The sequence below is a fragment of the Mycobacterium sp. NGS63 genome (assembly GCF_059812295.1).
In genome coordinates this window covers 110,622-166,144 of sequence record NZ_JCALCJ010000004.1, presented here as the reverse complement: position 1 = coordinate 166,144, position 55,523 = coordinate 110,622, and the positions used below count along the sequence as shown (strand labels likewise).

Annotated in this window: 54 protein-coding genes and 2 pseudogenes (2 of these 56 cut by a window edge); 29 read left to right on the top strand and 27 right to left on the bottom strand. The window is 70.5% G+C overall.

Annotated elements, in window-relative coordinates; genetic code table 11:
* The 10 genes in view from nuoE to nuoN are tightly spaced (at most 11 nt apart) and all read left to right on the top strand, a layout consistent with a single transcriptional unit that may run on beyond the window.
* A protein-coding gene (nuoE, locus tag AC5Y4Z_RS11240; protein WP_499963647.1) for an NADH-quinone oxidoreductase subunit NuoE crosses the window boundary here: on the top strand, positions 1–543 show its 3' portion. The gene continues 216 nt to the left of window position 1, outside the view; only the last 543 of its 759 coding nucleotides appear in the window; its start codon lies off the left edge, out of view; its stop codon occupies positions 541–543.
* Entirely contained in the window at positions 540–1,871 is a 1,332-nt protein-coding gene (gene nuoF, locus AC5Y4Z_RS11235) for an NADH-quinone oxidoreductase subunit NuoF (RefSeq protein ID WP_499963645.1), read from the top strand. The genes nuoE and nuoF overlap by 4 nt, the downstream gene beginning before the upstream one ends.
* A complete protein-coding gene (locus tag AC5Y4Z_RS11230) occupies positions 1,868–4,279 on the top strand; it encodes an NADH-quinone oxidoreductase subunit G (protein WP_499963643.1) in 2,412 nt (803 codons plus the stop codon). Before nuoF ends, AC5Y4Z_RS11230 begins: the two co-directional genes overlap by 4 nt.
* A gap of 5 nt (positions 4,280–4,284) precedes the next feature.
* Positions 4,285–5,544 (top strand): NADH-quinone oxidoreductase subunit NuoH, encoded by a 1,260-nt coding sequence (nuoH, locus tag AC5Y4Z_RS11225; protein WP_499964755.1) that lies wholly within the window; start codon positions 4,285–4,287, stop codon positions 5,542–5,544.
* On the top strand, positions 5,516–6,094 hold the full coding sequence (nuoI, locus tag AC5Y4Z_RS11220) for an NADH-quinone oxidoreductase subunit NuoI (protein WP_499963641.1): 579 nt from the start codon (positions 5,516–5,518) through the stop codon (positions 6,092–6,094). The genes nuoH and nuoI overlap by 29 nt, the downstream gene beginning before the upstream one ends.
* Positions 6,095–6,102: 8 nt before the next feature.
* Positions 6,103–6,903 (top strand): NADH-quinone oxidoreductase subunit J, encoded by an 801-nt coding sequence (locus AC5Y4Z_RS11215; protein ID WP_499964753.1) that lies wholly within the window; start codon positions 6,103–6,105, stop codon positions 6,901–6,903.
* Positions 6,900–7,199, top strand: a complete 300-nt coding sequence (gene nuoK, locus AC5Y4Z_RS11210; protein WP_047313174.1) for an NADH-quinone oxidoreductase subunit NuoK — start codon at positions 6,900–6,902, stop codon at positions 7,197–7,199. Before AC5Y4Z_RS11215 ends, nuoK begins: the two co-directional genes overlap by 4 nt.
* Before the next feature lie 11 nt (positions 7,200–7,210).
* Complete coding sequence (gene nuoL, locus AC5Y4Z_RS11205) at positions 7,211–9,097, top strand: NADH-quinone oxidoreductase subunit L (protein ID WP_499963639.1); 1,887 nt, start codon at positions 7,211–7,213, stop codon at positions 9,095–9,097.
* A complete protein-coding gene (locus AC5Y4Z_RS11200) occupies positions 9,094–10,668 on the top strand; it encodes an NADH-quinone oxidoreductase subunit M (protein ID WP_499963637.1) in 1,575 nt (524 codons plus the stop codon). The genes nuoL and AC5Y4Z_RS11200 overlap by 4 nt, the downstream gene beginning before the upstream one ends.
* Complete coding sequence (nuoN, locus tag AC5Y4Z_RS11195; protein ID WP_499963635.1) at positions 10,665–12,245, top strand: NADH-quinone oxidoreductase subunit NuoN; 1,581 nt, start codon at positions 10,665–10,667, stop codon at positions 12,243–12,245. The genes AC5Y4Z_RS11200 and nuoN overlap by 4 nt, the downstream gene beginning before the upstream one ends.
* A gap of 9 nt (positions 12,246–12,254) precedes the next feature.
* Here the strand turns inward: nuoN and AC5Y4Z_RS11190 are convergent, their stop codons facing one another.
* From AC5Y4Z_RS11190 to AC5Y4Z_RS11165, 6 genes are all read right to left on the bottom strand, one after another.
* Positions 12,255–14,315, bottom strand: a complete 2,061-nt coding sequence (locus AC5Y4Z_RS11190; RefSeq protein ID WP_499963633.1) for a PPE family protein — start codon at positions 14,313–14,315, stop codon at positions 12,255–12,257.
* Positions 14,316–14,605: 290 nt separating this feature from the next.
* Entirely contained in the window at positions 14,606–15,043 is a 438-nt protein-coding gene (locus tag AC5Y4Z_RS11185) for a hypothetical protein (RefSeq protein WP_499963631.1), read from the bottom strand.
* 4 nt (positions 15,044–15,047) lie between these two features.
* Positions 15,048–16,307: a DUF58 domain-containing protein gene (locus AC5Y4Z_RS11180; RefSeq protein ID WP_499963629.1), complete on the bottom strand. Its 1,260-nt coding sequence runs from the start codon at positions 16,305–16,307 to the stop codon at positions 15,048–15,050.
* 7 nt (positions 16,308–16,314) lie between these two features.
* Positions 16,315–17,286, bottom strand: coding sequence for an AAA family ATPase (locus AC5Y4Z_RS11175; RefSeq protein ID WP_499963627.1), 972 nt, complete (start codon positions 17,284–17,286; stop codon positions 16,315–16,317).
* A 14-nt stretch (positions 17,287–17,300) separates the two neighbouring features.
* A complete protein-coding gene (locus AC5Y4Z_RS11170) occupies positions 17,301–17,783 on the bottom strand; it encodes a hypothetical protein (protein WP_499963625.1) in 483 nt (160 codons plus the stop codon).
* A complete protein-coding gene (locus AC5Y4Z_RS11165) occupies positions 17,780–18,727 on the bottom strand; it encodes a DUF4129 domain-containing protein (protein WP_499963623.1) in 948 nt (315 codons plus the stop codon). The genes AC5Y4Z_RS11170 and AC5Y4Z_RS11165 overlap by 4 nt, the downstream gene beginning before the upstream one ends.
* A 354-nt stretch (positions 18,728–19,081) precedes the next feature.
* Here AC5Y4Z_RS11165 and AC5Y4Z_RS11160 point away from each other — a divergent pair, with 354 nt between their 5' ends.
* Together AC5Y4Z_RS11160 and AC5Y4Z_RS11155 are read left to right on the top strand one after the other, a co-directional pair.
* Positions 19,082–19,660 carry a hypothetical protein gene (locus tag AC5Y4Z_RS11160; protein ID WP_499963621.1) on the top strand — a complete coding sequence of 193 codons (579 nt, stop codon included), beginning with the start codon at positions 19,082–19,084 and terminating at the stop codon, positions 19,658–19,660.
* 90 nt (positions 19,661–19,750) lie between these two features.
* Complete coding sequence (locus tag AC5Y4Z_RS11155) at positions 19,751–20,356, top strand: class I SAM-dependent methyltransferase (RefSeq protein WP_499963619.1); 606 nt, start codon at positions 19,751–19,753, stop codon at positions 20,354–20,356.
* On the opposite strand, the gene AC5Y4Z_RS11150 is transcribed toward AC5Y4Z_RS11155, so the two are convergent.
* Together AC5Y4Z_RS11150 and AC5Y4Z_RS11145 are read right to left on the bottom strand one after the other, a co-directional pair.
* Complete coding sequence (locus AC5Y4Z_RS11150) at positions 20,353–21,225, bottom strand: SDR family NAD(P)-dependent oxidoreductase (RefSeq protein WP_499963617.1); 873 nt, start codon at positions 21,223–21,225, stop codon at positions 20,353–20,355. The genes AC5Y4Z_RS11155 and AC5Y4Z_RS11150 overlap by 4 nt on opposite strands.
* On the bottom strand, positions 21,222–21,824 hold the full coding sequence (locus tag AC5Y4Z_RS11145; RefSeq protein ID WP_499963615.1) for a TetR/AcrR family transcriptional regulator: 603 nt from the start codon (positions 21,822–21,824) through the stop codon (positions 21,222–21,224). The genes AC5Y4Z_RS11150 and AC5Y4Z_RS11145 overlap by 4 nt, the downstream gene beginning before the upstream one ends.
* 29 nt (positions 21,825–21,853) lie before the next feature.
* Here AC5Y4Z_RS11145 and AC5Y4Z_RS11140 point away from each other — a divergent pair, with 29 nt between their 5' ends.
* Together AC5Y4Z_RS11140 and AC5Y4Z_RS11135 are read left to right on the top strand one after the other, a co-directional pair.
* The gene (locus AC5Y4Z_RS11140) at positions 21,854–23,005 is read left to right on the top strand and encodes a phosphotransferase family protein (protein WP_499963613.1); all 1,152 of its coding nucleotides are present in this window, start codon (positions 21,854–21,856) and stop codon (positions 23,003–23,005) included.
* Positions 23,005–24,120 (top strand): Rv3169 family protein, encoded by a 1,116-nt coding sequence (locus AC5Y4Z_RS11135; protein ID WP_499963610.1) that lies wholly within the window; start codon positions 23,005–23,007, stop codon positions 24,118–24,120. The genes AC5Y4Z_RS11140 and AC5Y4Z_RS11135 overlap by 1 nt, the downstream gene beginning before the upstream one ends.
* A 75-nt stretch (positions 24,121–24,195) precedes the next feature.
* On the opposite strand, the pseudogene AC5Y4Z_RS11130 reads toward AC5Y4Z_RS11135, so the two are convergent.
* Positions 24,196–25,176 (bottom strand): annotated as a pseudogene (locus AC5Y4Z_RS11130) (TIGR03617 family F420-dependent LLM class oxidoreductase); the annotation flags it as partial.
* A 103-nt stretch (positions 25,177–25,279) separates the two neighbouring features.
* On the opposite strand from AC5Y4Z_RS11130, the gene AC5Y4Z_RS11125 reads away from it, so the two are divergent.
* Positions 25,280–26,626: a flavin monoamine oxidase family protein gene (locus tag AC5Y4Z_RS11125; protein ID WP_499963608.1), complete on the top strand. Its 1,347-nt coding sequence runs from the start codon at positions 25,280–25,282 to the stop codon at positions 26,624–26,626.
* Here the strand turns inward: AC5Y4Z_RS11125 and AC5Y4Z_RS11120 are convergent.
* Positions 26,621–27,583 carry an alpha/beta fold hydrolase gene (locus tag AC5Y4Z_RS11120; protein ID WP_499963606.1) on the bottom strand — a complete coding sequence of 321 codons (963 nt, stop codon included), beginning with the start codon at positions 27,581–27,583 and terminating at the stop codon, positions 26,621–26,623. The genes AC5Y4Z_RS11125 and AC5Y4Z_RS11120 overlap by 6 nt on opposite strands.
* Before the next feature lie 167 nt (positions 27,584–27,750).
* On the opposite strand from AC5Y4Z_RS11120, the gene AC5Y4Z_RS11115 reads away from it, so the two are divergent.
* Positions 27,751–29,097: a flavin monoamine oxidase family protein gene (locus tag AC5Y4Z_RS11115; RefSeq protein ID WP_499964751.1), complete on the top strand. Its 1,347-nt coding sequence runs from the start codon at positions 27,751–27,753 to the stop codon at positions 29,095–29,097.
* Between the two features lie 4 nt (positions 29,098–29,101).
* Here AC5Y4Z_RS11115 and AC5Y4Z_RS11110 read toward each other — a convergent pair whose 3' ends face one another.
* From AC5Y4Z_RS11110 to AC5Y4Z_RS11100, 3 genes are read right to left on the bottom strand one after another with little or no spacing between them, the layout of a single operon-like run.
* Positions 29,102–29,539, bottom strand: coding sequence for an SRPBCC family protein (locus AC5Y4Z_RS11110; RefSeq protein ID WP_499963604.1), 438 nt, complete (start codon positions 29,537–29,539; stop codon positions 29,102–29,104).
* A gap of 22 nt (positions 29,540–29,561) precedes the next feature.
* Entirely contained in the window at positions 29,562–30,647 is a 1,086-nt protein-coding gene (locus tag AC5Y4Z_RS11105; RefSeq protein WP_499963602.1) for a helix-turn-helix transcriptional regulator, read from the bottom strand.
* Positions 30,644–31,816 (bottom strand): glycosyltransferase, encoded by a 1,173-nt coding sequence (locus AC5Y4Z_RS11100; RefSeq protein WP_499963600.1) that lies wholly within the window; start codon positions 31,814–31,816, stop codon positions 30,644–30,646. The genes AC5Y4Z_RS11105 and AC5Y4Z_RS11100 overlap by 4 nt, the downstream gene beginning before the upstream one ends.
* Positions 31,817–31,994: 178 nt before the next feature.
* On the opposite strand from AC5Y4Z_RS11100, the gene AC5Y4Z_RS11095 reads away from it, so the two are divergent.
* Positions 31,995–32,879 carry a chemotaxis protein CheB gene (locus tag AC5Y4Z_RS11095; protein ID WP_499963598.1) on the top strand — a complete coding sequence of 295 codons (885 nt, stop codon included), beginning with the start codon at positions 31,995–31,997 and terminating at the stop codon, positions 32,877–32,879.
* A gap of 16 nt (positions 32,880–32,895) precedes the next feature.
* Here the strand turns inward: AC5Y4Z_RS11095 and AC5Y4Z_RS11090 are convergent.
* From AC5Y4Z_RS11090 to AC5Y4Z_RS11080, 3 genes and pseudogenes are all read right to left on the bottom strand, one after another.
* Positions 32,896–34,736, bottom strand: a pseudogene (locus AC5Y4Z_RS11090) (CheR family methyltransferase).
* Positions 34,737–34,817: 81 nt separating this feature from the next.
* Positions 34,818–35,576, bottom strand: coding sequence for an STAS domain-containing protein (locus AC5Y4Z_RS11085; RefSeq protein ID WP_499963596.1), 759 nt, complete (start codon positions 35,574–35,576; stop codon positions 34,818–34,820).
* The gene (locus tag AC5Y4Z_RS11080; protein WP_499963594.1) at positions 35,569–36,600 is read right to left on the bottom strand and encodes a chemotaxis protein CheB; all 1,032 of its coding nucleotides are present in this window, start codon (positions 36,598–36,600) and stop codon (positions 35,569–35,571) included. Before AC5Y4Z_RS11080 ends, AC5Y4Z_RS11085 begins: the two co-directional genes overlap by 8 nt.
* A gap of 108 nt (positions 36,601–36,708) precedes the next feature.
* On the opposite strand from AC5Y4Z_RS11080, the gene AC5Y4Z_RS11075 reads away from it, so the two are divergent.
* Both AC5Y4Z_RS11075 and AC5Y4Z_RS11070 read left to right on the top strand, forming a co-directional pair.
* Entirely contained in the window at positions 36,709–38,829 is a 2,121-nt protein-coding gene (locus AC5Y4Z_RS11075; protein ID WP_499963592.1) for a catalase, read from the top strand.
* A gap of 40 nt (positions 38,830–38,869) precedes the next feature.
* Complete coding sequence (locus tag AC5Y4Z_RS11070; protein ID WP_499963590.1) at positions 38,870–39,127, top strand: DUF7218 family protein; 258 nt, start codon at positions 38,870–38,872, stop codon at positions 39,125–39,127.
* A 120-nt stretch (positions 39,128–39,247) separates the two neighbouring features.
* Here AC5Y4Z_RS11070 and AC5Y4Z_RS11065 read toward each other — a convergent pair whose 3' ends face one another.
* Positions 39,248–39,829 carry a nucleotidyltransferase gene (locus tag AC5Y4Z_RS11065; protein ID WP_499963588.1) on the bottom strand — a complete coding sequence of 194 codons (582 nt, stop codon included), beginning with the start codon at positions 39,827–39,829 and terminating at the stop codon, positions 39,248–39,250.
* A gap of 185 nt (positions 39,830–40,014) precedes the next feature.
* On the opposite strand from AC5Y4Z_RS11065, the gene AC5Y4Z_RS11060 reads away from it, so the two are divergent.
* The 3 genes from AC5Y4Z_RS11060 to AC5Y4Z_RS11050 are packed head-to-tail and all read left to right on the top strand — an operon-like array spanning position 40,015 to position 42,537.
* The gene (locus AC5Y4Z_RS11060) at positions 40,015–40,959 is read left to right on the top strand and encodes an acyl-CoA dehydrogenase family protein (protein ID WP_499963586.1); all 945 of its coding nucleotides are present in this window, start codon (positions 40,015–40,017) and stop codon (positions 40,957–40,959) included.
* 35 nt (positions 40,960–40,994) lie between these two features.
* The gene (locus tag AC5Y4Z_RS11055; protein WP_499964748.1) at positions 40,995–41,768 is read left to right on the top strand and encodes a PIG-L deacetylase family protein; all 774 of its coding nucleotides are present in this window, start codon (positions 40,995–40,997) and stop codon (positions 41,766–41,768) included.
* 4 nt (positions 41,769–41,772) lie between these two features.
* Entirely contained in the window at positions 41,773–42,537 is a 765-nt protein-coding gene (locus AC5Y4Z_RS11050) for an endonuclease/exonuclease/phosphatase family protein (RefSeq protein ID WP_499963584.1), read from the top strand.
* A 47-nt stretch (positions 42,538–42,584) separates the two neighbouring features.
* Here AC5Y4Z_RS11050 and mbp1 read toward each other — a convergent pair whose 3' ends face one another.
* Entirely contained in the window at positions 42,585–42,821 is a 237-nt protein-coding gene (mbp1, locus tag AC5Y4Z_RS11045) for a microaggregate-binding protein 1 (RefSeq protein WP_499963582.1), read from the bottom strand.
* 213 nt (positions 42,822–43,034) lie between these two features.
* Between mbp1 and AC5Y4Z_RS11040 the strand changes: the two genes are divergently transcribed.
* Positions 43,035–43,889, top strand: a complete 855-nt coding sequence (locus AC5Y4Z_RS11040) for an SDR family oxidoreductase (protein ID WP_499963580.1) — start codon at positions 43,035–43,037, stop codon at positions 43,887–43,889.
* 7 nt (positions 43,890–43,896) lie between these two features.
* Here the strand turns inward: AC5Y4Z_RS11040 and AC5Y4Z_RS11035 are convergent, their stop codons facing one another.
* From AC5Y4Z_RS11035 to AC5Y4Z_RS11005, 7 genes are read right to left on the bottom strand one after another with little or no spacing between them, the layout of a single operon-like run.
* Entirely contained in the window at positions 43,897–45,639 is a 1,743-nt protein-coding gene (locus AC5Y4Z_RS11035) for a complex I subunit 5 family protein (RefSeq protein WP_499963578.1), read from the bottom strand.
* Between the two features lie 13 nt (positions 45,640–45,652).
* Positions 45,653–46,021, bottom strand: coding sequence for a sodium:proton antiporter (locus AC5Y4Z_RS11030; protein ID WP_499963576.1), 369 nt, complete (start codon positions 46,019–46,021; stop codon positions 45,653–45,655).
* On the bottom strand, positions 46,018–46,956 hold the full coding sequence (locus AC5Y4Z_RS11025) for an MnhB domain-containing protein (protein ID WP_499963574.1): 939 nt from the start codon (positions 46,954–46,956) through the stop codon (positions 46,018–46,020). The genes AC5Y4Z_RS11030 and AC5Y4Z_RS11025 overlap by 4 nt, the downstream gene beginning before the upstream one ends.
* Positions 46,940–47,239: a Na(+)/H(+) antiporter subunit B gene (locus tag AC5Y4Z_RS11020; RefSeq protein ID WP_499963572.1), complete on the bottom strand. Its 300-nt coding sequence runs from the start codon at positions 47,237–47,239 to the stop codon at positions 46,940–46,942. Before AC5Y4Z_RS11020 ends, AC5Y4Z_RS11025 begins: the two co-directional genes overlap by 17 nt.
* Positions 47,236–47,586, bottom strand: coding sequence for a monovalent cation/H(+) antiporter subunit G (mnhG, locus tag AC5Y4Z_RS11015; RefSeq protein WP_499963570.1), 351 nt, complete (start codon positions 47,584–47,586; stop codon positions 47,236–47,238). The genes AC5Y4Z_RS11020 and mnhG overlap by 4 nt, the downstream gene beginning before the upstream one ends.
* On the bottom strand, positions 47,583–47,843 hold the full coding sequence (locus tag AC5Y4Z_RS11010; RefSeq protein WP_499963568.1) for an MrpF/PhaF family protein: 261 nt from the start codon (positions 47,841–47,843) through the stop codon (positions 47,583–47,585). The genes mnhG and AC5Y4Z_RS11010 overlap by 4 nt, the downstream gene beginning before the upstream one ends.
* Positions 47,840–48,382, bottom strand: a complete 543-nt coding sequence (locus AC5Y4Z_RS11005) for a Na+/H+ antiporter subunit E (protein ID WP_499963566.1) — start codon at positions 48,380–48,382, stop codon at positions 47,840–47,842. Before AC5Y4Z_RS11005 ends, AC5Y4Z_RS11010 begins: the two co-directional genes overlap by 4 nt.
* 327 nt (positions 48,383–48,709) lie before the next feature.
* Here AC5Y4Z_RS11005 and AC5Y4Z_RS11000 point away from each other — a divergent pair, with 327 nt between their 5' ends.
* The 3 genes from AC5Y4Z_RS11000 to AC5Y4Z_RS10990 all read left to right on the top strand — a co-directional run bounded on the left by AC5Y4Z_RS11000 (position 48,710) and on the right by AC5Y4Z_RS10990 (position 52,242).
* Positions 48,710–49,108, top strand: coding sequence for a heme-binding protein (locus tag AC5Y4Z_RS11000; protein WP_499963565.1), 399 nt, complete (start codon positions 48,710–48,712; stop codon positions 49,106–49,108).
* Positions 49,109–49,207: 99 nt separating this feature from the next.
* A complete protein-coding gene (locus AC5Y4Z_RS10995) occupies positions 49,208–50,257 on the top strand; it encodes a DNA topoisomerase IB (RefSeq protein ID WP_499963563.1) in 1,050 nt (349 codons plus the stop codon).
* A gap of 191 nt (positions 50,258–50,448) precedes the next feature.
* Positions 50,449–52,242, top strand: coding sequence for a thiamine pyrophosphate-requiring protein (locus AC5Y4Z_RS10990; RefSeq protein ID WP_499963561.1), 1,794 nt, complete (start codon positions 50,449–50,451; stop codon positions 52,240–52,242).
* Positions 52,243–52,252: 10 nt separating this feature from the next.
* Here the strand turns inward: AC5Y4Z_RS10990 and AC5Y4Z_RS10985 are convergent, their stop codons facing one another.
* Together AC5Y4Z_RS10985 and AC5Y4Z_RS10980 are read right to left on the bottom strand one after the other, a co-directional pair.
* Positions 52,253–52,909, bottom strand: coding sequence for a UdgX family uracil-DNA binding protein (locus AC5Y4Z_RS10985; RefSeq protein ID WP_499963559.1), 657 nt, complete (start codon positions 52,907–52,909; stop codon positions 52,253–52,255).
* A 79-nt stretch (positions 52,910–52,988) separates the two neighbouring features.
* The gene (locus tag AC5Y4Z_RS10980; RefSeq protein ID WP_499963557.1) at positions 52,989–53,549 is read right to left on the bottom strand and encodes a hemerythrin domain-containing protein; all 561 of its coding nucleotides are present in this window, start codon (positions 53,547–53,549) and stop codon (positions 52,989–52,991) included.
* Between the two features lie 182 nt (positions 53,550–53,731).
* Between AC5Y4Z_RS10980 and AC5Y4Z_RS10975 the strand changes: the two genes are divergently transcribed.
* From AC5Y4Z_RS10975 to AC5Y4Z_RS10965, 3 genes are all read left to right on the top strand, one after another.
* Entirely contained in the window at positions 53,732–54,124 is a 393-nt protein-coding gene (locus AC5Y4Z_RS10975; RefSeq protein WP_499963555.1) for a hypothetical protein, read from the top strand.
* A gap of 105 nt (positions 54,125–54,229) precedes the next feature.
* Complete coding sequence (locus tag AC5Y4Z_RS10970; protein ID WP_499963553.1) at positions 54,230–55,225, top strand: sensor domain-containing protein; 996 nt, start codon at positions 54,230–54,232, stop codon at positions 55,223–55,225.
* Between the two features lie 150 nt (positions 55,226–55,375).
* Positions 55,376–55,523: the 5' portion of an aldo/keto reductase gene (locus AC5Y4Z_RS10965; protein WP_499963551.1), read on the top strand. Its footprint extends 821 nt past the window's final position; only the first 148 of its 969 coding nucleotides appear in the window; it begins with the start codon at positions 55,376–55,378; the stop codon falls past the right edge of the window.

Genomic DNA, 55,523 nt, shown 5'->3' with positions numbered 1-55,523 from the left:
ACCCCGGCGGGACTGGAGTTCTGCGGCCAGCAGCTGGGGCTCACCGGCGCCGAAGTGTCCGCGGTCGCAAGCTTTTACACGATGTATCGCCGCGGGCCCACCGGCGACTACCTGGTCGGCGTGTGCACCAACACGCTGTGCGCCGTCATGGGGGGCGACGCCATCTTCGAGACGCTGGTCAACCACCTCGGCGTCCGCAACGACCAGACCACCCCGGACGGCAAGATCACGCTGCAGCACGTCGAGTGCAACGCCGCCTGCGATTTCGCGCCGGTGGTGATGGTCAACTGGGAGTTCTTCGACAACCAGACCCCGGAGTCGGCGCGCGAACTCGTCGACTCGCTGCGCTCCGGAGAACCCAAGTCGCCCACCCGCGGAGCCCCGCTGTGCGCCTTCCGCGAGACCTCGCGCATCCTGGCCGGCCTGCCCGACGAGCGGCCCGACCAGGGCCAGGGCGGCGCGGGCGCGGCGACGCTGGCCGGCTTGCGGGTGGCGCAGGAACTCGGCATGGAGGCCCCACCGGCACCGGGAGGCCAGTCGTGACGACCGCGCAGGCGACCCCGCTGACCCCGGTGATCACCCGCTACTGGGACGATCCCGAGTCCTGGACCTTGGAGACCTACCGCCGCAACGACGGCTACCAGGCCCTGCAGAAGGCGCTGGCCATGACGCCCGACGACGTGATGGGCACCGTCAAGGACTCGGGCCTGCGCGGGCGCGGCGGCGCGGGGTTCTCGACGGGGACGAAGTGGTCGTTCATCCCGCAGGGCGACACCGGCCCGGCCGCCAAGCCGCACTACCTGGTGGTCAACGCCGACGAGTCGGAACCCGGTACGTGCAAAGACATTCCGCTGATGCTGGCGACGCCGCACGTGCTCATCGAGGGCGTCATCATCGCCGCCTACGCGATCCGGGCCAGCCACGCGTTCATCTACGTGCGCGGCGAGGTGCTGCCGGTGTTGCGCCGCCTGCAGAACGCGGTGGCCGAGGCCTACGCGGCGGGCTACCTGGGCCGCGACATCAACGGCTCGGGCTTCGATTTGGAGCTGGTGGTGCACGCCGGCGCCGGCGCCTACATCTGCGGCGAGGAAACCGCGCTGCTGGACTCCCTGGAGGGCCGCCGCGGCCAGCCGCGGCTGCGGCCCCCGTTCCCCGCGGTGGCCGGGCTCTACGGCTGCCCCACGGTGATCAACAACGTCGAGACGATCGCCAGCGTCCCGGCGATCATCCTCAACGGGGTCGAGTGGTTCCGGTCGATGGGCAGCGAGAAATCGCCCGGCTTCACGCTGTATTCGCTGTCCGGGCACGTCACCCGGCCCGGCCAGTACGAGGCCCCGCTCGGAATCACGTTGCGCGAGTTGCTCGCCTACGCCGGCGGGGTGCGGGCCGGGCACCGGTTGAAGTTCTGGACACCGGGCGGGTCGTCGACCCCGCTGCTCACCGACGAGCACCTCGACGTGCCGCTGGATTACGAGGGCGTGGGCGCCGCCGGCTCGATGCTTGGCACCAAGGCGCTGGAGATCTTCGACGAGACCACGTGTGTGGTGCGCGCGGTGCGCCGCTGGACCGAGTTCTACAAGCACGAATCGTGCGGCAAGTGCACACCGTGCCGCGAGGGCACCTTCTGGCTGGACAAGATCTACGAGCGCCTGGAAACCGGGGGCGGCACCGCCGAGGACATCGACAAGCTCTCGGACATCTCCGACACCATCCTGGGAAAGTCGTTCTGCGCGTTGGGCGATGGCGCCGCCAGCCCGGTGATGTCGTCGATCAAGCTCTTCCGCGACGAGTACGTCGCCCACGTCGAGGGAGGCGGCTGCCCGTTCGACCCCCGAGACTCGATGCTCAGTTCCAACGGAGGTAAGGCGTGACCCAGGCGGCGAACACCGAAAAGCAGGTGGGACAGCCGGAGATGGTGACGTTGACCATCGACGACACCGAAATCAGCGTGCCCAAGGGCACTCTGGTGATCCGCGCCGCCGAACTGATGGGCATCCAGATCCCGCGGTTCTGCGACCACCCGCTGCTGGACCCCGTCGGCGCGTGCCGGCAGTGCCTGGTCGAGGTCGAGGGACAGCGCAAGCCGATGGCGTCGTGCACCACCGTGGCCACCGACGACATGGTGGTGCGCACGCAGTTGACCTCCGAGGCCGCCGACAAGGCCCAGCACGGCGTCATGGAGCTGCTGCTGATCAACCATCCGCTGGACTGCCCGATGTGCGACAAGGGCGGCGAATGCCCCCTGCAGAACCAGGCAATGTCCAACGGGCGGGCCGACTCCCGCTTCACCGACGTCAAGCGCACGTTCGCCAAGCCGATCAACATCTCCTCGCAGGTGCTGCTGGATCGCGAGCGGTGCATCCTGTGCGCCCGCTGCACGCGGTTCTCCGAGCAGATCGCCGGCGACCCGTTCATCGACATGCAGGAGCGCGGCGCCCTGCAGCAGGTCGGCATCTACGCCAACGAGCCGTTCGACTCGTACTTTTCGGGCAACACGGTGCAGATCTGCCCGGTGGGCGCGCTGACCGGGACCGCCTACCGGTTCCGGGCCCGCCCCTTCGACCTGGTGTCCAGCCCGAGCGTGTGCGAGCACTGCGCGTCGGGATGCGCGCAGCGCACCGACCATCGCCGCGGCAAGGTGCTGCGCCGGCTGGCCGGCGACGATCCCGAGGTCAACGAGGAGTGGAACTGCGACAAGGGCCGGTGGGCCTTCACCTACGCCACCCAGCCCGACGTGCTCACCACTCCCCTGATCCGCGACGCGAACGGCGAGCTGCAGCCGGCGTCGTGGTCGCACGCGATCGCGGCTGCGGCCCAGGGGCTCGAGGCCGCCCGCGGGCGCACCGGCGTGCTGGTCGGCGGCCGGGTGACGTGGGAGGACGCCTACGCGTACAGCAAGTTCGCCCGAATCACGTTGGACACCAACGACATCGATTTCCGCGCCCGTCCGCACTCGGCCGAGGAGGCCGAGTTCCTGGCCGCCCGTGTGGCCGGCCGGCCGGTGAGCGTCAGCTACGCCGACCTGGAATCGGCGCCGGTGGTGGTGCTGGCCGGGCTCGAGCCGGAAGACGAGTCGCCGATCGTGTTCCTGCGGCTGCGCAAGGCCGCCCGCAAGAACGGCCTGCCCGTGTACGCGATCGCGCCGTTCGCCACCCGCGCGCTGGAGAAGATGTCCGGCCGGCTGCTCAAAACCGCCCCCGGCGCCGAGGCGGCCGCGCTGGACGGGCTGGCCGACGGTGAGGTTGGCGAGCTGCTGTCGAAACCGGGCGCGGTCATCCTGGTCGGCGAGCGCCTGGCCACCGCGCCCGGCGCATTGTCCGCCGCGGCCCGCCTGGCCGACGCCACCGGCGCTCGGCTGGCATGGGTGCCGCGCCGGGCCGGCGAGCGCGGCGCGCTGGAGGCCGGCGCGCTGCCCGCGCTGCTGCCCGGCGGCCGCCCGGTCGCCGACGACGCCGCCCGCGCGCAGGTCGCCGCGGCGTGGAACGTCGACGAATTGCCTTCCGCCGCCGGGCGTGACGCCGAGGCGATCCTGGCCGCCGCCGCCGACGGGTCCCTGGCGGCGCTGCTGGTCGGCGGCATCGAGCCCGGCGACTTCGCCGATCCCGACGCGGTGCTGGCCGCGCTCGACGCGGCCGGTTTCGTCGTCAGCCTGGAGCTGCGGCACAGCCCCGTCACCGAGCGCGCCAACGTGGTGTTCCCCGTCGCGCCGACGACCCAGAAGGCCGGCGCCTTCGTCAACTGGGAGGGCCGCTATCGGGCGTTCGAGCCCGCGCTGCGCGGCACCACGCAGCAGGCCCGCCAATCCGACCATCGGGTGCTCGACACGCTCGCCGACGAGATGGGCGTCTACCTCGGCGCGACCACCGTCGAGTCGGCCCGCGAGGAGCTGGCCGCGCTGGGCGCCTGGGACGGCGACCACGCCGCCGCCCCCGCGGTCGCGGCCCCGGAACCCGCCCGGCCCGAACCAGGCGAAGCCGTGCTGACCGGGTGGCGGCTGCTGCTCGACGAGGGCCGGCTGCAGGACGGCGAACCGCACCTGGCGGGCACCGCCCGCACACCGGTGGTCCGGCTGTCGGCCGACACCGCCGCCGAGATCGGCGCCACCGAAGGCGGCGACGTCACGGTCAGCACGCCGCGCGGGTCCATCACCCTGCCGCTGAGCATCACCGACATGCCCGACCGGGTGGTGTGGCTGCCGCTGAACTCGCCGGGCTCGGCGGTGCACCGGAAGTTGGGCGTGACCATCGGCAGCACTGTGAAAATCGGAGTGGGCTCATGACAGGCTTGGCCGCCTTCGGACACGACACCTGGTGGCTGGTGCTGGGCAAGGCGCTGGCCATCTTCGTGTTCCTCATGCTGAACGTGCTGCTCGCCATCCTGCTCGAACGCAAAATCCTCGGCTGGATGCAGCTGCGGCCCGGCCCCAACCGGGCGGGGCCGTGGGGCGCCCTGCAGAGCCTGGCCGACGGGATCAAGCTGGCCCTCAAGGAGAGCATCACCCCGGGCGGCATCGACAAGTTCGTTTACTTTGCGGCGCCGGTCTTTTCGGTGATTCCCGCGTTCACCGCGTTCGCGTTCATCCCGTTCGGGCCGGTGGTGTCGGTGTTCGGCCACCGGACGCCGCTGCAGCTGACCGACCTGCCGGTCGCGGTGTTGTTCATCCTGGGCCTGTCGGCGATCGGGGTCTACGGCATCGTGCTGGGCGGCTGGGCGTCGGGCTCGACCTACCCGCTGCTGGGCGGGGTGCGCTCCACCGCGCAGGTCATATCCTACGAGGTGGCGATGGGCCTGTCGTTCGCGACGGTGTTCCTCTACGCCGGCTCCATGTCGACGTCGCAGATCGTGGCCGCGCAGGACCGCGTGTGGTACGTGTTCCTGCTGCTGCCGTCGTTCGTGATCTACCTGATCTCGATGGTCGGCGAAACCAACAGGGCGCCATTCGATCTGCCCGAGGCCGAGGGCGAGCTGGTCGCGGGGTTCCACACCGAGTATTCGTCGCTGAAGTTCGCCATGTTCATGCTGGCCGAGTACGTCAACATGATGACGGTTTCGTCGCTGGCCACCGCGCTGTTCTTCGGGGGCTGGCATGCGCCGTGGCCGCTGAACATGTGGGCCGGCGCCAACACCGGGTGGTGGCCGGTGCTGTGGTTCACCGCCAAGATGTGGACCTTCCTGTTCATCTACATGTGGTTGCGCGCCTCGCTGCCGCGACTGCGCTACGACCAGTTCATGGCCCTGGGCTGGAAGCTGCTGATCCCGGCCGCGCTGGTGTGGATATTGATCGCCGCGGTCATCCGCACGCTGCGCAACCAGGGGTACGCGCATTGGACGACGCTCCTGGTGATCAGCAGCATTGTGGTGGCCACGGCGCTGGTGCTGCTGTTGCGAAAACCGTTCACCGCACCGGACATTCGCGCGATGGAGCGCCAACTGCGCCGCCAGCGCGGGGCGGCTGCGGGAACACAAGGCGCCGCGATCGAGCCCGCATTCCCGACACCGCCGCTCCCGGCCGCCGGTGCCAGCAAGGAGAAAGCACGTGCCTAAATACTTTCCCCGTTCGCTAGACGCGATTGCGGGATTCGGCGTGACGTTCGCGTCGATGTTCAAAAAGCGGGTCACCGAGGGCTACCCGGAGAAGCCGGGCCCGGTCGCGCCGCGCTACCACGGCCGTCACCAACTCAACCGCTACCCCGACGGCCTGGAGAAGTGCATCGGGTGCGAGCTGTGCGCGTGGGCCTGCCCGGCCGACGCGATCTACGTCGAGGGCGCCGACAACACCGAGGAACTGAGGTACTCGCCGGGCGAACGCTACGGCCGCGTGTACCAGATCAATTACCTGCGCTGCATCGGGTGCGGCCTGTGCATCGAGGCCTGCCCGACCCGGGCGCTGACGATGACCAACGACTACGAGATGGCCGACGACAACCGCGCCGACCTGATCTACGAGAAGGACCGGCTGCTCGCCCCGCTGCTGCCCGACATGACCGCGCCGCCGCACCCCAGGGCGGAGGGCGCCACCGACAAGGACTACTACCAGGGCAACGTGACCGCCGACGGGCTGCGGGAGGCGCAAAACACCGGGGAGCCACGGTGACCGCGACGCTGGCCGCGAACCTGGCCGCAGAGACCATCGTTCGCACCTCCACCGGTGAGGCCGTGACGTTCTGGGTGCTCGGGGCGCTGGCGCTGGTCGGTGCGCTCGGGGTGGTACTCGCGGTCAACGCGGTGTACTCGGCGATGTTCTTGGCGATGACCATGATCATCCTGGCGGTGTTCTACATGATCCAGGACGCACTGTTTTTGGGTGTCGTCCAGGTCGTGGTCTACACCGGCGCGGTGATGATGCTGTTCCTGTTCGTGCTGATGCTGATCGGCGTGGACTCCGCGGAGTCACTGAAGGAGACGTTGCGCGGCCAGCGCGTCGCGGCGGTGTTGACCGGCATCGGGTTCGGCGTGTTGCTGCTGGCCGGCATCGGCAACGTGGCCACCGGCAGCTTCGTCGGGCTGACCACCGCCAACGCCAACGGCAACGTGGAAGGCCTGGCCGCGCTGATCTTTTCGCGGTACCTGTGGGCGTTCGAGCTGACCAGCGCGCTGTTGATCACCGCGGCCATCGGGGCGATGGTGCTGGCGCACCGGGAGCGCTTCGAGCGCCGCAAGACCCAGCGGGAGCTGTCCGAGGAACGCTTCCGCTCCGGCGGGGGGCGGCGGCCCACCCCCCTGCCCAACCCGGGTGTCTACGCACGCCAGAACGCGGTCGACGTGGCCGCGCTGCTGCCCGACGGCTCGTACTCGGAGCTGTCGGTGTCCTCCATCCTGGGGATCCGGGGCGCGGACGGCGCACAGGTCGCAGACGTCGGCGGGACCCGCTCCGCCGGCGCGGTGAAGGGCGGCCAGTCATGAATCCGGCCAATTACCTTTACCTTTCGGCGCTGCTGTTCACCATCGGGGCCGCGGGCGTGCTGCTGCGGCGCAACGCCATCGTGATGTTCATGTGCGTCGAGCTGATGCTCAACGCCGTCAACCTGGCGTTCGTCACGTTCGCGCGCATGCATGGCCACCTGGACGGCCAGATGATCGCGTTCTTCACGATGGTGGTGGCCGCGTGCGAGGTCGTCGTGGGCCTGGCCATCATCATGACGATTTTCCGTGCCCGCAAATCCGCGTCGGTCGACGACGCCAACCTACTCAAAGGCTGAACAACGCCAACATGACTCACTACACCTGGCTGCTCGTGGCACTGCCATTGGCGGGTGCTGCAATCCTGCTCTTCGGGGGCAGGCGCACCGACGCGTGGGGCCACCTGCTGGGCTGCGCCGCCGCGCTCGCGTCGTTCGGCGTGGGCGCGACGCTGCTCGCCAACATGCTCGGCCGCACCGGCGCCGACCGGGCCATCCACCAGAGGCTGTTCAGCTGGATCCCCGTCGGCGGGCTGCAGGTCGACGTCGGGCTGCAGATCGACCAGCTGTCCATGTGTTTCGTGCTGCTGATCACCGGCGTCGGGTCGCTGATCCACATCTACTCGATCGGCTACATGGCCGAGGACGTCGATCGTCGTCGGTTTTTCGGCTACCTCAACCTGTTTCTGGCCTCGATGCTGCTGCTGGTGGTCGCCGACAACTACGTCGTGCTCTACGTCGGCTGGGAAGGCGTCGGCCTGGCCTCCTACTTGCTGATCGGCTTCTGGTACCACAAGCCCACGGCGGCCACGGCCGCCAAGAAGGCCTTCGTGATGAACCGGGTCGGCGACGCCGGGCTGGCCGTCGCAATGTTCTTGATGTTCAGCACCTTCGGGACGCTGTCGTACGCGGGCGTGTTCGCCGGCGCACCGGCGGCGGGCCGGGGCGCCCTGACCGCGATGGGGTTGCTGCTGCTGCTGGGCGCCTGCGCCAAGTCCGCGCAGGTTCCGCTGCAGGCCTGGCTGGGCGACGCGATGGAGGGCCCCACCCCGGTGTCGGCGCTGATCCACGCCGCCACCATGGTGACCGCCGGCGTGTACCTGATCGTGCGATCCAACCCGCTGTACAACCTGGCCCCCGACGCGCAACTGGCCGTGGTCATCGTCGGCGCCGTCACGTTGCTGCTCGGGGCGTTCATCGGCTGCGCCAAGGACGACATCAAGCGCGCCCTCGCCGCGTCGACGATGAGCCAGATCGGCTACATGGTGCTGGCCGCCGGCCTGGGCCCGGCCGGCTACGCGTTCGCGATCATGCACCTGCTCACCCACGGCTTCTTCAAGGCCGGGCTGTTTTTGGGCTCCGGCGCGGTCATCCACGCGATGCACGAGGAACAGGACATGCGCCGCTACGGCGGTCTGCGCGCCGCGCTGCCGATCACGTTCGCCACCTTCGGCCTGGGCTACCTGGCGATCATCGGGGTGCCGCCGTTCGCGGGATTCTTCTCCAAGGACGCGATCATCGAGGCGGCCCTGGGCGCCGGCGGCATCCGCGGGTGGGTGCTGGGCGGTGCCGCGCTGCTGGGCGCCGGCGTCACCGCCTTCTACATGACTCGCGTCATGCTGATGACCTTCTTCGGCGAAAAGCGTTGGGCCCCGGGCTCCCACCCGCATGAGGCGCCGGCCGTGATGGCGTGGCCGATGATCCTGCTCGCGGTCGGCTCGGTGTTCTCCGGGGGCCTGCTCGCGTGGCACGGCACCATGCAGCGCTGGCTCGAGCCGGTCGTCGGCGCGCACGAGGAAGTGACCCACGCAGTCCCGGTCTGGGTCAGCACCGCCCTGGCGCTGGGGGTCGTCGCCGTCGGCATCCTGGTGGCCGTGCGGATGTACGCCAGGGTGCCCATCCCCCGGGTGGCCCCGGTCCGCGTCTCGGTGTTCACCACCGCCGCGCGCGCCGACCTCTACGGCGATGCCTTCAACGAGGAGGTGTTCATGCGCCCGGGCGCGCAACTGACCCAGGCGCTGGTCGACGTCGACGACGTGGGCGTGGACGGCTCGGTCAACGCGCTGGCCGCGTTGGTCAGCCGCACGTCGAATCGCTTGCGGGAGTTGCAAACCGGCTTCGCCCGCAACTACGCGTTGTCCATGCTGGCGGGCGCCGTGCTGGTGGCCGCGCTGATCCTGGCGGTGAAGGTGTGGTGAATAACGTTCCCTGGCTGAGCGTCCTGTGGCTGGTGCCGCTGGCGGGTTCGGTGCTGATCATCCTGCTGCCCCCCGGCCTGCGCCGGCTCGCCAAGTGGACGGGACTGGTCTTCGGCGTGGCGACCCTGGCGGTGGCGATCGTGGTCACCGTGGGCTTCAAGACCGGCGGCCCCACCTACCAGTTCGTCGAAAGCCACCGGTGGATACCGGCTTTGGGCGCGAGCTACTCCCTCGGCGTGGACGGCATCGCGGTGGTGCTGGTCCTGCTCACCGCGGTGCTGATCCCGTTGCTGCAGGTGGCCGGCTGGAACGACGGGGGCGCGAGCACGCGCGGCGTGCACGCCTACGTCGCCCTGACGCTGGCCATCGAATCGATGGTGCTGATCTCGGTCACGGCCCTGGACGTGCTGCTGTTCTACGTGTTCTTCGAGGCGATGCTCGTTCCGATGTACTTTTTGATCGGCGGCTTCGGCCAAGGGCCCGGCAAGTCGCGGGCCGCGGTGAAGTTCTTGTTGTACAACCTGTTCGGCGGCCTGATCATGCTGGCGGCGGTCATCGGGCTGTACGTGGTCACCGCGCAGCACGGCTCGGGCACGTTCGACTTCCGCGACATCGTGGCCGGCGTCGCGTCCGGCCGCTACGGCGCCGACCCCGCCGTGTTCAAGGCGCTGTTCCTGGGCTTCATGTTCGCGTTCGCGATCAAGGCGCCGCTGTGGCCGTTCCACCGCTGGCTGCCCGACGCCGCGGTCGAGGCCACGCCCGCGACGGCTGTGCTGATGATGGCGGTGATGGACAAGGTCGGCACCTTCGGCATGCTGCGCTACTGCCTGCAGCTGTTCCCCGGCGCTTCAACGTATTTCCGGCCCCTGATCATCGTGCTGGCCGTCATCGGCGTGGTCTACGGCGCGATCGTGGCGATCGGCCAGGCCGACATCATGCGCCTGATCGCCTACACCTCGATCTCGCACTTCGGGTTCATCATCCTGGGCATCTTCGTGATGACCAGCCAGGGGCAGAGCGGCTCGACGCTGTACATGCTCAACCACGGCCTGTCCACCGCGGCGGTGTTCCTGATCGCGGGCTTTTTGATATCCCGGCACGGCAGCCGCACGATCGCCGACTACGGCGGCGTGCAGAAGGTGGCCCCCATCCTCGCGGGCACGTTCCTGGTGTCGGCCATGGCCACCCTGTCGCTGCCCGGGCTGGCCCCGTTCGTCAGCGAATTCCTGGTCCTGTTGGGCACTTTCAGCCGCTACTGGCTGGCGGCGGCGTTCGGGGTCACCGCGCTGGTCCTGTCGGCGATCTACATGCTGTGGCTCTACCAGCGGGTGATGACGGGCCCGGTGGCCAGCGGCAACGAACGCATCGGTGACCTCAAGGCGCGCGAAATGGTCGTCGTGGCACCGCTGATCGCGCTGCTGCTCGTCCTCGGGGTCTACCCCAAGCCGGTGCTGGACCTGATCAATCCCGCCGTGGAGAACACCATGACCACCATCGGCCAGCACGACCCCGCGCCCACCGTGGCGCCGGGTACTGCCGTTCCACAGACAGCCGAAGGACCGCATCGATGACCCTGCCCACCCCCAGCGTCGAGTACTTCCTGCTGTGCCCGATGCTCATCGTCTTCGGCGTCGCGGTCGTCGGCGTGCTCGTCGAGGCGTTCCTGCCGAGGCGAATTCGCTACGGCGCCCAGGTGACGCTCGCGCTGGGCGGCCTGATCGGCGCGTTCGTCGCGGTCGTCGCGGTGAGCCGCTCGGTGCAGCCCGCCGGCCGCACCGCGGTACTGGGCGCGATCGCCGTCGACCGGCCGACGCTGTACCTGCAGGGCACCGTGCTGCTGGTCGCGGTGCTGGCGGTCATCTTCATCGCCGAACGGACGCAGGCCAAGGCCGGCACCAAGGTCGCCGTCGGCGTGGGCTCCGGTGGGCTGGATTCCTTTACGCCGCAGGCGTCCGCGGTTCCCGGCAGCGACGTCGAGCGCGAGGCGGAGCGGGCCGGGGCGGCCCAGACCGAGCTCTTCCCGCTGGCGCTGCTGTCAGTGGGCGGCATGATGGTGTTCCCCGCGTCCAACGACCTGTTGACGATGTTCGTCGCGCTGGAAGTGCTGTCGCTGCCCCTGTATCTGATGTGCGGCCTGGCCCGTCACCGCCGCCTGCTGTCGCAGGAAGCGGCCATGAAGTACTTCCTGCTGGGCGCGTTCTCCTCGGCGTTCTTCCTCTACGGCGTGGCGTTGCTGTACGGCGCGACCGGCACGCTGCTGCTGCCCGGGATCCGCGATTCGCTTGCGGCCCACGGTGATAGCTCGATGGCGCTGACGGGGGTGGCGCTGCTGTCGGTCGGGCTGTTGTTCAAGGTGGGTGCGGTCCCGTTCCACTCCTGGATTCCCGACGTGTACCAGGGCGCGCCCACCCCGATCACCGGGTTCATGGCGGCGGCCACCAAGGTGGCGGCGTTCGGTGCGCTGCTCCGGGTGGTCTACGTCGCGCTGCCGCCGCTGCACGAGCAGTGGCGCCCGGTGCTGTGGGCGATCTCGATCCTGACCATGGCCGTGGGCACCATCACGGCGGTCAACCAGACCGACGTCAAACGGATGCTGGCCTATTCGTCGGTGGCCCACGTGGGTTTCATCCTCACGGGCGTGATCGCCGACAACGGGGCGGGCCTGTCGTCGACGCTGTTCTATCTGGTGGCCTACAGCTTCAGCACCATCGGCGCGTTCGCCATCGTGAGCCTGATTCGCAACGCCGACGGCGTCGAAGACGCCAAGCTGTCGCACTGGGCGGGGCTCGGGCAGCGTTCCCCCATTGTGGGCGTGATGTTTTCGATGTTCCTGTTGGCGTTCGCCGGCATCCCGCTGACGAGCGGGTTCGTCAGCAAGCTCGCCGTGTTCAAGGCCGCCGCCCAGGGCGGTGCGGCACCGCTGGTCATCATCGGTGTGGTGGCCAGCGGGGTCGCCGCGTACTTCTACGTGCGGGTGATCGTGTCGATGTTCTTCACCGAGGCGACCGACAACACGCCGCACGTGGTGGCGCCGGGCATCCTGAGCAAGGCCGCGATCGCGGTATGTGCCGCCGTCACAGTGGCTTTGGGGATCTTCCCGCAGCCGCTGCTGGACCTTGCCGATCAGGCCGCCCAGCTGCTGCACTGAGGCGGCGCGCTACTGCAGGCCGAAGACGCCACGCAACATGGCGACCAGGCTTCCGGCCTGGTTGAAGAGACCCGCACTGTCGCTGACGGCGTTGCCGATGCCCGACGTGTAGGTCGACGGAATCCCCGGGTTGGGCGCGGAGTTCGCGATACCCGTGTCGTTCATGCCCAGATTCGCGATGCCCACGTTGAGGGTGCCCTGGTTGGCCCAGCCGACGGCTTGAACACCGGTGTTGTAGAAGCCCACATCCCCGTCACCCGAATTGAAGAAGCCGGAGGTCGCCGGCCCCAACCCGGTGTTGAGGTTCTCGAATCCGGAGATGCCCGATCCCGAGTTGAAGAAGCCCGATACGTTGGTTCCGGTGTTGCCGAACCCGGAGTTGGTCGCCACCGAGCTCAGGTCGGCCGAACTGCCGATCGCCGTGTTGAGGTTCCCGGCGTCGAAGAGGCCGGTGTTGGAGAACCCCGAATTGAACAGCCCGGTGTTGCCCGTGCCCGAGTTGAAAAATCCCGTGTCTCCCCCGCCCCGGATGGCCAGGCCGGCTTGAGCAAAGGGTGAAACGAAGCCGCCTGCGCCGCCCGAGTTGAAGCCGCCGGTGTGGTTGTTGCCCGAGTCCCCGAAGCCGGCGTCGAAGCTGCCGGCATTGGAGAAACCGGCGTCGTTGGAGCCCGCGTTGGCGAAACCGAAGTCCTGGAAGCCGGCGTTGCCGAACCCGAAGCAGCCGTTGCCCGAGTTCCAGAAGCCCGTATTGCCGCTGCCGGAGTTCAGGAACCCCGAGTTGCCGTTGCCCGAGTTGAAGAAGCCGACGTTGCCGTTGCCCGAGTTGAAGAAGCCAATGTTGTTGCTGCCGGAATTCCCGAATCCGAAGTTGCCCAGGCCGGCGTTGAGACCCCCGATGCCGATCATGTTGTCGCCCGGCAGGTTGAACCCGATATCACGGCTGCCGGCGTTGCCGAAACCGAAATCGAAGCTGCCGAGATTGCCGAAACCGACGTCGTTGTTGCCGAGGTTTCCCCACCCGATGTTGAGGGAGCCCAGGTTTCCGCCGCCGATGTTAGAGCTGCCGAAATTGCCGCTCCCGAAATTGCCACTGGACGCGCCGCCCGGACCGGGCAACGCGGTGCCGATGCCCGCGGCCCTGGCGATGTCGGGCGGAGCACTGTTGTTGCCGAAGCCGAAGTTCAACGAGCCGATGTTTCCGCTGCCCAGGTTGATGCTGCCGATGTTGCCGGAGCCAAGGTTCGTGCCGCCTACGTTGCCGCTGCCCAAATTGGCGAAACCCGAGTTGCCACTGCCCAGGTTCAGGTTGCCGACGTTGCCGCTGCCGAAGTTCAGGCTGCCGATGTTCCCGCTGCCCAGGTTCAGGCTCCCCCTGTTGCCGCCACCCAGGTTGAACGCCCCGATGTTGCCCAGGCCGGTATTGAGGGGCGGGACGTTGAACCCGAACAGATCCAGCGTGGGCGCCGTGCCCGGCCCCACCGCGATTATGGCCGCACTGACGGCCGCCGCACCGGACAGGCCCGGACCGCCGGCCAGCTGACCCGGCAGGCTCGCCAACAGCCGCGGCAGCGACGTCAATTGCGCGGCCGCCGCCGACACCCCGCCGTGATACCCCACCATCGCGGCCACATCGGCGGCCCACATCTGCTCGTAGTCGGATTCGGCCGCCGCGATCGCGGGGGCATTCTGCCCAAACAGATTCGACGTCACCAACTGCATGAGGCCGGAACGGTTGGCCGCCACGGCGATCGGATGCACGGTCGCCGCGAACGCGGACTCGAAGGCGCCGGCCACCGCCTTCGCCTGCGCGGCCGCCCCCGCGGCGTGGGCCGCCGCCGCCTGCAGCCAACCCGAATACGGCGCGGCCGCCGCAACCATCGCCGCCGATGCGGGACCCTGCCACGCCTGACCCGCCAGCCCGGAGGTGACCGACGAAAACGAGTCCGCCGCCGAGCCCAATTCGGCGGCCAACCCATCCCAGGCGGCCGCGGCCGAAAGCATCGGCGCCGAACCGGCACCGGAAAACATCAGCAACGAATTGATCTCCGGGGGCAATGTCAAGAAACTCATCAGCCCGTCCTCCCGTTTACCGCGACACGCATTGGCACGACCGGTATGAGGACTGTATGAATCCGCCGGCAAAAAATCCCAGCTTTCAAAAAACTGGTATGGAACCGCGCCCAGTCACCGCCTGCCCCGAAATCGCTTCTCCGTCAAGCGTTCTCAAAATTACAGGTAAATCATTCGAAAATAATGATTTCCAGCAGCTTTTGGATATTCGAGTCTTTTGCCGGAGCGAGCATTGTTTTGGGATCATTTCGGCGAAAATCGCTGTTTTCAGGCTGCGTCAAACCGGCCGGTCAGCCCGCGAACGGCCGGGTGGCCAGGACGTAGAGGGCCAGGGCCCCCAGCGGAGCGGCCAGGGGCAGCCACGGCACCTGCAGCGGGAACGATGCCGCAACCAACCCGGCGCACGAAAACCCCACGGCGGCAACGGCCGTCGGCCAGCTCCACGGGACGACGCCGGCGGGTGTCCCGACCGCGTGGCGGCATGCCAGGTAGGCCACGGCGCACAGCCCGGACCACGCGGCGAACACCAGCGCCGGGTTTGCCGCCACGATCGTTGCCACCGTCAGCAGCACGGCGATCGTCGCCGCCGGGCGAAAAGCTATCCCGGCGCCCACCGCGATGGCCGCGGCCACGGGCACGGCGATGGCCGGCCCGTGCGAGCCGGCGGCGGCCAACCCGACCATGAGTCCACCGAAGACGGTCGAGGTTGCCAGTGCGATCGGACTCATGGTGCTATCCCCGCAGCCGTCCCCGCACGCGGTGGCGGCGGTCCGGCAGCACGCCCATCGACTGATCCAGCGTGCTGTCCCCCGGCCACGACACGATGTCCACCCCGACGGTGGCCATGTCGCGGTACATGGCGGAGCGTTGTAGCGCCCACATCCGGTCGACCAGCGGATCCTGCTGGGTCTCGAACGGGGAGCTGTCGAGAATGTCGACGGCCAGCACGACGTGGCCGCGCTTGCGCAGGTCGATCAGCGCCAGCGCGAATTCGGTGTCGAGCAACGTGGAGAACGCGATGACGATCGCGCCGACGGGAACGGCGGCGCGCGGCGCCAGCGTGCCGGTGGTGTTTTCGAATCCCTCCCCGGCGCCGAGCACGGTGTCGAGGACCCGGTAGAACTGGCGCTGCCCGATGTCGGCGCCCAGCCACCGCGGCCGGTTGCCGCCGAGGGCGACGATCCCGGCGCGGTCGCCATGCCGCAGCGCGGTCTGCACCACCTGCGCCGCGCCGCGCACGACGCGTTCGGTGGCATCGGTGGCCGGGCCCGCCGGCTGCCGGTAGGTGTCGATCAGCACCACCACGTCGGCGGCGCGGTCGGTCAACCGCTGGGTGACGTGCAACTGGCGGCGGCGCGCGCTGACCGGCCAGTTGACCGCCCGCAACTGGTCGCCGGGCACGTACGGCCGGATGTCGGCGTACTCGACGCCCGGGCCGATGTGCCGGGTGAGGTGGGCGCCTAGGCGGTCGAGCAACTCGATCTGCGGGATCGGCGTGGACTGCGGCGGGGTCAGCGGGAACACGATGATGTCGGCGGTGTCGACGGTGGCCGTTCCGGTCAGCAGCCCGCCGCGCGCGACGACGTCGACGCGGGCGCGGATGGGGTACCGGCCCCACCGCTGTGCCGTTGCCGCAACGGTTTTCGCGTGGGGCGATTCCGGCTCCAGCACCTCGAGCTGCAGACCAGCGACGGACGCGAGCGTGAGCTCGGCCGCGGCGGGACCGGCCTCATGGGTCAGCCGCACGGTCACCCGCACCCGTTCGTTTTCGAAGCAGCGCTGCGAGTCGGGTTCCGCGTGCACCCAGAACTTGGGCACCGGGCGTTGCCAGCTGATCGAGCACAGCACGCCGAGCAGGGGAGCCGCGAAGGCGATCAGCTGCCAGCGCCCGCCGATCACGGCGGCGGCCAGCGCGACCCCGGCGCAGGTCGCGATCGCCCGCGCCAACGGCGAGGCGCGCCAGCGGAACTCGACCTCGCGCGTCTCGATCACGCCGGGTTCATCCGGTCCCCCCGTGCCCCCCGCCGGTTCGCGGAACCGGCAGGCGGCGCAACAGTTCACCGACCACGTCGGCGCCCTGGATCTTGCGCACCCACATCTCCGGGCGCAGGGTGATCCGGTGGGCGACGGCCGCGACCGCGAGCGCCTTGACGTCTTCGGGGATCACGTAGTCGCGGCCGAGCAACAGGGCGCGGGCGCGCGCGAGTTGGACGAGGTCGAGTTCGGCACGAGGGCTGGCGCCCACCGCGACCTGCGGATGGTGCCGGGTCGCCGTCGCCAGCGACACCACGTAGTGCAACACGTCCTCGTGCACGGTCACCTGCTCGACCGACTCGCGCATCGCCAGCAGGTCGTGGGCGTCGACCACCTGGTTGACGGTCGGCTCGGCGGAGCCGCGCTCGAGGCGGCGGCGCAGCATCGAGGTCTCGTCGCGCTCCGAGAGGTATCGCAGTTCCAGCCGCACCGCGAACCGGTCCAGCTGCGCCTCGGGCAACGGGTAGGTGCCCTCGTACTCGATCGGGTTGTCGGTCGCCAGGACGATGAACGGCGTTGGCAGCTTGTGGGTTTCGCCGTCGATGCTCACCTGGCCCTCGGCCATCGCCTCCAGCAGCGCCGCCTGCGTCTTGGGTGGCGTGCGGTTGATCTCGTCGGCGAGCAACAGGTGGGTGAAGATCGGTCCGGCCCGGAACGCGAAGCGGCCGGACTGCATGTCGTAGATCGTCGAGCCGAGCAGGTCCGCGGGCAGCAGGTCCGGCGTGAACTGCACCCGGGTGAACCGAAGGCCCAGCGCGGCCGCGAAGGAGCGCGCGATGAGCGTCTTGCCGAGCCCGGGGAGGTCTTCGATGAGAACGTGGCCGCGCGCGAGCACCGCCGTCAGGATGAGCGTCAGCGCCGCGCGCTTGCCCACCACCACGCGTTCGATTTCGTCGAGCACGGCCTCGCAGTGTGCGGTGGTCGTACCAGCGGGCATGGCGGCCGGCAGTGTCATACCTTCTCCAACTTTCGCAGGATCTCTTCCAACACCCCACGGCCGGGCCCGGGCCGGCGGTCACCGGTGCGCGTGACGTTGTTCGGGTTGACCCATTCCCACAGTTCGGCCCCGAAAAGCATGCGCCCGGTTGCGTGATAAGCCGACGGGTCCTTGGATTGGCGTTGGCCCGTTGTCATTTCGTAGCGCCGCGCGAGCATGGGGCGCAGATGGCGGTCCCAGTCCGCGCGGGTGGAGTCCGACCACCGGATCGTCGTCTCGGTGGTGGCCAGCCAGCGTCGCAGCGAATCCCCCAGGTCGTCCTGGTCGGACTCGTCCGGCGGTTCCGGGCCGCGTCCCAGGTAGCGGCGGACGTTGAGCAGCACCAGAGCCAGCCCGATACCCGAGGCCGCCAACAGGAATTGGCGACCGTGCAGCATCAGCACCAGCAGCTCGATGCCCACCACCAGGCAAACGCCGAGGGCTATCAGCCTTTTCATACAGCGCTCCGCAATTCGGCGAGGACCAGTTGCAGGACGTCTATCGCGACCTCACGATGCCCCTCGCTCATCACGTGCGGGCTGAAGCGCGCCTCCTCGAACAGGTTCACCAACTGCTCCGCGTTATCGGCATGCAGCGCATGGTGTTCGACGGCCCGGACCAGCACCTCGGTGGGCGTGTCGAAGTCCTGAGGGGCGGCCCCCGGAACATGGGCGAGCTCACGCTCCATCGCGGCATAACAGGCGATGATGGCCTCGCGCGGCTCCCGGTTGAGGTCGCCGATCTCGGCCAGGCCGACTTCGGCCGCGCGGGCCAGCGATTCCGACGGCGGCGCGGGCGCCTCGGTGTGCTCGTCGACCGGGTTGGCGACGGTGCTCAGTGTGGCCGCCCGCCACCGCCGGCTCGCCATGACCAGGGATCCGGCGACGATCACCAGCAACATGGGGACGGTGGCGGCGAACAGTATCCCGAGGGTGTCCCCGGAGTTCTTCGGGGGGTGACGCTGCGGTGGCGGGCCGGTGGGCTGCCCGGGCGGCGGCGCGGTGGAGTCCAAGTCGGGCGCGGCGGGGTTGACGTCGTGCGGCGTCAGGTATTGGACGAGCATCGTCGTGATCACCAGCCACGCCACGACCACCGCGAGCCCGATCACCACCACGCGCCATCGCGGTCCGCCCCGGTCGGTGCCGAGCATCCCGGACAGCTCGCCCTGTTTCGGCGCCACCGCGCGCGGGTCGCGCAGCCGCGCGATGACGGCGATCGCCAGCAGGGTGAGCGTCGCGGCCAGGGCCACGATGACGAAGAGCAGCGCCGCCCGGCCGCCGCCCGCCTCCCCGCGCACCGCACGGCCCTGGGCCGGTAGGTATCCGCGCAGGGCGGCCGCGACGAAGATCATCAGGACGATCAGCGCGACAACGCGCCCCGTCGGCTTGTCAATACCGGGCATGCCACACCACTCGCCGGTTGCCTGCCGCAGTTGCGGCACTGGATTTCTTCATACTTGCACGTCGCGCGGCCATCCCGCCAGGAACGACGCCGGGCCGACGCTGCGGTGGCATCGGCCGTGAAGCCTTGCCATCGGCGGTGAAAGCAGGGCGGCGAAACGGCCCGGAATCCCGCCATGGGCTCACACCCGACGCCGTAGCTTCACAGCCGTTCGGTCGGTCGCGCAGCGGGGACCGGGCCGGCGGCGCGAAGCCGGGCAGCGAAAGAAATGACGATGTAGGGCGGCGCCCCGTTTTGCCCGGAATTCGCCGGGTAGCCGACCACGGTCCGGATCACTCAGCATTGGGGAAACACCATGGACAAAAACACTGAATACGAGAAGCGGCCGCGCCGCCGATCGTTCATCGCGATCGGGGCCGGTACGGCCGCGGTGGCGGTGAGCGGCGTCATCGCCGGGGTCGCCCCGCTCGCCGCCGCGAACGGCGCCGGCCCGCACGCCACGGCGACCGGGCCCGCGGTGAGCTTCGTGCCCGAGGACCCGCCCGGGCCGCCCGGTCCCCCGGGGCCGCCCGGACCGCCCGGACCCCCCGGCGCTCCGGGTCCGGTCGGGGCACCCGGCGCTCCGGGCCCGGTCGGGGCACCCGGCGCACCGGGCCCGGTCGGGGCACCCGGCGTCGTGGGGCCACCCGGCGGACCCGGGGCACCCGGCGTCGTGGGGCCACCCGGCGGACCCGGCGCACCCGGGCCGGTGGGGCCACCCGGCGGACCCGGCGCACCCGGGGCTCCCGGCGTCGTGGGGCCACCCGGCGGACCCGGCGCACCGGGGCCGGTCGGACCGCCCGGGGCACCCGGCGGACCGGTAGGGCCGGTAGGACCGCCCGGGGCACCCGGGGCTCCCGGACCGGCTGGGCCGCCCGGGCCGCCGGGACCCTAGCCGCGTCTCACACCGGTGCCGTGATTGGGGAAGCCCCGACTTCCCCAATCACGGCTTCCGCGCGGGCGTGGGCGGTGCGACACTGAGCGCATGCCGCCGTACCGCGACGTGGCCGCCTACGACGATCGCGCGCCCGAATACGACCGCGGGTGGCGCGGCCGGCTGCACCACGAGATCGCCGACCGCACCGCCGATCTCGCGGCGGCGACCAGCATCGCCCCCGCCCGCGTGCTCGACGTGGGCTGCGGGACCGGCTACCTGCTGCGCGCGCTGGGCCGCCGCTACCCGGACGCCCAGCACCTGTGCGGCATCGACGCCGCGCCGCACATGGTCGCGACGGCAACCTCTTTCGGCGGCGACGACCGGTTGAGCTTCACCGCCGGGGTGGCCGAACGGCTCGACCACCCCGACGACGCCTTCGATCTCGTCGTCAGCTCGACATCCTTCGACCACTGGACGGATCAACAAGCCGGTCTGCGCGAATGCGCCAGGGTGCTGCGCCCGGGTGGTCACCTGGTGCTCGTCGACCAGTTCTCGCAGTGGCTGTTCCCCACCATGGCCACCAGCCGCCGCGGCAAGGCCCGCACCCGGGGCCGCGCCGAGGACCTTGTGCTGCGCGCGGGATTTCGCTCCCCGCACTGGCACCGGGTGTACGCGCTGATCATCAACGCGGTGACGGCCACCAAGCCGCGCTAGCCGACGGCGAACGGGCGGAAGCTGCCGTCGAGCACCTCATGGTGACCGATCGTGCGCCCGGTGACCGCCGCGGGGTCCACCAGCGCCAATTCCACTGCGGCCCGGGCGAATTCATCGGCCGTGGCGGTGTCGGCGAATTCGCGGGCGTAGTAGGCCAGGCCCGGCGTGAGGATCGGTTTCGACGGCGACAGCGCGTTCACCGCGATGTTGTGGTCGGCGAGATCGAACGCGGCGCACGCCGTGAGGTGCTCGAGCGCCGCCTTGGATCCGCCGTAGCCGGGCAGCACCCCGCCGCTGCGGTCGGCATAGGGCCCGTCGCCGGGCAGCCGCGACGCCACCGAGGTGATGTTGACGACCCCGCCGCCGCGCGCGTCGATCATGTCCGGGCATACCAGCTGCATCAGCTCGTAGGCGGCGAACACCGCGATGTCGAAGTGGCGGCGAAACGCCTGCAGCGGGGTGCTGACGAAGCCCGGCCAGCCGGGCTTGCCTGCGCCCGCCGCGGCCTTGGCGGGCTTGGCGCGCGGCTGGCCGCCCGGTGCCGGTGGACGGCCGGGTGCGGTGAAGGCCGCGTTGTTGACCAGAATCGTGATGGGCCCCAACGCCTCTCGCGCCTCGCCCACCAGCCTCGCGACGTCGTCGCGGTCGGTGAGGTCGGCGCGGATCGCGACGGCGCGCCCGCCCGCGGCCTCGACGGCGGCGACGGTCTCGCCGATGGTGCCGGGCAGCCGGTCGTCCCACACCCGTTCGGTGCGCCCGACGACGGCGACCGCCGCACCCTCGGCCCCGAGCGCCGACGCGATCGCGGCGCCCAGGCCGCGGCTGCCGCCGGTGACGATCGCGGCCCGGTCGGCCAGACGCCCGGTCATCCCGTCACCCCGTGCACGACGATGGCGGTCGTCTGCTCCACCCAGGTGTCGTCCAGCTTCTCCTCCGGGCGCAGCAGCATCCGCAGCATCGTCGCCCCTCCCATCAGCTCGATCAGTCGGTCCGGGTCGACATCGGGATGCGCCTCGCCGCGATCGATGGCCTCGCGCAGCCGCACCCGCACCGCCGAGAACACGTCGGCGAAGCGCGACATCACCCGGGCGTTGAGCGCGGGGTCGGCGGTCATGTCGGCCACCAGGCCGGGCAGCGCGGCGCGCACCACCGGCGTGGTGAACACGTCGCGGGTGGCCTCGATCATCATCCGGACGTCGGCGGCGATGTCGCCGGCCGGCGCCTCCAGCGCGGTCGGCGCGGTCGGGAACGCCGCCTCGTGCACGAGTTCGGCCTTGCTCGACCACCGCCGGTACAGCGCCGATTTCGTGGTGCCGGCCCGCTCGGCCACCGCGGCCAGGCTGAGGTTCGAATAGCCGATCTCCACAAGCAGTTCCGCGGTCGCCGACAGGATCGCCGAATCGATGCGGGGATCCCGCGGACGCCCGGCGCCGGGGGCCTTGTCAAGGTAGGGCGGGTCTGCTTTCATAACGCTACCTACCGTATCGTAATTGCCTCATGAAGGAGGCACCTGTGCCCAATGAACCCGTGCTGGACCAAGTCGACCGACTCCAGCGCTCCAGCCGCGACGTCAGCACGCTGCCCGCGGTGATGTCGCAATGGCTGTCCACCGTGTTACCCGGCGGCGCCGAGCCCCAGGTGACGGTGGAAAGCGGCGTCGACGCCACGGGCATGTCGTCGGAAACCATCATTTTGACCGCGCGCTGGCAACAGGACGGAAAGCCGGCCGAACAAAAGCTGGTCGCGCGGGTGGCGCCCACCGCCGAGGACGTGCAGGTCTTCCCGACGTATCGGCTCGACCACCAATTCGAGGTGATACGCAAGGTCGCCGAACTCACCGACGTCCCGGTCCCGCGGGTGCGCTGGCTCGAACCCACCGGCGACGTCCTGGGCACACCCTTCTTCGTCATGGACTACGTCGACGGCGAGGTGCCGCCCGACGTCATGCCCTACACCTTCGGCGGCAACTGGTTCGCCGATGCCCCGGTCGACCGGCAGCGCGAATTGCAGGACGCGACCGTGGGCGTGCTGGCCAAGCTCCATTCAATCCCCGACGCTCAGGGCACCTTTGGGTTCCTCACGGAAGGGCCGGACGGCGACACCGCACTGCGCAGGCACTTCAATTGGGTGCGGTCGTGGTACGACTTCGCGGTCCCCGACATCGGCCGCTCCCCGTTGCTGGAGCGGACCTTCGCATGGCTGGAGGACAACTGGCCGGACGAGGCCGACGCGCGCGAGCCCGTGCTGCTGTGGGGCGACGCGCGGGTGGGCAACGTGCTCTACCGCGACTTCGCCCCGGTCGCGGTGCTGGACTGGGAGATGGTGACACTGGGCCCGCGCGAGCTGGACGTCGCGTGGATGATCTACGCGCACATGGTCTTTCAGGAACTCGCCGGCCTGGCCACGCTGCCGGGGCTGCCCGGGGTGATGCGCGAGGACGACGTCCGCGCCACCTACCGGCAACTGACCGGCGTGGAGGTGGGGGACCTGCGCTGGTTCTACGCCTACTCCGGGGTGATGTGGGCGTGCGTGTTCATGCGCACCGGCGCGCGGCGGGTGCACTTCGGCGAGGTCGAAAAACCCGACGATGTCGAGTCGCTGTTCTACCACGCGGGATTGATGCGACGCCTGATCGGAGAGGACCAGTAATGCTCGGCCCACTTGACGAATTCCCGGTACACCAGGTTCCCCGCCCGATCGCGTGGGCGGGATCCTCCGACCGCAACTTCTACGACCGCTCCTACTTCAACGCCCACGACCGCACCGGCGACATCTTCGTCATCAGCGGCATCGGCTACTACCCCAACCTGGGCGTCAAGGACGCGTTCTTCCTCGTCCGGCGCGGCGACACGCAGACCGCGGTGCACCTGTCCGACGCGATCGACCAGGACCGGCTCAACCAGAACGTCAACGGCTACCGCATCGAGGTCGTCGAACCGCTGCGCAAGCTGCGGATCGTGCTCGACGAAACCGAAGGCGTGGCAGCCGATCTCACCTGGGAGGGCCTGTTCGACGTCGTCCAGGAACAGCCGCACGTGCTGCGGTCCGGCAACCGGGTGACGCTGGACGCGCAGCGGTTCGCCCAGCTGGGCAGCTGGAGCGGCCGCATCGCCATCGACGGCGAGGAACTCAAAGTCGACCCCGCGACCTGGATCGGCAGCCGCGACCGGTCCTGGGGCATCCGGCCGATCGGCGAGCCCGAGCCGGCGGGCCGGCCCGCCGACCCCCCGTTCGAGGGCATGTGGTGGCTCTACGTGCCGATGGCGTTCGACGAGTTCGCCATCGTGCTGATCATCCAGGAGGAGCCCAACGGGTTCCGCTCGCTCAACGACTGCACCCGGGTGTGGCGCAACGGCCGCGTCCAACAGCTGGGCTGGCCGCGGGTCAAGATCCACTACCGGTCGGGCACCCGCATCCCCACCGGCGCCACCATCGACGCGATCGCCCCCGACGGCACCCCGGTGCACTTCGACGTGGAATCCAAGCTGCCCGTGCCCATCCACGTCGGCGGCGGCTACGGCGGCGACTCGGACTGGCTGCACGGCATGTGGAAGGGCGAAAAGTTCGTCGAGCGGCTGACTTACGACATGACCGACCCGGCGATCGTCGCGCGGTCCGGGTTCGGCGTGATCGACCACGTGGGCCGCGCGGTGTGCCGCGACGGCGACGGCGATCCGGTGGAGGGCTGGGGTCTTTACGAGCACGGCGCGCTGGGCCGCCACGACCCGTCGGGCTTCACAGACTGGCTAACCGTCGCGCCCTGACCCCTTCCGCGAACGTCGACTTGTTGCGAGATTTTTGCGATGTGGGCGCAACGAGTCGACGCTCGGCGGCTTATGCAATTCGTCGACGATCTCCGACAGGGTCTCGAGCGCGATCGGCGACGGCTGATACAGGCACACGGTATCCGAGACGCCGTCGACCCGATCGCGGATGTGCGCGGCGATCTCCTTGGGCGTGCCGCAGGCGGCGATGGTGTGCAGCATCTGGTCATCGATCAGCGCGCCCATCTCCTGCCAGCGGCCCTGCTTGGACATCGCGTTGAGCTCGGGCTGCAGGTCCTCCCAGCCGTGCGCGGCCAGCACCGGCCGGTACGCCGGGGTGGACCCGTAGAACGCCAGCAGGCGCCGGGTGGCCGCGTGATCGCCCGCGTCCGAGCCGGCCGACACGATGATCTCGGGAAGCACGGCAAACTCCTCGGGCCGGCGCCCGCCGGCCGTCAGCCCGTCGCGCACCGCCGGCAGCGTGTGCTCGTGTAAAAAACGCTTCGTGCCGAACGGCATCACCAGCAGGCCGTCGGCGTGCTCAGCCACCGCGCGGGTCAGCCGCGGACCCAGCGCGCCGACATAGACGGGCGGCGGGCCGTAGGGATTCGGGCCCGGGCTGAAGGTCGGCGTCATCAGCGTGTGCCGGTAGTACTCGCCGCGAAAGTCCAAGCGGCCGCCCGAATTCCAGGCTGCGAAGATCGCGCGCAGGGCGGCGATCAGCTCGGTCATCCGGGCCACCGGGTGGTCGAACGACGCCCCGAAGCGCTTCTCGATCTGCGGGCGGATCTGGGTGCCCAGGCCGAGGAAGAATCGCCCCCCGCTCAGCAGCTGATGGTCGTTGGCCTGGTGCGCCAGGTGGATCGGATTGCGCGGGAACGCGATGGCCACGTTGGTCATCAGGTCCAGCCCGCCCACGGTGGCGGCCAGCGTCAGCGGAGCAAACACGTCGTGCGGGCCCTCGAAGGTGGCGACGCCGCTGGCCCCGGCGTCGCGCAGCGCCCGCGCGCGCTCGGCCGCGTCGACGGGACCGTACAACGCCGTGAAGACCTTCACCACACCTGCCTGACGACGCCGCGAAGCCGCAAAACCGCCCCGGTGGGGCGGCCCAATGAAGATTTATCTTACGAAATCCGCGAAATGCGGTTGACTAGAGCACGTGCCAAAGCCGCCGCCGGTCGTCGACGTTGTCGTGGTCGGCGCCGGCTTTGCCGGGTTGTCGGCGGCGCGCGAGCTGGCGCGGCAGGGCCACGACGTGCTGGTCTTCGAGGGCCGCGACCGCGTCGGCGGCCGGTCGTTCACCGGCAGCGTCGCCGGGCTGCCCGCCGACCTGGGCGGCACCTTCGTCGGCCCCACCCAGGACGCCGTCCTGGCGCTGGCCGCCGAGCTCGAGGTGGCGACCACACCGACCCACCACGATGGCAAGAACGTCATCCACTGGCGGGGCTGGGCGCGCCCCTACCACGGCACCATCCCCAAGTTGTCGCTGACCGGGCTGCTCGACATCGGCCGGCTGCGTTGGCAATTCGACCGGATCGCCCGCGGCGTCCCGCTGGCCAACCCCTGGGATGCGCGCCGCGCGCGCGAGCTGGACGCCATGTCGCTGGCCGGGTGGTTGCGCTCGGTGCGCGCCACCGCGTCCTCGCACGACCTGATGGCCATCGTCGCCCGCGTGACGTGGGGGTGCGAACCCGACGACGTGTCGATGCTGCACGCCGCCCGCTACACCCACGCCGCCGGCGGCCTGGACCGGCTGCTCGACGTCGAAAACGGCGCCCAGCAAGACCGTTTCCCGGGCGGCACCCAGCAGATCGCCGAGGCGGCGGCCGCCGACCTGGGCGCGCGCGTGGTCCTGGGCGCGCCGGTGCGCCGCATCGAGCGGCACGGCGCCGGCGTCACCGTCACCACCGACGCCGGCTCGGCCGAGGCGGGGTTCGTCATCGTCGCCATCCCGCCGGCCCACCGCGCGTCGATCGAGTTCGTTCCCCCGCTGCCGGTCGAACACGAGCAGCTCGCCCGGCACTGGCCGCAGGGCCGGCTCAGCAAGGCGTATGCCGCCTACGAGACGCCGTTCTGGCGGGCCGACGGGTTCTCCGGGCAGGCGCTTTCCGACCAGGGCCCGGTGTTCATCACCTTCGACGTCAGCCCGCACGCCGACGGTCCGGGCGTCCTGATGGGCTTCGTCGACGCCCGCGCGTTCGACTCACTGCCCACCGAGCAGCGCCGCCACGACGCGCTGCGGTGCTTCGCGTCACTGTTCGGCGACGAGGCACTCAAGCCGCTGGACTATGTCGATCACCGTTGGGGCGCAGAGGGATTCGCGCCGGGCGGCCCGACGGCGGCGGTGCCGCCGGGGTCCTGGACGCGGTTCGGGCCGTTGCTGCGCGAACCGGTGGGGCCGATCCATTGGGCCGGTACCGAGACGGCCGACGAATGGACCGGGTTCCTCGACGGCGCGGTGCGGTCGGGCCAGCGGGCCGCCGCCGAGATCACCGCCCTGCTATGAGCTGATCCGGTGGTCGGCCGCGTCGGGGGTCACCGATTCGACCAGCGCCCGCAGGTGGCGGTTGACCTCCCGCGGCCGCTCCAGCATCGAGCAATGGCCGCCGGGCAGCTCCACCAGCCCGACGACGTGGGGCGCGGTGCGCGCGATCCTGCGCGACTGGCCGATCGGGGTCAGCCGATCCCGCTCGCTGCCGATCACCAGCGTCGGCACCGTCAGGCCGTCCAGGGCCAGATGGCGCGACCCCAGCGCCTCGACGAGCATCCTCGCGCACCCGCCGCGCCCCGCGGGCGACGTCTGCGCGAACAGCTCGTAGACGATGCGCGCGGCGCTGGGGTCGGCGTCGCGCCCGACCGCCAGCATCGCGACCAGGTGACGGCTCGGGACCCGGGCCGCGGCCGGTAGCGGGAAGCCGCCGAACGCGCCGACCAGGCCGCGCGCGGCCAACACCCGCGCCGCCGATAACCCGCCCGGCACCGACAGCAGCTTCACCTGGCGCACCAGATCCCCGGTGGTGGTGTTGATCAGGGCGACGGCGTCGGCGCGCCGGTGCACCTTGTGCCGGTAGTGCGACGACCACGCGGCGATGGTGATGCCGCCCATCGAATGCCCGACCAGCACCGCCCGCTCGTGCGGCGCCAGCGTCGCATCGAGGACCGAATCCAGGTCGCACGCAAGGTGTTTGAGGCTGTAGCCGCCCCGCCGCGGGATGCCGCTGCGGCCGTGGCCGCGGTGGTCGAACGCGATGACCCGATAGTCGGCGGCCAGGTCGGTGATCTGGTGCGCCCAGGCGCGGATGGCGCAGGTGATGCCGTGGGTGAACACGATCGGATAGCCCTCGGGCGGCCCGAAAACCTGTGTGTGCAGCCGGGTCCCGTCGCCCGCGCGGACGGTCAGGGTGCGGGCCGGCGGCAGTTCGTCGGGGAGCCGCTCACTTGTCCGAGATAGTCCAGCGCTCATCGTCGCTCCCCCTTCGAACGCGGCCACCCCGCCGCACTCCGGATGTACGCGAGTGTAGTCCGGAATCCACAACGAACGAATGAAAACAGCCCATTACATACCGCGAATTTGAGGACGGCCGTCCCACAACCGCGGCCCGGTATGAGACGCTGACGCCCGTGTACCCGATGTCCCGTCGGGAGTTCATCGCGGCGACGGCGAGCCTGGTCGGCGGCGGGCCGGCGACCGCCTGCGCGCCGCGCCACCCACCCCCGCCGGACGCCAAGGCGGTGCTCGTCGTCGGTGCCGGCATGGCCGGACTATCCGCCGCGCGCGCCCTGGCCGACGCCGGATGGCCGGTGCGCGTCATCGAGGCCCGCGACCGCATCGGCGGGCGGGTGTGCACCAACCGCGACTGGGGCGTGCCGCTCGAGATGGGCGCGTCGTGGATCCAGGGCACGGCGGACAATCCCCTGATGGAGCTGGCGGCCAGGGCGCGTGCGCAGCTCGTGTCCACCGACTACTACGGGTGGGCGAAGCTCGCGGTCGATCCGCGGCTCCCGGCGCTGCAGTACGACCCGCAAACCTGGCGCGACTTCGTGACCCGGGCCCGCGACCACGTCGACGACGGCAGCCTCGGCGTCGCCGTGGACGCCGCGGCGACCCGGGCCGGGCTGTCCGACTCCGACCGTGCCCAGTTGGCCTTCTATGTTGCCACCGAAATCGAGAACGAATACGCGGCCGGCGCAAACGAGCTGTCCGCCAAGACTTTTGACCACGGCGACTACGCCGGCGGCGACCAGGACGTCGTCACCAGCGGCTACGATGCCCTGCCCCGGCTGCTCGCCGACGGCCTGCAGGTCCAGCTGAACACCCCGGTAACGGCCGTCACGCAGCGCGACAACGCCGTCACCGTGCGCGCCGGAAACCGGTCGTTCGAGGGCCCCGCGGCGATCGTGACGGTGCCCCTCGGCGTGCTGAAAGCCGGTGCCATCGCGTTCGATCCGCCGCTGCCCGGCCCCCACGCGCGCGCGGTGCACGCGCTGGGGTTCGGGGTGCTGTCCAAGAGCTTCTTCCGCTTCAACCGGCGCAGCTGGAACGTGGAGAACGCCTTCTATCAGTACCTCGGCACCGAGCCCGGCGCCTGGTCGCAGTGGTTCACCCTGCCGGGCGCCGCCGGGCCGATCGCGTTGGCGTTCAACGCCGGTGACCGCGGCCGGTGGGCGGAGTCGGCGTCGTCCGCGGACCTGATGGCCGGCGCCCTGCCCGTCGCGCGCGAGCTGTTCGGCGGCGACGTGTCCCCGATCGAAGTCCGCACGTCGAACTGGGCCGCCGACCCCTACGCGCTGGGCTCGTACTCGTTTCATGCCCCCGGCTCCGGCCTCGCCGATCGGCGCCGGCTGGCCGAACCGATCGGCGACCGGATCTACCTCGCGGGCGAGGCCGTCGGCGCCGACAACCCGGCCACCGTGACCGGCGCCCTGGTGAGCGGGCGATCCGCCGCCGGCCAGTTGATGCGCCGATTGACCCGCTGACGGCTCACGGTTTCTCCAGCGCCGTGGCGCAGGCGTCAAGGATGGCAAGGAAACTCGAGCGCAGCACCCGGTAGCTGACCGCCTCCAGCAGCCTGCCCCCGGCCCGGGCGGGGTGGGTGTAGTGGCTCAGCCAGTCCACGTGGGTGCCCTCGCCCGAGGGCGTGAACGTCAGCGTGCCGCCGTCGTGGTGGAACGGCGGGAACGACCGCACGATGAGATAGGTGTAGCTGCGCGGCCGATCGTAGGCCGTGATCTTCTCCCGGAACCACGCGCCGACACAGACCACCTCGCGCAGCGCGCCCGCCTCGCGCCCTGGCGAATCATTGGCGTACCTGGCCCTGAGTGCCAGCGGGGCGGCGGCCAGGTTCGGCGGGTCGGCCAGCCAATCAAAGACCTGCTCCACCGGCGCCGCGATCGTTTTCTGCACGTGAATCTCGACCATCCGACCGATGCTAGACGCGCCGCTAGGTCACCTGCTTGAGCGTGGTGTGGGGGCTCTGGCCGTAGGTCTGTCGGTAGAGCACCGCGAACCGGCCGGTGTGCGCGAAGCCCCATCGCTGCGCGATCTCGGTGACCGTGCAGTTGCGCGTCGCGCCGGCGATCAGCTCCTGGTGCGCGCGATGCAGCCGGATGCGGCGCAGGTATTCGGTGGGGGTGGTGTCGAGTTGGCGCCGGAAGAGGTACTGCACGGCCCGGGGCGTCAGATGCACGGCGGCCGCGATGTCGTTGATGCTCACGTCGCCGGCGGCGTGCCGGTGGATGAAGGCCACCGCGTCCCTGAGCGTTTCCGGCATCGCGGGGTCGCCGGCCAGCTCCTGCTCGGTCACGTTGGACGGGTAGCACTCGAGCAGCGCGCCGGCCAGCAGCGGACCCACCGCCGCCACGACCAGCGGTTGCCCGGCGGTGTCGGGCGCGGCCAGGGTCGCGCTCACGTAATCCAGGGCTCGGTGCCACGCGCGCAGGGCGGCGCGGGAGCGCGGGCGCCAGTTCACAAAGCGGATCTGCTGCGACAGCGGCGCCTGCCAGTCCGCGGCGACCTTGCGCAGCGCATCGGCGGCGATGGTCACCACGTCGAACCGGGCGCCGTTGACCCGCAGCGCGCACGACATGCCGTGGGCGACCAGGATCGGGCTGTCCACGTTCGGGAACGGGCCACCCGTCACGGTCAACGACCCGGCGCGGGGCTGGATCACCAGAACGCCGTCGGCGGGCGGGATTTCGACGAGCAGCCGTCCCTGGATCACCACCTCGTCGAGCGCCAGCGAGGCCGCCGCGCAGCGCCGGTGGGTGACGGCCAGGGGACTCCCGAGACCGCTGACGCGCCAGCCCGGCACGTAGGCGCCGGCGAAGAACCGGCGGGTCGCCTCGGGCTCGACGGTGCGGAACTGCTCGTAGCGAACCGCCGCCGAAGGCTGCGCCGGCCCCGGCTCACGCGCCGGCGCGTGGGTGACGGGACGCAGGTCGACTCGGATCGAGTCGGCTTCGCCCACAGCATCGACTGCGTCGACCAGGCCGACGCCGGATGACGCGTCCCCGGCGACGGTCGTCATCGCATCGCCTTGTCCCCCGCCGGGCGCGCCCTCGCCGTTGCGCCGTTTTGCGGGGCGAGCTGGTGATAGATGTTCAGCGAGTCGAGCGCGATCCGGTCCCAGCCGAAGCGGGAGACCGCGCGGCTGCGGCCGGCCGCCCCCATGCTCTCGCACTGGAAGCTTTGCGCCAGCAGGCTTCTCAGCGCCGCGGCGACCGCGGCGGGACCGTGTTGCGCCAGCACCTGCCCGGTCACGCCGTCCACCACGACGTCGGTCAGGACGCCGACGGGAAGCGCGACGACGGCCACCCCGCTGGCCATCGCCTGCAACACCGGCGTCGAGCGCGGCGGCTGCCGGGGCGTGCACGCTACCACGTCGGCGGAGCGCAGCAGCGACGGCAGCATGCCGCCGCCGACCGTGCCCGCGAAGCTAACCCGGTCGGCCACCCCCAGCTCGGCGGCCAGACCCTCGAGCCGGGAGCGCGCCTCGTCGTGGCCGGGTTCGCCGGCGGTTTCGGCCACGACGAGCTCGGCGTCGGCGACCCTGGGCAGCGCCCGAATGGCAATGTCGAAACCGTTGGACTCCAACGGATTCGGGCCCAGGCATACGACGCGGTGGCGCCCGTTGCGGGCGGCTGCCGGGCCCACGGGGCTGTACTCGTCCACGTCGACGCCGCTGCACAGGGTGGACACCCGGGCCCGGCCGTGGCGCAACCGGGACAGCACGTCGGCGTCGGCGGTGCACTCACCGGTCACCCACGTCGCGCCCCGCGCCAGCAGCGGCTCGATGCGTTGGTGCTCGCCCCCCGGTTCGCCGGCGGCTGAACGCGACGCCAGGCCCTGGAAGGTCTGCACCGTGGGTATCCGCTGCCGCCGCGCCGACAGCTGGGCGGCCAATCCGCCCAGGCATCCGTAGGCGTGCACGACGTCGGGTGGATCCGTGGACCACAGGCGTTCGAGGATGGTCACCCATTCCCCGACGTACGGCAGCACCGCAGCGGCCGAAGCGGCGGCGCGGGGTCCGACGCGGATCGGCACCGACCGATGGCCACCCCCGGGCTGCGCTTTCGCGCGCCGGCCCTGCTGCCTGGCGTAGGCGGTCACCTCGTGCCCTTGTGCCGCGAGCGCGGCGCCCAGCCGGGCAGGGTCGTCACCGACGACGTCGTCACCGGTGACGATCGCGATCTTCACTGCCGCCCCCTTCGGGCTCGCGCGAGGAAACAAACGACAAACAAAGTGCTACCCCGCCCGGTACAAACGAAACGCCGCCCCCGGCGACCTTCGCCTGCCGTCCCGGCGTTTCGCACGGCGGATCTCCGGCGCGGGCCCGGGCTTCGGCGCGGCCGCCCCGGAGGAGGACACTGAGCTGATGACCGCGGCGATCAGCGACACCCAGCGCCCGCCGCTGGAGCTGGTGGTCCTGCTGGCGTCGGCGGGTGGGCTGGACGCGTTGTCGGTCGTCTTGCATGACCTGCCGGCTGAGTTTCCGGCCGCCGTGGTCGTACAGCAGCACCTCGGCGGCTCTACCAGCGTCCTGCCTACGATCCTGGGCCGGCAGACATTCCACCGGGTCAGTTGGGCGCTGGACGGTCAGCTGGTGGCACCCGGGCAGGTGGTGGTCTGCCCGCCCCGGATGCAGCTGGAACTGAAGCCCGACGGCAGCTGTCACCTGCGCGCTATGGAGGCGCCCGGCGAGCGGCGCCTCGACCTGCTACTGGCGTCGGTGGCCACCTCGTACGGCGCGCGCAGCCTGGCGGTCGTGTTGTCGGGTTCCGGTCAGGACGGCGCCGTCGGGACCGCGGCGATGAGGCGGGCGGGCGCGATCGTCATCGCGCAAAGCCCGGACACCGCGCTGTACGCGTCAATGCCGCTCGCGGCGGCGCGCGCAGGCGCCGACCTGGTGTTGCCGATTCACGAGATCGGGCGCGTGCTGGCCGAACTCGCCACGGGCGGCGCGCTGCCCGAACGCGGCGTGGCCACCGCGGAAGGGGGAACAATGGACAGGCATCTCGCAGGGGGCGGCGGCACGGATTCGCTGTCACCCGACCGGCTGCCCAACAGCGCGGCCAGCCGCGCCGAGATGGCCCGACAGCGCGCTGGCGAGCTGCGGCGCAGGCGCCAGGATCTGTCCGACGGATTCGGCGCCACCGAGCGGACCGTCGCCCTCGCACGGCGCCGGGCCCAAGAGTCGTTGCGCCGCGCCCAGCTGGCTCACCAAGCGGCCTCGGAGGCGGCCGCGCGGTGGGGGCAATAGCCCCTCCCGCGCACCCCTACTCCAGGACCTCCATCAGCAACAGCGCCCCGCCGACGGTTCCTTCGGCCGACTGAAACGACGTGCACACCACCCGGATCCGGGCGGACCGGCCGCGGCGGTTAACGGCGTCCACCACGGTTTCACCGGAGCTGTCCGGGTCGACGAACGCGTTGCCGATCAACGGTCGGATGCCGTCCAGCGGCAGCCCGATGTCCAGACTGGTCAATCGGGTCCCCGTCGTCTCGTCGGCCCGCAGGCCCCACAGCTCCTCGCAGCCCCGGTTCCACACCACCACCCGCATCTCCCGGTCCACGACGACCATCCCCAGCCGTACCGAGTTGGTCAGCGAGTCCAGGAAGTTCTTGGCGTCGTCGAGTTCCACGCTGCGTTCGCGCAGCGCGTCGTTGATGGTGTGCAGTTCGTCGTTGGTGGACTGCAACTCCTCGTTCATCGTCTCGAGCTCTTCGTTGGTGGACTGCAGCTCCTCGTTGGTGGTCTCGAGCTCCTCCACGGTGGACTGCAGTTCCTCGTTGGTCGTCTCGAGTTCCTCGTTGGTGGACTGCAGTTCCTCATAGGCCGCCTCCAGCTGGCGGTTGGTCTGCACGACCTTGTCGAGCAGGGCGCGCGTCGCCGTGACGTCGAAGAACACGATCGACACGCCCAGCAACCCGTTCTCGGCGTCGACCAGCGGGTTGATGTGGATCTCGAACCACACCGACTCCACGCCGGGCCGCTGCCATTTGACGTCCGGAATCCGTGTCGAGCGCCGCTCCACCTTGGCCTGCTCGAGGTAAGCGCGCAGCTCGACCGGGCGGTAGGACACCTCGAGATCGCGCAGGAGCCGGCCGATGTCGCGGGCCGACAGGCCGAAGATGCTCTCCGCCTGCTGGTTGATCATGGCGACGGTGTCCTCGCCGGTGATGACGATCTGGGCGACCGGGCTGGCGCGAAAAGCCAAGTCGCGCACCGTGGCCAGCCCCGGTAGGTCGGGGTGGCGATCGTAGAAGGCGGCGGCGGGGTCGTAGCGTTCCACGTGGGCCTGGGATCCGACGACCTTGCGGAAGATGCGGTTCTTGAGGCTCAGCGGGGCGAAGCGATCACTGTGACTCAGCAGCATCTCCGCGTGCCCGAGGAACAGGGTGCCCTGGGGCGCAAGCGCGAAATGCAGGCGCCCCAACACGTTTCGCTGCGTCTCGGCGTTGAGATACATCAGCGTGTTGCGGCACACCAACAGGTCGACCCGGGAGATCGGTGCGTCCTTGACGAGGTCGTTGCGGCCGAAGATCACCGTCCGGCGCAGGTCCTTGTGGAACACGTAGCGGCCGTTGACCTGCTCGAAGTAGCGCGCCAGCAGGTCCGCGGGCACCCCCTCGACCGCCTTGGCCTCATACGACGCCACGCGTGCCTCGCTGAGCGCCTCCTCGTCGATGTCGGTGGCGTAGATCTTGACCCGCTGCCGGAACGCGTCGGGACCCATCCCCTCGGCCAGCAGCATGGCCAGCGTGTAGGCCTCTGCCCGGACGCGCACCCCGCGCTCCACACCCGGATCGGGTCGCCGGGTCCGCGCTCGGCAAGCAGCCGCGGAATGACCTCGGCGCCGATGAACTCCCAGGCTTCCGCGTCCCGGAAGAACGCGGTGACGTTGATCAGGATGGTATTGAACAGCGCCGCGAATTCGTCCGAGCCGGCCTGCAGGACGTCGAGGTACTCCTCGAACGAGGTGTAGCCCGCCTGGTCCATCCGGTGCCGGACCCGGCGCATCAGCGACGTGCGCTTGTAGCCGGTGAAGTCGAAGCCGCGGGAATCGCGCATGTAACGCAGCAGCGCCTCGAAGGCCTCGTCAGTCGTGGCGTCCATGTAGTCCCGTTCGCAAGAGCAGTTCGTCCAAAGACCAGCAGATTCCGCAGGAGCGGAAGAAATTGAACACTACTCGCGACGTCAAAGCTGATTTTCGTGGCCGACGAGTGCCCACACCGTCTTGCCCGACGACGTCGGGGTGGCGCCCCACGCCCGGCACAGCGCGGCGACGATGGCCAACCCGGAGACGACTTCGGCGCCGCGCTCGGCGTCCTCGTGCCGGCCGGGCAGCCGTTCGCTGCAATCCTCGACCGCAACCGTGACGGTGTCGCGATAGTTCTCGACGATCAGGACCGGCGCGCTCTGCGTATGGTCGAGGACGTTTTCGACGAACACGGTCGCGACCGTGGCCGCGACCGGAATCAGCTCGCACTGGTCCCACTGGGTGAGCCAATCGGTGACCATGGCGCGGGCCAGGCCGACGCCGGCCGCGGCGACGGGCAGCTCGATGCGCGCCCGCCGCCGCAGGGGGGCCGGCTGGCCGGCCACGGCGTCCAGCGCCAACAGCCGGGTGGGATGCACCGGCACATAGCGGGTCACGCCGCCGGCGGTGATCGCCCTGCGCGCCGCGGGTTCCCCGCAGACCAGCAGGATCGGCACGTCCGGCCAGACACTGACGTGCCAGCGGGCGCTGGTGAACACCGTCCACGCCGACGCCGACGGCACGGACAGCCGATTGACGTCGACGACGACCGCGCGCGGCTCGTCGAGTGCGGCCTTGATCACGGTGTCGCGGACGGTCCGATACGTGGATCCGTCCAGCACCCCGTCCATGACCAGGATCGGCACACCACGTTGCGGCGCCGAGTCGATCTGCAGGACCGAACGCCGTTCAGCCACCGGCATCACCGCTTTGCGGGGTGGTGGCGGCGAGCCGGTCGCTGAGCACGGCCAGCGCGCGTTCGCTTTCCTCGGCCAGCGCGTTGTAGCGGTTCGAGACGGGGCCGGGGCCGGCCTTGTCGGCCATCCGGCGGGCCAGTCGGGCCTTTTCCTGCAGGCTGCGCAGCGCGACCCAGAGCGCGCCCTCGACCTCCTCGTCCCGCGCGGCGAGCAGGGCATCGGCCGTCCAGGCGTGGCCGACGTGGCAGCGAAACTGGCCGTCGCTGACCGAGACCAGCGAGCCGTTGCAGTCGGGGCAGGTGTACCCGGACTGCTCGCCCAGTTCTGCGGTGTTGAAGTCGGTCGAGAACCGGGACGTCATGGCAATGCGGTTTTCCAGTTCCAGCGCGGCGTCGGGCTCCATGTCCGGCTCCTCGATCTCCCGGTAGGACAGTTCTTTGAGGACCGCGCCGACGTCGGCCGCCGCCGCCAGCCGGTCCAGCACGCCCGCGTTGAGCGCGTTGACGGGCATCGCCGGGAACAACGCGTCCTCCGGTGACTGCCCGATGGTGGCGCCGCCGCGCGAGCGGATCGCGGCCAGGCCCAGGACGCCGTCGTCGAGCACCCCCGAGAGCAGGACACCGATCGCGCGCGGCCCGGATGCCACGGCCACCGAGCGGAACAACGCGTTGATGGCGGGCCGGTGCCCGTTCTCCGTCGGCCCCTGCGAGAGCACCACCCGGTGATCGGCGACCAGCAGGTGACGGTCCGGGCTGCTGACGTAGATGTGGCCCGGCAGCAGCGGCGCGCCGTGCTCACCCGCCATCGCCGGCAGCGGGCCGCTGCGGTCGACGATGCGGGCCAGGACGCTCGGCATCCCGGCGGGGACATGCAGCACGATCAGATAGGCGTACGGCAGATCCGCCGAAAGACCGGCGGCCAATCGTGAGAGCGCGTCCACGCCCCCCGCAGAGGCGCCGATCGCGACCACTCCCCGCAGGCCGTCGTCTATATCGTCCCGTTCACTGGGCGCGTCACTCACCACTCTCGACTACCCCGACCCCGCCCGATCAAGCCTACGCATCCCCGCGGCCGGTGGATAGACGCACGTGGTACCGGTTTTGTGTGCGGCGGACGGTGGTAACCGGAGCCAATGGGCAAAGACAACGCACCCGATCCCAAGCAAAACGACCTCGAGCCGGCGCGATTCCGCCGCGACACCGGGTATCTGACGACCCAGCAGGGCGTCCGGGTCGACCACACCGACGACGCGCTGAGCGTCGGCGAGCGGGGTCCGACGCTGCTGGAGGACTTCCACGCCCGCGAAAAGATCACCCACTTCGACCACGAGCGCATCCCCGAACGGGTGGTGCACGCGCGCGGGGCCGGCGCGTACGGCTTCTTCGAACCGTATGACGACTGGCTGGGCGAGTACACCGCGGCCAAATTCCTGACCACACCGGGCGTCCGGACGCCGGTGTTCGTGCGGTTCTCCACGGTGGCCGGGTCGCGCGGCTCGGCCGACACCGTGCGCGACGTGCGCGGGTTCGCCACCAAGTTCTACACCGAACAGGGCAACTACGACCTGGTGGGCAACAACTTCCCGGTCTTCTTCATCCAGGACGGCATCAAGTTTCCCGACTTCGTCCACGCGGTAAAACCCGAGCCGCACAACGAGATTCCGCAGGCGCAGTCGGCCCACGACACGCTGTGGGACTTCGTCTCGCTGCAGCCCGAGACGCTGCACACCATCATGTGGCTGATGTCCGACCGCGCGTTGCCGCGCAGCTACCGCATGATGCAGGGCTTCGGCGTGCACACGTTCCGTCTGGTCAACGACCGCGGCGAGGGCACTTTCGTGAAGTTCCACTGGAAGCCGAGCCTCGGCGTGCACTCGCTGATCTGGGACGAATGCCAGAAGATCGCCGGCAAGGACCCGGATTACAACCGCCGCGACCTGTGGGAGGCCATCGAGTCCGGCCACTTCCCCGAGTGGGAGCTCGGGGTGCAACTGGTCGCCGAGGCCGACGAGTTCAAGTTCGACTTCGACCTGCTGGACGCCACGAAACTGATTCCCGAGGAACAGGTTCCGGTCCGCCCGGTCGGCAAGATGGTGCTCAACCGCAACCCCGACAACTTCTTCGCCGAGACCGAGCAGGTGGCCTTTCACACCGCGAACGTGGTGCCCGGGATCGACTTCACCAACGACCCGCTGCTGCAGTTCCGCAACTTCTCCTACCTCGACACCCAATTGATCCGCCTGGGCGGCCCCAACTTTGCGCAGTTGCCGGTTAACCGGCCGGTGGCCGACGTCCGCACCAACCAGCACGACGGCTATGGGCAGCACCGGATCCCGCAGGGCCGGTCCAGCTACTACAAGAACAGCGTTGGCGGCGGCTGCCCCGCGCTGGCCGACGAGGACGTCTTCCGCCACTACACACAGCGGGTCGACGGCGTCGCGATGCGCAAGCGCGCGAAGTCCTTCGAGAACCACTACAGCCAGGCGCGCATGTTCTGGAAGAGCATGACGCCGGTCGAGGCCGAGCACATCGTCGCCGGGTTCGCCTTCGAACTCGGCAAGGTGGAAGTGCCCGACATCCGTTCGGCGGTGGTCGCCCAGCTCGCCCGCATCGACCACAACCTGGCCACCCGGGTGGCGGCGAAGCTGGGGCTGCCCGCGCCGCCCGACGAAGCGGTCGACGGCGAGGTGACCGCGTCGCCCGCGCTGTCGCAGATCGCCGTCAGCGACACCATCGCCTCGCGCAAGATCGCGGTGCTGGCCGCCGACGGGGTGGATGTCGTTGGCACGCAACGCCTCAAGGAGCTGATGGAGGCCTACGGCGCGGTGGTCGAGGTGTTGGCCCCCGTCGCGGGTGGCACGCTGCGCGGCGGGTCCGGCGGCGAGCTGCCCGTCGACCGGGCGTTCACGACGATGGCGTCGGTCCTCTACGACGCGGTGGTGGTGGCATGCGGGCCGGATTCGGTGTCCACGCTGTCCGGCGACGGTTACGCCGTGCACTTTTTGGTCGAGGCCTACAAGCACCTCAAGCCGATCGGCGCGTACGGCGCCGGGATCAAGCTGCTGCGCGCCGCGAACATCGACGCCCGCCTGGCCGCCGAAAGCGACGCGGCCACCGACGTGGTCAGCGACCGGGCCGTCGTGACGACGCGGGCGGCCGCCGACGAGTTGCCCGACCAGTTCGCCGAGGAACTCGCCGCCGCCCTGGCGCGCCACCGCTGCTGGGAGCGCCAAACCGACCCCGTGCCGGCCTGACCGTCACCAGGGTTTCCACACCGCAAAAGGAGGATGAAGAATGCCACGTTCGTCGATCAAGAACGAAAAGATGTATCAGGATCTGCGCAAGAAGGGCGATTCCAAGGAGAAGGCCGCGCGGATCTCCAACGCGGCCGCCAGCCGGGGCAAGTCGTCGGTCGGCCGCAAGGGCGGCAAGTCCGGCTCGTATCAGGACTGGACGGTTCCGGAGCTGAAGAAGAGGGCCAAAGAGCTTGGCATGTCCGGGTATTCGAGCCTGACCAAGGACAAGCTGGTCGCCAAACTGCGCAATCACTGACCGGCGCGGGTGTTGAGTGTGAACACAGGGATTCGGGTGTGAACAGGGGGCGGGTTCGAGCGCCGGTTTCCGCCCGGGCTTCACAATCGATGCCCACGCTTCACACTGAACGCCGAGTATTCAGGCGGTGAGGCCGAGCCGGTCGGCCAGCACCAAAAACGCGACCGCGTAATCGTTGGCGGCGGTGCGGGTTCGGATGTCCTGCCAATCCAGGCGTTCGCGCACCGCGCGCACCACCGGCAGCAGTCTCGCGAAGTCGCAGTGGTGTTCGTTGAGGGCGCGCAGCTTCTGGATGACCACCATGGTGGGCGGCAGCACCGGCATCGTGATCGCCAGCACGTCGCGCGGCTCGGCGCGGTCGAGCATCGCCGCCTCGACGCGCTCGCCGTTGATGCGGTGCAGGATGTCGACGACGGTATCGCCGGTGCGCGCCTTGAACAGCCAGTCCTCCGGCGGATGTTCGACGGCGAAGCCGGCGTCGGCGAGGGTCTTCTCGGCCCCGGCCACGTCGGACTCGGCCACCACCAGGTCCACGTCGTGGCTGGGTTCGGGCGCCCCGAAGGCCCACAGCGCATAGGTGCCGGCCAGCGCGAAGCGCGGCCCGTTTTCCTTGAGCGCGGAGGCGGCCTTGCGCAACGCTTCTCGCAGCTGCGAGCAGGAGGCCGGCGCCGCCGCGGCCGCGGGCGTCTCGATGGGTGCCATGGTGCATAGGTCATACCCGGCGCGGGCCGTAGGCAACCCGATCGGTGCCTGGCCTGCGAGTCGTTCGTTTAAGTGCCAGTGAGATTGGGCAGTTCTCCAGTTATGTCAGCCGCCGCCTGCCGCGCCCGCCATGCCTACGGCCGGGCCGTCGCGGTGCCCGCGCGCGGAGCGGTGGGTGACGGCGCGTGACGGCGGGGTTGGTGCAGCACTGGCTCGATTCGGGACGACTCGAGCTGCCGCTGCCCGCCTCGGGACGCACCGCCGAACGCTGGCAACGCCTGGCGCTGCTGGCCGACGAGGACGTCGTCGCCGCCCGCATCGCCGAGGCCCACGTCGACGCCGTCGCGATCCTGCACGAGCTGGGCGGCAAGCCCCCCGATTCCGGGCAGCTGTGGGGCGTGTGGGCGGCGGAGTCGTGCGACGCGAGGGTGATCGCCACCGAGATCAGCGGCGGCGCGATCATTCTCAACGGCACCAAGGTGTGGTGCTCGGGCGCCGGATTCTGCAGCCACGCGCTGGTTACCGCCCGCCTCGATGACGGCAGGTGCGGCCTGTTCGCGGTGACGGTCAGCGAACCGGCCGTCAAGGCGCTGCCGACCACCTGGTGGAACGTCGGGATGGCCGGCAGCGACACCAGGGCGGTGCAGTTCACCAACGCCCACGCCGTGGCCGTCGGTGACCCCGACGAGTACTTCACCAGGCCCGGCTTCTGGCACGGCGCCATCGGCGTGGCCGCGTGCTGGCTCGGTGGCGCGCGCCGGGTCGCCGAGCCGCTGTACCGCTGCGCCACAAGCGAATCGGCCGACGCGTACTCGCTGGCGCACCTGGGCGCCGTGGACGCCGCCCTGGCCGCGGGCGACGCGATCCTGGCCGCCGCGGCCGCGCAGATCGACGCCGATCCCTTCGACCGCTCCGACACGGCGCAGCTGCTGGCCCATCGCGCGCGCACGGTCGTCGAGCACGCGGCCGACGAGGCCATCACCCGGACCGGCCGCGCCCTCGGGCCCGGCCCCCTGTGCCAGGACGGCCGGCACGCCCAGCGCGTCGCCGACCTGACCATCTACATCCGCCAGAGCCACGCCGAGCGGGACCTGGCCGAGCTGGGCCGGCTCGCCGGGCGGCAGCGATGACCACGCTCGAGCACCCGGTGGGCGCCGCGGAACTGGTGGAAACCCTCCCGGCCAGCAACTGCGCGAAGTTTGCGGCGAAGCCGCTGACCCGCGGCGGCACCCCGGTGCCGGTCTGGCTGGCCGCCCTCGACGCCCACCCGCTGCCACCCCTGGACCTCGGCGCATGCCCGGGCCTGGTCGTCGTCGCGCCCCACCCCGACGACGAAACGCTCGGGCTCGGCGCGACGACCGCGCAGCTGGTCGCCGCGGGCGTCGACGTCCGGGTGGTCTCGGTCAGCGACGGCGGCGCGGCCCGGCCCGCGGCGCGGCCGTCGGAGCGGACCCGCCTGGAAATCACCCGACGACACGAACTGCGCAGGGCGACAAGCGTTTTAGGGGCACCCCCGCCGGTGTCGCTGGGCCTGCCCGACGGGCAGCTGGCCGACCACGAGGACGGCATCGCCGAGTTGCTCACCGGGATCCTCGCGGACGCCGCGCCGGGGACCTGGTGCGCCGCCACCTGGCGCGGCGACGGGCATCCCGACCACGAAGCCGTCGGGCGGGCGGCCGCGCGGGCGTGCGAGCGCACCGGCGCCCCGTTGCTGGAATATCCGGTGTGGATGTGGCACTGGGCCGGCCCGGCCGACCCGGCGGTGCCGTGGCAGCGGGCCAACGTCGTGCGCGTGCCGCCCGGCGCGCTTGCCCGCAAACGCCTTGCGGCCCGGTGCTTTCGGAGCCAGCTCGAGCCGGGAGCGGCCGGGATACCGCCGGTGTTGCCGGGGTTCGTCCTGCAGCGGTTGCTTGCGGTGGGAGAGGTGGTCTTCCGGTAGGCGCATGCGCGTGGCGACGTTCAACATCCTGCACGGCCGCTCCGTCGGCGACGGCGTGCACCCGCGGCGGCTAGCGGACTGCGTGCGCCGTCTGGATCCCGACATCCTCGGGTTGCAGGAGGTCGACCTCGACCAGCCGCGCTCGGATCGCGCGGACTTCACCGCCGTCGCGGCCGAAGCCATGGGGGCGGTCGAGCACCGGTTCGTGGCGGCGATCTCGGGTACGCCCGGCGCGACCTGGATGGCCGCCACCGGCCATGAGCAACCCGGCACCGCGGCTTACGGGATCGCGCTGTTGTCCCGGTTCCCGGTGGCCAGTTGGCAGGTGGTGCGATTGCCGCGCATCCCGATGCGGTTCCCCATGTATCTGCGCGAGCCCAACCGGGTGACGGTCGTCGACGAGGAACCCCGCGCGGCCGTCATCGCGCAGCTGCACACCCCCCGCGGCGGCCTCACGGTGGCCAACACCCACCTGTCGTTCGTGCCCGGCTGGAATCGGCGCCAGCTGCGCCGGCTCGTCCGCGACCTGTGCGGCTTCCCGGGCCCGCGGCTGCTGATGGGCGACCTGAACATGACGCCCCGGGCCGCGCACCGCTGGTCGGGGATGCGGCCGCTGGCGGCGGCGACGACGTTTCCCGCCGACAAGCCGCACCGCCAGCTCGACCACATCCTGACCGACGACGAGACCCTGCGCGGCGGCGCGGTGCGCGCCGACGCGATGCCGATCTCGGATCACCGGCCGCTGGTGGTCGAGCTGCGACGGGCATGAGCAAGGGCCCGGTCCGGCTAGCCGGACCGGGCCCCGCGGGATCGGCCTTACTGGTTGTCCTTCTGGCGCTCCTCGGCGGCCTTGGCGCCGGCGCGCGCCGACTCCGCCTCGGCTTCCTTCTTGCCCGCGTCGCGCTGGGCGTCGGCCTTGTCCTGCTGGGCCTGGCCCTCCTCGACCATGTCGTCGCGGCCGAGGACGGTTCCGCCGACCTCTTTCGCCTTGCCCTTCACGCCTTCCACCGCGCCCTTGACGGCCTCTTGCGGTCCGCTCTTGTCATCTCCCATGGGGTCGACCTCCCTGTGTTGGTTGCGTCTTGGTCGTTCGCCTTACCGGCTTCCCGCGCGCCGCCGCGCCAAACACCCTGGGGCCGATTGCCCGCGATCGGCCCTGGCCACGGCGGGGCTGTGCGCTTGATCACGGGGGCGATCCACGTTGCGAACAAGCGTGTTTGAAGGACGGTTTGCGGGGTAGGCCCACCGGGCGACCGCATAAGGGGGGTGAGGCAACTGAGCACCGTCGCCGTCATCGGGGCGACCGGCACGGCCGGGTCGCGCGTCGTCCCCAGGCTGAAGGCCCGCGACGTCGCGGTCGTCGAGATGTCCCGCGCCCAGGGCGTCGACGTGGTCTCCGGCCGGGGGCTGTACGAAGCGCTGGCGGGCGTCGACGTCGTCATCGACGTCTCCAATCCGCTGCCCGCCGATGGGCGGACGGGCATCACCCAGACCGTGGCCACCGCGACCCACCACATCGTGGGGGCGTGCGCGGCGCGGGACATTCGACGGCTGGTGGTGCTGACGATCGCCGGCATAGAGGACCCCGTGTTCGACGGCTTTGCGTACTACGAAGCCAAGCGGGCGGCGAAGGAGATCGTGCTCGACGGCCCGGTGCCGGCGACGATCGTGAAGTCCACCCAGTGGTACGAGTTCGCCACCAACCCCGCGGCGGTCCGCGCGCAGGACGGCGAGGTGGTCGTCGAGGACTGGCTCATCCAGCCCGTCGCCGCCGACACCGTGGCCGACGTGCTGGTCGAGGCGGCGCTGGCCCAGACGCACCCGCCGCGCACCGTCACCGGCCCCGAGGCCGTCCGGCTGCCCGACCTCACGTCGAAGGTGCTCGCCCTCCAGGGCGATGACCGTCGCGTCCGCACCGTCGCGCCCGCGCTGAGCGCACTGGGCACCGGGGCGCTGCTGGCCGCCGACGGAGCGATCGTCGTCGGCCCCGACGTCGACACGTGGCTGCACACCCTGGCGCCGGACGGCACAAACGGCAGCTCGGACGGCAGCGCGGACGGCGACGGCGCCACCGCGCCGACGCGGCTGCGCAGGCGGGACCTCTCCAACACGAGCCGCTGAGCCCGGTTCACAGCAGCAGCGCGCAGGCGGCCGCGACCATCCCAGCGGCGGCGAAGGCGGCATAGTCGTTGACGCTGCCGGTGTGGGGGCGCCGCAACCACCGCAGCAGCCTCGACACCCGGTCCGTGCGCAGGGCCACCGCCAACAGGATCAGGCCGAGCAGCAGTTCAACGGCCAAGAGCCCCAGCGTTTTCGGCTCCAGATAGCGGAAGGCCACGTCGGCGGGCGGCAACGTGACCGCGGCACCCAGCGCGCCCGACGCGTAGGCGCCGGGATCCAGCAGGCCCGCGCTCACCGGGCCGGCGACGCGGGCCACGAACGGGCCGGCCAGCGCCCCGAAGGCGAGGCAGCCCGTGCTCAACAGCGCCAGGCTGACCTTCATGCCTGCCCTGATGGGTTCGAGATGCTCATACCCTTCGTCGCGGCGCCGGTAGAAACCCAGGTAGGCGGCGCGGCCCAACGCCGCGACGGTGAGGATCTGCGCGGCCAGCGCGCAGCCCAGCACGAGTGGCCGATCCGACAGGCCCTTGTGGATCAGGCCCAGGGAGGCGTACCCGTTCAGCGGCGGCACCCCGGCGATCGACAGCGCGCCCACCGTGAACGCGGCGGTCAGCAGCGGGCGCCTGCGCGCCAGCCCGCCCATGTCGGCGAGGCCGGTGACCCCGGTGGAGTGCACCACCGCGCCGGCGGACAGGAACAGCAGCGCCTTGAACAGCCCGTGGTTGACCAGATGGTAGGTCGCGCCCGCGACACCGTCGGCGGTTCGGCTGGCGAATCCGGTGACCAGCACGCCGGTTTGGGCCACGGTGTCCCAGGCCAGCAGGCGCTTGAGGTCGTCCTGCACGAGCGCCATCGCCGAGCCCAGCAGCGCCGAGGCCAGACCGATGCCGGTCAGCAGGGTCGGCAGCGACCGCAGCTGCGGGAGGACCTGCAGCCCGATGCGTGCCAGCGCGATCACCCCGAGGTCGACCATGAGCGCCGAAAACAGCGCCGACACCGCGCCCGGCACCGGGGTGTGGGCATCGGGTAGCCAGCCGTGAAACGGCACCAGGCCGGCCTTGGTGGCGAACCCCGCCACCAACAGGGCGACCGCCAGCAGCGCGGCCCGGGAGCCGCCGCCGGCCATCGCGCGGTGCAGCTGCCCGAGGTTCAGCGCCCCCGTCGCCGCGTAAAGCATTGCGCTGCCGGCGAATACGGAGAACGCGGCGATGCTGGTGAGCACCAGGTTCTTGAACGCCGCCTCCAGCGCGATCGGGCGCTCCAGGAAGAATCCGGTCAGCCCGAAGCTGGCCAGTCCCGCCACCTCGAACCAGACGAACAGGTCCACCGTGTCCGCGGCGAGCGCGGCGGCGATCAACGCCGCCAGGAGCAGCTGCACCAGGCAGGCGAGCCCGCCCAGCTCCCGCGGTCCCAGGTGGCCCAGCTCGGACAGCACGCTGATCACGATCACGATCCCGATGGCGGCGGCCAGCACCGCGAACGTGACACCAAACGGGTCCGCCACCAACGCGATACCCAGCGCCGCCGACCCCACCGGGCGCTCGTTGGACAGGAAATGGGTCAGCAGATGGCCGCTGCCGGCGAACACCCGGGCGCCCGCGAACAGCAGCACCGCCAGCGACGCCGCCAGCGCGGCCACCGCGACGAACAGCGGCGCGCGCCCGTCGCGCCGGGCGACGAGCGGCGCCAGCACCGCCCCGACCAAGGGGAACACCACCGGCAGCGGCAGTAGCTGCGCGGCCGTCGTCACCGGTCCATGCCGTTCAGCCCCGCAGCTCGGTCAGGTCCGCGGCGTCGACGCTGCGGTAGTGCTGCGCCACCCGCACCACGACGGTCAAGAACACGGCCGTGACCGCCACCCCGATGACCACCGCGGTGATGCAAAAGTTCTGCAGCACAGGGTCGGCCACGTTCCCGGCGACCAGGTCGCCCTGGCTGCGCCCTTCGGGCAGGCCCGCCAACACCGGTGCCGTCGCCCCGTTGCGGTAGGCCAGGGACACCAGCAGCAGATAGGTGGACGACTCCATCAGCGACAGGCCGAGGACGATCTTGATCAGGTTGCGCTGCGACAGGACCGCGAACAGTCCCAGGCAGAACACGACGCCCGCGGCGACGTAGTTGGCGACGATCATTGCTCGTCCTCTCCCACGTCGGGTGTCCAGTCGTGGCCCATGCCCAGCAGCGCGAACACCGCGATGGTGATCCCGGTGGCCACCTCCACCAGCTCGGCGGCCGAGACCGCCTGCAGGGTGCCGCCGGAGCGAATCGTCTGCTGCGGCGCCAGCGGCAGCCAGTTGTCCAGGAACGAACCGGCCAGCCACAGGCCCACCAGCCCGACCACGACAATGGCTGCGGCACCGAGCATTTCGGCGATTTCCAGCACCGACGGGCGGACCACCGCCCGCATCGCGCGGTGGCCGAGGGCGGTGTAGAGCAGCACGACCACCCCGGCCAGCACCACCCCGGCGGGAAAGCCGCCGCCGGGCGTATAACCCCAGGCGGCGAGGTAGACCCCGGCGACCGACAGGACCACCGCCGCGACGCGCGCCCCGATGCGCACCACCACCGTCATCGCGACCGCCCGTTCGGGCGCGGGCGCACCGAGCGGATCGTCGTCGGCGTTGTCGGGCGCCGGGTCGTCCTCGCGCTCGCGTTCTTCGGCCGCGCGCGCCTGCGACTCCTCTTCGTCGGCGCCCTCGGGCGGGTCGGCCCGCCGCTGTTCGGCGCGTCCGGCGCTGGCCTCGCCGACATACTCCGCGCGCGGTTCGCGGCCCCGCGACAACACCAGCACCGCCACGACGGCGGCCAACAACAGGAACGTCTCGCCGAAGGTGTCGAACGCGCGGCTGCCGTAGACCACCTCGTTGACCGCCTCGGTGGTCCCCCACCGCGGCAGGGCGATGGCGACGGCGTGTCTTGCGATGTCCGGCAACGCATTTGCCCCGTCGGGCAGGCCGGTGAGGCCGGCCAGGACAAGCGCCGCGAACGCCCCCACCAGCGCCGCGGCCAGCCATGGGCGGTGCCAGCGGGCGTCGCGCGACAGCCGCGGGTCAGCCACCGCCCCCACCCCCGCCGTTCGGGCTCTCGCCGAGCTCGCCGCGGTCGACCACGTCGGTGCGGATTTTGCCGATCGCGATCAGGTAAAGCACCGGCTGCGCGATCGCGCCGACCACCACCGTGGCCAGCGCGACGTCGGGGGCGGCCAGCACGACGAACAGCGCGGCCAGCACGGTGCCCACCGCCGACAGCGCCATCACCGACGCGGTGAGGCTGCGCAGGAACACGACCAGCAGCGCGCTGGCCGTCACCAGCGCCAGGCACAGGTAGTCGACGATCCAGAACGCCGTCACCCGCGGTCTCCGCGCGCGGACCGGCGCGGCTGCCGGGGTTCGTCTGAGACCGCGCCGTGCCACATCGGAACCTTCGTCTTGTAGGCCGCGCGCACCAGGGCGTGCGAGGCGATCGGGTTCACCAGCAGCAGCAGCGCGGCGACGAAAAGCGCCCGGGAGCCGTAGGCGGTGCAGGGGCCCTTGGCCAGCGCCAGCCCGGCCAGCAGCGGCAGCGCGCCGGCGGTGATCGTCTTCGAGGAGCACTGGATGCGGGTGTAGACGTCGGGCATGCGCAGGATGCCGATCGCCCCGCTCAGCGAAAAGAACATCCCGATGCCGCACAACACCGCGACGACGGCGCCCGTCACAGCAGGCCCCGTTCCAGGTAGCGCGCCCACACCAGCGCGCCGAGGTAGCTGAACGACGCCAGCCACAGGGCCGGGTCCAGGTAGATGGTCCGGTCGGCGAGGGCCGAGTAGAACAGCACCACCAGCGCGCACTGCGTGGAGACGGTATTGAGCGCGACCACCCGATCCGACACCGACGGCCCGCGCGCCAGCCGGATCAGCACGAGGCCCGCCACCACCAGCTGCGCCACGCAGACCGCGGCCAGAACGCCGTTCATCCGGTGCTCCTCTCGAGTTTCGGGGGCCGGGTCACGGCGAGAACCCGCCGCTCCAGCGGCGCGTTGACCGACTCGCCCGCCGGCCCGTCGGGCACGGCCATCGCGTGATACTGCAACCGGTGCAGGCCTCGGTCCAGGTCGACGAACTGGTTGTCCACGACCAGCGAGGTCAGCACGCCCGTCGCGGCGAGTTCGCCGTCGGTGCGCGCTTGAGTGGGCACCACGACCATGCCGGACCGCAGCGGTCGCGACGGCGACAGGATGCGCCGGGTCAGCGAGAGGTTGGCGGCGACGATCCGGGCCGCGCACCCCGCGGCGAGCAGGACCAGCGCGGCGAGGCGGCGCGGCCGCAGCGCCGACCACGGTCCCGGCACGGGGCCCAGCGGTGCGAAGGCGATCCCGCAGCCGACGGCGATCACCAGCCCGACCAGCAGGTCCTCGACGGTGGCGGTCCACGTCAGCAAGATCCACACGCCATAGGCCCACGCGGTCAGCGCGACCACCCGCTGCAAACGCCCGCCCCGACCACCTAGGCCCACTGCGCACCCGCTCCCACGACTCGGCACACCCGCGACTGAGCGCATACCCGCCCTATCCGGCCGTCATTCACGTCACGGTTTTGTCACGATCTGCCTCGCGATTGCTTAAGAACCGGTCCCGTTCTCTAAGAATTCTCAGCGTTGGCGGCCCGATTTGGTTGCTGTCTTAGCCAAATCGGCGCCGATCGGCCGCGCTTGGCGGTGTGCGATGCCGGTGGTCGTTTGCGAGTAAAGGCCGCCACAGCGGGCTTCCGCTACTTTGGTTTTCGAGGGGCTCGGGACCCTCGATTCGACGAGTCCGATCAATTTCGAAGGACAACACTCATCATGAAAATCAGCAGTATCGTCGCGCGCCGGCGAGTCGCCGGCATCAGCGCGGGCTGTCTGCTCGGGGGGTTGACCATGGGCGTCATCGGTGCCCCGTCGGCGGCCGCCGCGCCCGACTGCAGCCCGGGCGGCGTAAACGCCACGGTGTCCTCGGTGCAGGGCGCGGCAGAGCAATACCTGGCCGCACACCCGGACGCCAACCAGGTGGTCACGGCCGCCTACGGTCAGCCGCGGCCGGAGGCCGCGTCCAACCTGCGGGCGTACTTCACCGCGCACCCGCAGCAGTACTCCGACCTGCGCGGCATCCTGGCGCCGATCGGCGACACCGAGCGGCAGTGCAACGTCAAGGCCCTGCCGCCGACGCTCGAGTCGGCCTACCAGGAATTCATGGCCGGCTAGCCACCGGTGAGACGACCCGCCACAGCGTCGTGGCGGGTCGTTTCGCGTGTTCGGCGCGCGGGTAATTGTCCAGTCACCCAGACGGACCGGAGGCACACCATGCGGCTGCGTCGCAGCGATCTCGGCAAGCCGGGGATCACCCGCAAGCGCCGGGGCAAGGGCTTCGCCTACCACGACCCCGACGGCCAACGGCTGACCGATCCCGACACGCTGGCGCGCATCAAGGATCTCGTCATCCCGCCGGCGTGGAAGAAGGTCTGGATCTGCCCGTACGCAGGCGGCCACATCCAGGCCGTCGGCACCGACGCGGCCGGACGCCGCCAGTACCTCTACCACACGGCGTGGCAGCAGGAGCGCGCCGAGGAGAAGTTCGACCGCGTCCTGGAGCTCTCCGCGCAGCTGCCGCTGTGGCGGGCGCGGGTCGGTAAAGACCTGGCGCGCCGCGGTTTAACGCGCGAGCGGGTCCTGGCCGTCGCGCTGCGCCTGCTCGACCGCGGCTACTTCCGCGCCGGCGGCGAGCAGTACGCCGAGGAACACGAGTCCTACGGCATGGCCACGCTGCAGTGCAGTCATGTCAAGGTGCGCCGCCGTTCGGTCGAATTCGACTTCCCTGCCAAGAGCGGGGTGCGGCGCACCGTGGAGATCGAGGACGCCGAAATCGTCCGCGCGGTGCGGGCGTTGATGCGGCGCCCGGACCGCACGGAACGATTGCTGGTGTGCCGCACCGGATCCGGGTGGGTCGACATCCGCTCCGACGACCTCAACGCCCGATTCAAGGAGATGGTCGGCGACGAGTACACCGTCAAGGACCTGCGTACCTGGCACGGGACGGTGCTGGCCGCCGCGGCGTTCGCCGACGCCGACCCGCCCGTCTCGCAGCGGGTGGTCAAGCGCGTCCAGTCCGCGGTGATGAAGGAGGTCTCCGAGGAGCTCGGCAACACCCCGGCAGTGGCCCGCGGCTCCTATGTGGACCCGCGCGTCGTCGCCGGCTACGAGCAGGGCATGACGATCGGCGCGGCGACACGTCGCGCCGCACGCGCCCGGCGACCGGAGGCGGCGCAGGAGATTTTGGAGAAGGCCACCCGCATGCTGATCCGGCGAGTGGCCAAGGGCCGCAGCGAACCCGGAGCGCTGCCCAAGAGCGCGTGAACGTGGCGCCGCCGTGATGGACGAATAACCGGCCTCATTTCCGGGTATGCCGGGTTTTGTGTGGCGCGCCGCCCGTCGGTTACGGCTGCCGCCCGCACCACCGCCATCCGGCCCGTCGAACCCACGGCGATCCGGGATCCGTCTTTCGCGTCACGCCGCCGTCCCGTCACCGTCCGTCGAGGAGGACACCAATGTCGAAACAAGAGGTCTCGGACTACCTGCTGGAACGACTGCGGGCATGGGGCGTCGAGCACGTGTTCGCCTACCCCGGTGACGGCATCAACGGGCTGCTGGCCGCCTGGGCCCGCGCCGACAACAAGCCGATGTTCATCCAATCGCGCCACGAGGAGATGAGCGCGTTCGAAGCGGTGGGCTACGCGAAATTCAGCGGCCGGGTCGGGATCTGCGCGGCGACGTCGGGACCCGGCGCCATCCATCTGCTCAACGGCCTCTACGACGCCAAGCTCGACCACGTGCCGGTGGTCGCGATCGTCGGCCAGACCAACCGCAGCGCCATGGGCGGCTCCTACCAACAGGAAGTCGACCTGATGAGCCTGTTCAAGGACGTCGCCAGCGACTACATCCAAATGGTCACCGTCCCCGAGCAATTGCCCAACGTCTTGGACCGCGCCATCCGGGTGGCGATGACTCAGCGCGCCCCGACGGCGCTGATCATCCCGTCGGACGTGCAGGAGCTGCCGTACTCGCCGCCGACCCACGCCTTCAAGATGGTGCCGTCGAGCCTGGGCATCGAAGAGCCGGCCATCGCGGCCGACGACGCGGCCATCACCCGCGCCGCCGAGGTGCTCAACGCGGGCAAGAAGGTCGCGATGCTGGTGGGGACCGGCGCCCGCGGCGCGCACCGCGAGCTGGCCGAGGTTGCCGACCTGCTCGGCGCCGGCGCGGCCAAGGCGCTGCTGGGCAAGGACGTGTTGAGCGACGAATTGCCTTGGGTCACCGGATCTATCGGGCTGCTGGGCACCCGGCCCAGCTACGAGCTGATGCGCGACTGCGACACGCTGCTCACCGTCGGGTCCAGCTTCCCCTACACCCAGTTCCTGCCGGAGTTCGACCAGTGCCGCGCCGTGCAGATCGACGTCGACGGCCGGTTCATCGGCATGCGCTACCCGTACGAGGTCAACGTCGTCGCCGACGCGAAGGCCGCACTGCAGGCGCTGATCCCGCACCTGCGCCGCAAGGAGGACCGCGGCTGGCGCGAGACCATCGAGGCCAACGTAGCGCGCTGGTGGGAGACCATGGACATGGAAGCCAATGTCAGCGCCGACCCGATCAACCCGATGCGCATGTTCTCCGAGCTGTCGCCGCAGCTGCCCGACAACGCCATTGTCACCGCCGACTCGGGGTCGGCGGCCAACTGGTACGCGCGAATCCTGCGGTTCCACGGCGACATTCGCGGATCCCTGTCGGGCACCCTGGCCACGATGGGCCCCGGCGTTCCCTACGCGATCGGCGCCAAGTTCGCCAACCCGGATCGGCCGGTTATCGCGTTCGTCGGTGACGGCGCCATGCAGATGAACGGCATGGCCGAGCTCATCACGATCAAGCGATACTGGCAGGAGTGGGGCGATCCCCGTCTGATCGTCGCGATCCTGCACAACAACGACCTCAACCAGGTCACGTGGGAGATGCGGGCGATGGCCGGCTCGCCCAAATTCGCGGAGTCGCAAAACCTTCCGGACATCGACTTCGCCGGGTTCGCCGCCAGCCTCGGCCTCAACGCGCGGGCCATCAAGGACCCCGACGAGCTCGGGGACGCCTGGCGCAACGCGCTGGCGTCCGATCGCCCCACGGTGCTGGACGTCCACGTCGACCCCGACATGCCGCCCATCCCCCCGCACGCCACCTGGGACCAGTTCAAGGCGGCGACGGCCGCGGTGCTGTCCGGCGACGAGGACCGCGTCGGCTTCGTCAAGGTGGGCCTGAAGACCAAGGTGCAGGAGTTCTTGCCGCACAAGAAGAGTTGATGCGCGTGGCTCAGCCCGCGTAGGCGATGCGGGCGCTGCACAGGTCGTCGACGAACGACGCGTAGGCCGCGTCGTGGGCGGCGCTGCGATCGCGCAACACCGACGACGGGTGCACCGTCGCCACGGCGATCGGCGCCGGCTCGAGCGTCACGTCGACGGTGTCGGGCAACTCGACGACCCGGCCGCGCTCAGCCGAGACCCGGAACGCGGCCCCCAGCAGGGATTGCGCGGCGGTCGCCCCTAGGCACACGATCACCTGCGGGCGCACCGCCTCGATCTCGGCGATCAGCCACGGCCGGCACGCGACGACCTCGGTGCGGCTCGGCTTCTGGTGGATGCGCCGTTTGCCGCCCTTGCGGGTGAACTTGAAATGCTTGACGGCGTTGGTCTGGTACGTCAGCGTCGGGTCGATGTCGGCCTCGTCGAGCGCCCGGGCGAGCAACCGCCCCGCGGGGCCGACGAACGGCAGGCCGGCCCGGTCCTCCTGGTCCCCCGGCTGCTCGCCCACCAGCATGATGGGAGCCCCCGGGTGCCCGTGCCCGAAGACGGTCTGGGTGGCGTCGGCGAAAAGCGGGCAGCCGCGGCAATGGCCGGCCGCGCTCTGCAACGAATCCAGCGCGCGATCCTCGGGAAGGTAGCGCGCGGCGCTGGTCTTGGCGGCCGCCATGGCTCAGGCGGGATCGAGCAGGAAGCTGCCCAGGGACGTCACGGCCCTGGGCATACCCCTGCCCCGCGCCGGGAAAACGCTAGCCCTTGCCCACGATCGCGTCGCGGGCCCGGTCCAGCATCGCCGCGAAAGGTCCGGCGGCCAGGTTGGCCAGCTGGGTTTCGACGCCGGCGTGCGGCCGGGTGGGGGCGATCGCCTCGGCGAGCCTGGCGGCGCGGCCCATCCGGTCCAGCTCCTCGCCGCTCAATTGCTCGCCCAGCCTGGCGAACTCGTCGCGTTCCTCGTGCTCGGCGTGGTCGAGGACGGCGTCGCGCAGCCCGGTCAGCTTGCGGGTGAACTCCTCGCTGTCGACGTCGAGCTTCTCCAGTTCCTGCAGGGCCGTCTTGGCCTCGTGCTCCTCCTGAAGTCGCTCGTCGACCACCGCGGCGCCGTCGGCGATCTTCCGCTTGGCGCGCGGGTGCACGACCTCCTCTTCGGCGGTTTCGTGCACGGCGAGCAGCCGGCGCAGTTCCACGAACGCCTCCTCCCGCTTGTTCCCGGAGGCCGAGAGCGTTTCGGCGAACAACGCTTTGATCTGTTCGTGTTGGCTGACCAGAAAGTCGACCACATCGGTGGGCGACGTGATGGCGGTACGAACCATGAGGCAGTCTCTCCCCTCTGCTGTCTTGGTTGTCTTCGTCTTGGATTCGGCGCGCGGGCTGTTGCGCGCTCTGTTGCGGCTACCCGAGGCTCGCGGCCACGAAACGGTGCGTGCCCCGGCCGGATAAACACGTGTGAGGTGCGCCGATTCGGGTAATCCTGGCAGGCAGACAGGAGAATCCGATGAGCGCGACACAGAATCCCCCGCGGACGGCCATCGACATCGACAACGACGTCGCCTTGATCACTCAGCAGATCCAAGCGCTGCGGGAACTCGCGCAAAGCGACGACGAGGAGCCGATCAGCGAGGGCCGGCGTTACGACTTCAGCATCCGGTGGGGCACCGTGCTGGCCGGGCGGCTGAGCCGGCTGCGGCACTACGGCTCGCTGGGACGGCTCGACGACGCCGACATGCGCAGGTTCCAGACGTTGCGCGACGAGTTGCGCACGCTTTCGCACCTGATCGATCGCTTCCGGCTGGCTCGACCGGATTTCACCGACGGCCCCCCGCAGCTGGTGCCGGCGTCGAAAAGACCCGGGCGGTTCGGTCCGGAAAGCCCTTCTCCGACAAGGTGATCCGGCGCGCGGGCGTCGTCGCTCGCACGCCGCCCGCAGTGGCGCCCCCGCCCCCGGGCGCCGTCGGCTACATTCTCGGCAGGGTCCCAGGCTAAGGAGGCCGCCGTGAATCCCCAGGATCCTTTCGGGTACGGCCCGCTGAGCTACGACCCGCTGGGCCGCCCGCCACCCCCCGACCCGCCGCTCGAACTGCCGGTCCCCGAACCCCCGCCCGCGCCGCCGCAGCGCCCGCGCGCCCACCCCCTGGCGACGCAGTCGCTGGTGTTCGCCTTCCTGTCCCCGCCCGTCGGTGCGGTGCTGGGACACCTCGCGCTGGCGCGGCTGCGCCGCACGGGGGAGCCCGGCCGAAACCGCGCGCTGACCGGGGTGGCGCTGTCGTACGCGTTCGTCACGCTGGCGGTCGTCGCCGTCCTCGCGTGGTCCGCCGTGGCCGCGTTCCGTTCCGCCCCCGGCAACCCCGCGGCACCCGCCAGCACCGCCGCGGCGCCGCCGGGGCCCACCGTCGCACCGGACGCCATCGCCACGCTGCTGCCGGGCCTGAATGACCTGAAAACCATGACCGACGACCAGAACCTCGAGGCCGGCCAGACCTGGGACCACCCGGCCCGCTCCGACCGGGAGGGGACCATCGACCGCCCGGAGTGCTGGGGCGCCATCGCGCCCGGGACCCCGGACGCCTACACCGTCGAAGCCCTCTTCGGCTACCACGCGGCGGAATTCTCCGACACGCGCAGCCTGCTCAAGTCGGTCCAGGTAATCCAGGCCGTCGCGGCGTTTCGCGACCCGCCCGCGGCCCAGTCCCAGCTCGACAGGCTGCTCTCGGGGTGGCGCCAGTGCGGCGGCACGACCGTGAGCGTGACGATTCCGGAGGCGGGGGCGATCCCGTTCGCGTTGAGCGCCCCCGCCGACGCCGGAAACGGCGTCACCACAATGGATTTGGCGCCCAAGGGACTTCAGGTGCGCTCCGCCCGCGCGATCGCGGCCAAGGCCAACGTCGTCGTCGACCTGTACGTGTCCTACAGCGGGACCACCGACGCGCTGCGCCCCCGGCAATCGGCGGTGAGCATCGCCGAATACACGCTCAACAAGATCCCGGGCTAGCGTCGTGAGTCACCGACCGTGGGTGGTATGCACGAAAATTCGTTGAAATCCGTACCTAGCCACCACGCTCGGTGCGTATCGGAGGCCCCAGGCCGTCGTCTGGTGTCGGTGAAATAGCGACTCGGGCTAGCGCTCGCCTAGGGTGGACCCATGAAATATCTCGACGTCGACGGGGTCGGACGGGTCAGCCGAATCGGCCTGGGCACGTGGCAATTCGGGTCGCGCGAGTGGGGTTACGGGGATCATTACGCGTCGGGCGCGGCGCGCGACATCGTGCGGCGGGCCCGTGCCCTGGGCG

What these genes read in the sequence shown, in the direction of transcription:
- AC5Y4Z_RS11145 (WP_499963615.1), bottom strand. Translation starts at nt 21,824, where the DNA reads ATGAAAGCAGACCCGCCCTACCTTGACAAGGCCCCCGGCGCCGGGCGT.
- AC5Y4Z_RS11000 (WP_499963565.1), top strand. Translation starts at nt 48,710, where the DNA reads ATGAAAATCAGCAGTATCGTCGCGCGCCGGCGAGTCGCCGGCATCAGC.
- AC5Y4Z_RS11115 (WP_499964751.1), top strand. Translation starts at nt 27,751, where the DNA reads ATGTCCCGTCGGGAGTTCATCGCGGCGACGGCGAGCCTGGTCGGCGGC.
- AC5Y4Z_RS11070 (WP_499963590.1), top strand. Translation starts at nt 38,870, where the DNA reads ATGCCACGTTCGTCGATCAAGAACGAAAAGATGTATCAGGATCTGCGC.
- AC5Y4Z_RS11065 (WP_499963588.1), bottom strand. Translation starts at nt 39,829, where the DNA reads ATGGCACCCATCGAGACGCCCGCGGCCGCGGCGGCGCCGGCCTCCTGC.
- AC5Y4Z_RS10985 (WP_499963559.1), bottom strand. Translation starts at nt 52,909, where the DNA reads ATGGCGGCCGCCAAGACCAGCGCCGCGCGCTACCTTCCCGAGGATCGC.
- AC5Y4Z_RS11165 (WP_499963623.1), bottom strand. Translation starts at nt 18,727, where the DNA reads ATGCCCGGTATTGACAAGCCGACGGGGCGCGTTGTCGCGCTGATCGTC.
- AC5Y4Z_RS11050 (WP_499963584.1), top strand. Translation starts at nt 41,773, where the DNA reads ATGCGCGTGGCGACGTTCAACATCCTGCACGGCCGCTCCGTCGGCGAC.
- AC5Y4Z_RS11075 (WP_499963592.1), top strand. Translation starts at nt 36,709, where the DNA reads ATGGGCAAAGACAACGCACCCGATCCCAAGCAAAACGACCTCGAGCCG.
- AC5Y4Z_RS11185 (WP_499963631.1), bottom strand. Translation starts at nt 15,043, where the DNA reads ATGAGTCCGATCGCACTGGCAACCTCGACCGTCTTCGGTGGACTCATG.
- AC5Y4Z_RS11160 (WP_499963621.1), top strand. Translation starts at nt 19,082, where the DNA reads ATGGACAAAAACACTGAATACGAGAAGCGGCCGCGCCGCCGATCGTTC.
- AC5Y4Z_RS10980 (WP_499963557.1), bottom strand. Translation starts at nt 53,549, where the DNA reads ATGGTTCGTACCGCCATCACGTCGCCCACCGATGTGGTCGACTTTCTG.
- AC5Y4Z_RS11190 (WP_499963633.1), bottom strand. Translation starts at nt 14,315, where the DNA reads ATGAGTTTCTTGACATTGCCCCCGGAGATCAATTCGTTGCTGATGTTT.
- AC5Y4Z_RS11140 (WP_499963613.1), top strand. Translation starts at nt 21,854, where the DNA reads ATGAAGGAGGCACCTGTGCCCAATGAACCCGTGCTGGACCAAGTCGAC.
- AC5Y4Z_RS11030 (WP_499963576.1), bottom strand. Translation starts at nt 46,021, where the DNA reads ATGATCGTCGCCAACTACGTCGCCGCGGGCGTCGTGTTCTGCCTGGGA.
- mbp1 (WP_499963582.1), bottom strand. Translation starts at nt 42,821, where the DNA reads ATGGGAGATGACAAGAGCGGACCGCAAGAGGCCGTCAAGGGCGCGGTG.
- AC5Y4Z_RS11105 (WP_499963602.1), bottom strand. Translation starts at nt 30,647, where the DNA reads ATGACGACCGTCGCCGGGGACGCGTCATCCGGCGTCGGCCTGGTCGAC.
- AC5Y4Z_RS11150 (WP_499963617.1), bottom strand. Translation starts at nt 21,225, where the DNA reads ATGACCGGGCGTCTGGCCGACCGGGCCGCGATCGTCACCGGCGGCAGC.
- AC5Y4Z_RS11120 (WP_499963606.1), bottom strand. Translation starts at nt 27,583, where the DNA reads ATGAGCGCTGGACTATCTCGGACAAGTGAGCGGCTCCCCGACGAACTG.
- AC5Y4Z_RS10995 (WP_499963563.1), top strand. Translation starts at nt 49,208, where the DNA reads ATGCGGCTGCGTCGCAGCGATCTCGGCAAGCCGGGGATCACCCGCAAG.
- AC5Y4Z_RS10975 (WP_499963555.1), top strand. Translation starts at nt 53,732, where the DNA reads ATGAGCGCGACACAGAATCCCCCGCGGACGGCCATCGACATCGACAAC.
- AC5Y4Z_RS11095 (WP_499963598.1), top strand. Translation starts at nt 31,995, where the DNA reads ATGACCGCGGCGATCAGCGACACCCAGCGCCCGCCGCTGGAGCTGGTG.
- AC5Y4Z_RS11155 (WP_499963619.1), top strand. Translation starts at nt 19,751, where the DNA reads ATGCCGCCGTACCGCGACGTGGCCGCCTACGACGATCGCGCGCCCGAA.
- nuoL (WP_499963639.1), top strand. Translation starts at nt 7,211, where the DNA reads ATGACTCACTACACCTGGCTGCTCGTGGCACTGCCATTGGCGGGTGCT.
- nuoK (WP_047313174.1), top strand. Translation starts at nt 6,900, where the DNA reads ATGAATCCGGCCAATTACCTTTACCTTTCGGCGCTGCTGTTCACCATC.
- AC5Y4Z_RS11170 (WP_499963625.1), bottom strand. Translation starts at nt 17,783, where the DNA reads ATGAAAAGGCTGATAGCCCTCGGCGTTTGCCTGGTGGTGGGCATCGAG.
- AC5Y4Z_RS11175 (WP_499963627.1), bottom strand. Translation starts at nt 17,286, where the DNA reads ATGCCCGCTGGTACGACCACCGCACACTGCGAGGCCGTGCTCGACGAA.
- AC5Y4Z_RS11135 (WP_499963610.1), top strand. Translation starts at nt 23,005, where the DNA reads ATGCTCGGCCCACTTGACGAATTCCCGGTACACCAGGTTCCCCGCCCG.
- nuoN (WP_499963635.1), top strand. Translation starts at nt 10,665, where the DNA reads ATGACCCTGCCCACCCCCAGCGTCGAGTACTTCCTGCTGTGCCCGATG.
- AC5Y4Z_RS11010 (WP_499963568.1), bottom strand. Translation starts at nt 47,843, where the DNA reads ATGAACGGCGTTCTGGCCGCGGTCTGCGTGGCGCAGCTGGTGGTGGCG.
- AC5Y4Z_RS10990 (WP_499963561.1), top strand. Translation starts at nt 50,449, where the DNA reads ATGTCGAAACAAGAGGTCTCGGACTACCTGCTGGAACGACTGCGGGCA.
- AC5Y4Z_RS11110 (WP_499963604.1), bottom strand. Translation starts at nt 29,539, where the DNA reads ATGGTCGAGATTCACGTGCAGAAAACGATCGCGGCGCCGGTGGAGCAG.